Origin of the sequence: Natronorubrum bangense, from assembly GCF_004799645.1 — an archaeon.
GTDB classification, from domain to species: domain Archaea; phylum Halobacteriota; class Halobacteria; order Halobacteriales; family Natrialbaceae; genus Natronorubrum; species Natronorubrum bangense.
In genome coordinates, this window is record NZ_CP031305.1 from 2,359,763 (window position 1) to 2,416,210 (window position 56,448).

57 protein-coding genes and 2 tRNA genes (2 of these 59 only partly in view) are annotated in these 56,448 nt (G+C 60.5%); 21 read left to right on the top strand and 38 right to left on the bottom strand.

Annotated elements, in window-relative coordinates; genetic code table 11:
- Both DV706_RS11800 and DV706_RS21770 read left to right on the top strand, forming a co-directional pair.
- Positions 1-5 carry the 3' portion of a DUF456 domain-containing protein gene (locus DV706_RS11800; protein ID WP_006064301.1) on the top strand. 481 nt of this gene lie to the left of the window's left edge, so only the last 5 of its 486 coding nucleotides appear in the window; the start codon falls outside the window, past its left edge; its stop codon occupies positions 3-5.
- Positions 6-97: 92 nt separating this feature from the next.
- Positions 98-265, top strand: coding sequence for an FmdB family zinc ribbon protein (locus tag DV706_RS21770; protein ID WP_006064302.1), 168 nt, complete (start codon positions 98-100; stop codon positions 263-265).
- 187 nt (positions 266-452) lie between these two features.
- Here the strand turns inward: DV706_RS21770 and DV706_RS11805 are convergent, their stop codons facing one another.
- Positions 453-2,183, bottom strand: a complete 1,731-nt coding sequence (locus DV706_RS11805; protein WP_006064303.1) for a glutamate--tRNA ligase — start codon at positions 2,181-2,183, stop codon at positions 453-455.
- A 634-nt stretch (positions 2,184-2,817) separates the two neighbouring features.
- Here DV706_RS11805 and DV706_RS11810 point away from each other — a divergent pair.
- Positions 2,818-4,014: a Cdc6/Cdc18 family protein gene (locus DV706_RS11810; RefSeq protein WP_006064304.1), complete on the top strand. Its 1,197-nt coding sequence runs from the start codon at positions 2,818-2,820 to the stop codon at positions 4,012-4,014.
- A 140-nt stretch (positions 4,015-4,154) separates the two neighbouring features.
- Here the strand turns inward: DV706_RS11810 and idsA3 are convergent, their stop codons facing one another.
- Both idsA3 and DV706_RS11820 read right to left on the bottom strand, forming a co-directional pair.
- Positions 4,155-5,204 (bottom strand): geranylfarnesyl diphosphate synthase, encoded by a 1,050-nt coding sequence (gene idsA3 / locus DV706_RS11815; protein ID WP_006064305.1) that lies wholly within the window; start codon positions 5,202-5,204, stop codon positions 4,155-4,157.
- Between the two features lies 1 nt (position 5,205).
- Complete coding sequence (locus DV706_RS11820) at positions 5,206-6,558, bottom strand: ribonuclease J (RefSeq protein WP_006064306.1); 1,353 nt, start codon at positions 6,556-6,558, stop codon at positions 5,206-5,208.
- Positions 6,559-7,004: 446 nt separating this feature from the next.
- Between DV706_RS11820 and DV706_RS11825 the strand changes: the two genes are divergently transcribed.
- A complete protein-coding gene (locus tag DV706_RS11825; protein WP_006064307.1) occupies positions 7,005-9,323 on the top strand; it encodes an amino acid permease in 2,319 nt (772 codons plus the stop codon).
- Positions 9,324-9,414: 91 nt separating this feature from the next.
- On the opposite strand, the gene DV706_RS11830 is transcribed toward DV706_RS11825, so the two are convergent.
- Positions 9,415-10,155: an isopentenyl phosphate kinase gene (locus DV706_RS11830; RefSeq protein ID WP_006064308.1), complete on the bottom strand. Its 741-nt coding sequence runs from the start codon at positions 10,153-10,155 to the stop codon at positions 9,415-9,417.
- The gene (gene mvk, locus DV706_RS11835; protein ID WP_006064309.1) at positions 10,152-11,138 is read right to left on the bottom strand and encodes a mevalonate kinase; all 987 of its coding nucleotides are present in this window, start codon (positions 11,136-11,138) and stop codon (positions 10,152-10,154) included. The genes DV706_RS11830 and mvk overlap by 4 nt, the downstream gene beginning before the upstream one ends.
- A 134-nt stretch (positions 11,139-11,272) precedes the next feature.
- On the opposite strand from mvk, the gene DV706_RS11840 reads away from it, so the two are divergent.
- On the top strand, positions 11,273-12,466 hold the full coding sequence (locus tag DV706_RS11840) for an outer membrane protein assembly factor BamB family protein (protein WP_161569801.1): 1,194 nt from the start codon (positions 11,273-11,275) through the stop codon (positions 12,464-12,466).
- Positions 12,467-12,622: 156 nt separating this feature from the next.
- On the opposite strand, the gene DV706_RS11845 is transcribed toward DV706_RS11840, so the two are convergent.
- The 19 genes from DV706_RS11845 to moaA all read right to left on the bottom strand — a co-directional run bounded on the left by DV706_RS11845 (position 12,623) and on the right by moaA (position 26,163).
- A complete protein-coding gene (locus DV706_RS11845; RefSeq protein WP_006064311.1) occupies positions 12,623-15,649 on the bottom strand; it encodes a DUF7286 family protein in 3,027 nt (1,008 codons plus the stop codon).
- Complete coding sequence (locus DV706_RS11850; RefSeq protein ID WP_240756760.1) at positions 15,646-16,809, bottom strand: DUF7284 family protein; 1,164 nt, start codon at positions 16,807-16,809, stop codon at positions 15,646-15,648. The genes DV706_RS11845 and DV706_RS11850 overlap by 4 nt, the downstream gene beginning before the upstream one ends.
- A 2-nt stretch (positions 16,810-16,811) precedes the next feature.
- Positions 16,812-17,327, bottom strand: coding sequence for a DUF7285 family protein (locus DV706_RS11855; RefSeq protein ID WP_136350866.1), 516 nt, complete (start codon positions 17,325-17,327; stop codon positions 16,812-16,814).
- Positions 17,305-18,240, bottom strand: coding sequence for a DUF7283 family protein (locus DV706_RS11860; protein ID WP_006064314.1), 936 nt, complete (start codon positions 18,238-18,240; stop codon positions 17,305-17,307). Before DV706_RS11860 ends, DV706_RS11855 begins: the two co-directional genes overlap by 23 nt.
- 224 nt (positions 18,241-18,464) lie before the next feature.
- Positions 18,465-18,590, bottom strand: coding sequence for a hypothetical protein (locus DV706_RS22310; RefSeq protein ID WP_006064315.1), 126 nt, complete (start codon positions 18,588-18,590; stop codon positions 18,465-18,467).
- A 120-nt stretch (positions 18,591-18,710) separates the two neighbouring features.
- Positions 18,711-19,514 carry a 30S ribosomal protein S2 gene (rpsB, locus tag DV706_RS11865; RefSeq protein WP_006064316.1) on the bottom strand — a complete coding sequence of 268 codons (804 nt, stop codon included), beginning with the start codon at positions 19,512-19,514 and terminating at the stop codon, positions 18,711-18,713.
- Positions 19,511-20,716, bottom strand: a complete 1,206-nt coding sequence (gene eno / locus DV706_RS11870; protein WP_136350867.1) for a phosphopyruvate hydratase — start codon at positions 20,714-20,716, stop codon at positions 19,511-19,513. The genes rpsB and eno overlap by 4 nt, the downstream gene beginning before the upstream one ends.
- Positions 20,713-20,892, bottom strand: a complete 180-nt coding sequence (locus DV706_RS11875; protein ID WP_006064318.1) for a DNA-directed RNA polymerase subunit K — start codon at positions 20,890-20,892, stop codon at positions 20,713-20,715. Before DV706_RS11875 ends, eno begins: the two co-directional genes overlap by 4 nt.
- A 1-nt stretch (position 20,893) precedes the next feature.
- A complete protein-coding gene (locus DV706_RS11880) occupies positions 20,894-21,088 on the bottom strand; it encodes a DNA-directed RNA polymerase subunit N (RefSeq protein ID WP_006064319.1) in 195 nt (64 codons plus the stop codon).
- A 12-nt stretch (positions 21,089-21,100) separates the two neighbouring features.
- Positions 21,101-21,499: a 30S ribosomal protein S9 gene (locus DV706_RS11885; protein ID WP_006064320.1), complete on the bottom strand. Its 399-nt coding sequence runs from the start codon at positions 21,497-21,499 to the stop codon at positions 21,101-21,103.
- Positions 21,493-21,942: a 50S ribosomal protein L13 gene (locus tag DV706_RS11890; protein ID WP_006064321.1), complete on the bottom strand. Its 450-nt coding sequence runs from the start codon at positions 21,940-21,942 to the stop codon at positions 21,493-21,495. The genes DV706_RS11885 and DV706_RS11890 overlap by 7 nt, the downstream gene beginning before the upstream one ends.
- Positions 21,939-22,292, bottom strand: a complete 354-nt coding sequence (locus tag DV706_RS11895) for a 50S ribosomal protein L18e (RefSeq protein WP_006064322.1) — start codon at positions 22,290-22,292, stop codon at positions 21,939-21,941. Before DV706_RS11895 ends, DV706_RS11890 begins: the two co-directional genes overlap by 4 nt.
- 144 nt (positions 22,293-22,436) lie before the next feature.
- Positions 22,437-22,521, bottom strand: a tRNA-Leu gene (locus tag DV706_RS11900).
- 133 nt (positions 22,522-22,654) lie between these two features.
- On the bottom strand, positions 22,655-23,404 hold the full coding sequence (locus tag DV706_RS11905; protein WP_006064323.1) for a DNA-directed RNA polymerase subunit D: 750 nt from the start codon (positions 23,402-23,404) through the stop codon (positions 22,655-22,657).
- A 4-nt stretch (positions 23,405-23,408) separates the two neighbouring features.
- Positions 23,409-23,798 (bottom strand): 30S ribosomal protein S11, encoded by a 390-nt coding sequence (locus DV706_RS11910; protein ID WP_006064324.1) that lies wholly within the window; start codon positions 23,796-23,798, stop codon positions 23,409-23,411.
- Between the two features lies 1 nt (position 23,799).
- Positions 23,800-24,321 (bottom strand): 30S ribosomal protein S4, encoded by a 522-nt coding sequence (locus tag DV706_RS11915; protein WP_006064325.1) that lies wholly within the window; start codon positions 24,319-24,321, stop codon positions 23,800-23,802.
- Entirely contained in the window at positions 24,321-24,842 is a 522-nt protein-coding gene (locus DV706_RS11920) for a 30S ribosomal protein S13 (protein WP_006064326.1), read from the bottom strand. Before DV706_RS11920 ends, DV706_RS11915 begins: the two co-directional genes overlap by 1 nt.
- Positions 24,843-24,915: 73 nt before the next feature.
- Positions 24,916-24,998 (bottom strand) — tRNA-Ser (locus tag DV706_RS11925).
- A gap of 175 nt (positions 24,999-25,173) precedes the next feature.
- Positions 25,174-26,163: a GTP 3',8-cyclase MoaA gene (gene moaA / locus DV706_RS11930; RefSeq protein ID WP_006064327.1), complete on the bottom strand. Its 990-nt coding sequence runs from the start codon at positions 26,161-26,163 to the stop codon at positions 25,174-25,176.
- 166 nt (positions 26,164-26,329) lie between these two features.
- On the opposite strand from moaA, the gene DV706_RS11935 reads away from it, so the two are divergent.
- The 4 genes from DV706_RS11935 to DV706_RS11950 all read left to right on the top strand — a co-directional run bounded on the left by DV706_RS11935 (position 26,330) and on the right by DV706_RS11950 (position 29,542).
- Positions 26,330-26,551 carry a hypothetical protein gene (locus DV706_RS11935; protein ID WP_006064328.1) on the top strand — a complete coding sequence of 74 codons (222 nt, stop codon included), beginning with the start codon at positions 26,330-26,332 and terminating at the stop codon, positions 26,549-26,551.
- Positions 26,552-26,716: 165 nt separating this feature from the next.
- On the top strand, positions 26,717-27,325 hold the full coding sequence (locus DV706_RS11940; RefSeq protein ID WP_006064329.1) for a flavin reductase family protein: 609 nt from the start codon (positions 26,717-26,719) through the stop codon (positions 27,323-27,325).
- Complete coding sequence (locus DV706_RS11945) at positions 27,322-28,512, top strand: M20 family metallopeptidase (protein WP_006064330.1); 1,191 nt, start codon at positions 27,322-27,324, stop codon at positions 28,510-28,512. Before DV706_RS11940 ends, DV706_RS11945 begins: the two co-directional genes overlap by 4 nt.
- A gap of 22 nt (positions 28,513-28,534) precedes the next feature.
- Positions 28,535-29,542 carry a hypothetical protein gene (locus DV706_RS11950; RefSeq protein ID WP_006064331.1) on the top strand — a complete coding sequence of 336 codons (1,008 nt, stop codon included), beginning with the start codon at positions 28,535-28,537 and terminating at the stop codon, positions 29,540-29,542.
- Here DV706_RS11950 and DV706_RS11955 read toward each other — a convergent pair.
- Positions 29,539-31,005, bottom strand: coding sequence for an RtcB family protein (locus DV706_RS11955; RefSeq protein ID WP_006064332.1), 1,467 nt, complete (start codon positions 31,003-31,005; stop codon positions 29,539-29,541). The two genes, DV706_RS11950 and DV706_RS11955, sit on opposite strands and share 4 nt — an antisense overlap.
- A 164-nt stretch (positions 31,006-31,169) precedes the next feature.
- Between DV706_RS11955 and DV706_RS11960 the strand changes: the two genes are divergently transcribed.
- The gene (locus DV706_RS11960; protein WP_049889587.1) at positions 31,170-31,613 is read left to right on the top strand and encodes a hypothetical protein; all 444 of its coding nucleotides are present in this window, start codon (positions 31,170-31,172) and stop codon (positions 31,611-31,613) included.
- Between the two features lie 24 nt (positions 31,614-31,637).
- Here DV706_RS11960 and DV706_RS11965 read toward each other — a convergent pair whose 3' ends face one another.
- Entirely contained in the window at positions 31,638-32,087 is a 450-nt protein-coding gene (locus tag DV706_RS11965) for an archease (protein ID WP_006064334.1), read from the bottom strand.
- 122 nt (positions 32,088-32,209) lie between these two features.
- Between DV706_RS11965 and DV706_RS11970 the strand changes: the two genes are divergently transcribed.
- From DV706_RS11970 to DV706_RS11990, 5 genes are all read left to right on the top strand, one after another.
- Positions 32,210-32,686, top strand: coding sequence for a GNAT family N-acetyltransferase (locus tag DV706_RS11970; RefSeq protein ID WP_006064335.1), 477 nt, complete (start codon positions 32,210-32,212; stop codon positions 32,684-32,686).
- A 100-nt stretch (positions 32,687-32,786) separates the two neighbouring features.
- A complete protein-coding gene (gene priS, locus DV706_RS11975; RefSeq protein ID WP_006064336.1) occupies positions 32,787-33,962 on the top strand; it encodes a DNA primase small subunit PriS in 1,176 nt (391 codons plus the stop codon).
- Positions 33,959-34,819, top strand: coding sequence for a DNA replication complex subunit Gins51 (locus tag DV706_RS11980; protein WP_006064337.1), 861 nt, complete (start codon positions 33,959-33,961; stop codon positions 34,817-34,819). Before priS ends, DV706_RS11980 begins: the two co-directional genes overlap by 4 nt.
- 63 nt (positions 34,820-34,882) lie before the next feature.
- Complete coding sequence (locus DV706_RS11985; protein WP_006064338.1) at positions 34,883-35,350, top strand: peroxiredoxin; 468 nt, start codon at positions 34,883-34,885, stop codon at positions 35,348-35,350.
- Between the two features lie 113 nt (positions 35,351-35,463).
- On the top strand, positions 35,464-37,845 hold the full coding sequence (locus tag DV706_RS11990) for a hypothetical protein (RefSeq protein ID WP_049889588.1): 2,382 nt from the start codon (positions 35,464-35,466) through the stop codon (positions 37,843-37,845).
- Between the two features lie 226 nt (positions 37,846-38,071).
- On the opposite strand, the gene DV706_RS11995 is transcribed toward DV706_RS11990, so the two are convergent.
- A complete protein-coding gene (locus DV706_RS11995; RefSeq protein WP_006064340.1) occupies positions 38,072-40,336 on the bottom strand; it encodes a CDC48 family AAA ATPase in 2,265 nt (754 codons plus the stop codon).
- Positions 40,333-40,629 (bottom strand): Hsp20/alpha crystallin family protein, encoded by a 297-nt coding sequence (locus DV706_RS12000; protein ID WP_006064341.1) that lies wholly within the window; start codon positions 40,627-40,629, stop codon positions 40,333-40,335. The genes DV706_RS11995 and DV706_RS12000 overlap by 4 nt, the downstream gene beginning before the upstream one ends.
- 187 nt (positions 40,630-40,816) lie before the next feature.
- Between DV706_RS12000 and DV706_RS12005 the strand changes: the two genes are divergently transcribed.
- Complete coding sequence (locus DV706_RS12005) at positions 40,817-41,599, top strand: alpha/beta fold hydrolase (RefSeq protein WP_006064342.1); 783 nt, start codon at positions 40,817-40,819, stop codon at positions 41,597-41,599.
- A gap of 100 nt (positions 41,600-41,699) precedes the next feature.
- Here DV706_RS12005 and DV706_RS12010 read toward each other — a convergent pair whose 3' ends face one another.
- Positions 41,700-41,924 (bottom strand): DUF7511 domain-containing protein, encoded by a 225-nt coding sequence (locus DV706_RS12010; RefSeq protein WP_006064343.1) that lies wholly within the window; start codon positions 41,922-41,924, stop codon positions 41,700-41,702.
- A gap of 191 nt (positions 41,925-42,115) precedes the next feature.
- Positions 42,116-42,928, bottom strand: coding sequence for a 3-methyl-2-oxobutanoate hydroxymethyltransferase (gene panB, locus DV706_RS12015; protein WP_006064344.1), 813 nt, complete (start codon positions 42,926-42,928; stop codon positions 42,116-42,118).
- A 142-nt stretch (positions 42,929-43,070) separates the two neighbouring features.
- Between panB and DV706_RS12020 the strand changes: the two genes are divergently transcribed.
- Positions 43,071-43,304 carry a DUF5822 domain-containing protein gene (locus DV706_RS12020; RefSeq protein ID WP_006064345.1) on the top strand — a complete coding sequence of 78 codons (234 nt, stop codon included), beginning with the start codon at positions 43,071-43,073 and terminating at the stop codon, positions 43,302-43,304.
- Between the two features lie 41 nt (positions 43,305-43,345).
- On the opposite strand, the gene DV706_RS12025 is transcribed toward DV706_RS12020, so the two are convergent.
- On the bottom strand, positions 43,346-43,885 hold the full coding sequence (locus DV706_RS12025; RefSeq protein WP_006064346.1) for an HAD family hydrolase: 540 nt from the start codon (positions 43,883-43,885) through the stop codon (positions 43,346-43,348).
- Positions 43,886-44,044: 159 nt separating this feature from the next.
- On the opposite strand from DV706_RS12025, the gene DV706_RS12030 reads away from it, so the two are divergent.
- Positions 44,045-45,196 (top strand): twin-arginine translocation signal domain-containing protein, encoded by a 1,152-nt coding sequence (locus DV706_RS12030; RefSeq protein ID WP_006064347.1) that lies wholly within the window; start codon positions 44,045-44,047, stop codon positions 45,194-45,196.
- 36 nt (positions 45,197-45,232) lie between these two features.
- Here the strand turns inward: DV706_RS12030 and DV706_RS12035 are convergent, their stop codons facing one another.
- On the bottom strand, positions 45,233-46,525 hold the full coding sequence (locus tag DV706_RS12035) for an HAD family hydrolase (RefSeq protein ID WP_006064348.1): 1,293 nt from the start codon (positions 46,523-46,525) through the stop codon (positions 45,233-45,235).
- A 387-nt stretch (positions 46,526-46,912) separates the two neighbouring features.
- On the opposite strand from DV706_RS12035, the gene gfcR reads away from it, so the two are divergent.
- From gfcR to DV706_RS12050, 3 genes are all read left to right on the top strand, one after another.
- Entirely contained in the window at positions 46,913-47,572 is a 660-nt protein-coding gene (gene gfcR / locus DV706_RS12040) for a transcriptional regulator GfcR (RefSeq protein ID WP_006064349.1), read from the top strand.
- Between the two features lie 68 nt (positions 47,573-47,640).
- Positions 47,641-48,645 carry an aldo/keto reductase gene (locus tag DV706_RS12045; protein ID WP_006064350.1) on the top strand — a complete coding sequence of 335 codons (1,005 nt, stop codon included), beginning with the start codon at positions 47,641-47,643 and terminating at the stop codon, positions 48,643-48,645.
- A 156-nt stretch (positions 48,646-48,801) separates the two neighbouring features.
- Positions 48,802-50,430 (top strand): potassium channel family protein, encoded by a 1,629-nt coding sequence (locus tag DV706_RS12050; RefSeq protein ID WP_006064351.1) that lies wholly within the window; start codon positions 48,802-48,804, stop codon positions 50,428-50,430.
- Between the two features lie 23 nt (positions 50,431-50,453).
- Here the strand turns inward: DV706_RS12050 and DV706_RS12055 are convergent, their stop codons facing one another.
- The 6 genes from DV706_RS12055 to DV706_RS12080 form a co-directional block, all read right to left on the bottom strand.
- Complete coding sequence (locus DV706_RS12055; RefSeq protein ID WP_006064352.1) at positions 50,454-51,098, bottom strand: DsbA family protein; 645 nt, start codon at positions 51,096-51,098, stop codon at positions 50,454-50,456.
- A gap of 83 nt (positions 51,099-51,181) precedes the next feature.
- The gene (locus DV706_RS12060) at positions 51,182-52,636 is read right to left on the bottom strand and encodes a heme o synthase (protein WP_006064353.1); all 1,455 of its coding nucleotides are present in this window, start codon (positions 52,634-52,636) and stop codon (positions 51,182-51,184) included.
- A gap of 325 nt (positions 52,637-52,961) precedes the next feature.
- The gene (locus tag DV706_RS12065) at positions 52,962-53,159 is read right to left on the bottom strand and encodes a hypothetical protein (RefSeq protein ID WP_083901990.1); all 198 of its coding nucleotides are present in this window, start codon (positions 53,157-53,159) and stop codon (positions 52,962-52,964) included.
- Positions 53,160-53,389: 230 nt separating this feature from the next.
- The gene (locus DV706_RS12070; RefSeq protein ID WP_006064354.1) at positions 53,390-54,055 is read right to left on the bottom strand and encodes a MaoC family dehydratase; all 666 of its coding nucleotides are present in this window, start codon (positions 54,053-54,055) and stop codon (positions 53,390-53,392) included.
- A gap of 149 nt (positions 54,056-54,204) precedes the next feature.
- Complete coding sequence (locus DV706_RS12075) at positions 54,205-55,029, bottom strand: alpha/beta fold hydrolase (protein ID WP_006064355.1); 825 nt, start codon at positions 55,027-55,029, stop codon at positions 54,205-54,207.
- Between the two features lie 83 nt (positions 55,030-55,112).
- Positions 55,113-56,448 carry the 3' portion of a uracil-xanthine permease family protein gene (locus DV706_RS12080; RefSeq protein WP_006064356.1) on the bottom strand. Its footprint extends 347 nt past the window's final position, so 1,336 of the gene's 1,683 nt are visible here — the last part of the coding sequence; its start codon lies off the right edge, out of view; it ends in the stop codon at positions 55,113-55,115.

Here is a 56,448-nt window from a genome sequence, read left to right on the forward strand (position 1 = left end):
TCTAAGGACACGAGTACTGTCGCTGTGGCTGCTTTGGACGTGGGTAACTCGCTCACTGATGGGGGTACTTATCCGTGTGTAGGACGATGACATACCTATGAGCATGTTCGAACGGCTCGGCAAGAAAGTCGAGCGGTTAAAACAGGAAGCCGAAGCCGGCCGGGCGGACAGCGTCGAGTATCGGTGCCGTGCGTGTGGCGAAAGGTTCCACCGCGAGCAAGAGACGTGTCCCGACTGTGGGAGTCGCGAGATTGAACGAGTTTAGGAGTGCAGTAGCCACGGAACGTCACTGCACACCACATCGTACGACCGCTGTGCGATGCGTGTGTGCCTCGTTTCAGTTTCTTATAACGTACCTGTCCGAAGACGCGGCAGGCGACTCGCCCTCTCGGAACCAGCGCCGATTGTCTCAACCATGATTCAGAGAGTCAACGCCAGCACTTCCTCCGAGTTCAGGGATGCGTGTAGTAGGCAACCGTCCGTTCGTCACCATCGTCGCTCTCGTGGCGGTCGATTCTCGCGAAGCCGACGCGCTCGAACTGGACAAGTTCGTCACCCTCGAGCTCAGCGACGCCGGGTTCGGCCCGGCCGCTTACGTCGCCATCCATCGTCCGTAGTCGGACAGGAACGCTCTCTGCTGCTGGCACCCAGTGAATGACGTCGACATCTCCCTCACGGACCACGTCAATGTCGTCGCCGGTGTATGCAAGCGAGTCGCCGGTGTACTCGAAGCAACCGAGGCCTTTCAGCCAGATACAATTTTCGGCCGCCGGAATATCATCGGCCTCGAGCAAGACGGCGTCGCCGGATGGGATCTCTCGGACGCCACGGTCTTCGTGGTTGGGATGCAGTGGGGGGTTAGCTTCCGCTGGTGGGCTCCCGGCGAGCGGAATCTCGGTCCCCCCGCGGACGAAGAATCGGCGATCAGTCTCCTCGTCGATCAGATCGCGGTTGTTCGAGTAGATCGAACTCATCGCGAGATCGACATCACTGGTCGAGGTCCCCAACTCGACCATCGAATCGACGATTGCCTCGCCGCGGATACCACGCCGCCGGAGACTTTTGAGTGTCGGCGCGCGTGGGTCGTCCCAGCCGTCGAGTTCGCCGTCCTCGATCAGCGCCGAGATCGTGGAAGTGCTCACCTTCACGTCGTAGTCGTCGAGTTGGACGTGGCCCCAGTGGATGACTTCGGGGTACTCCCAGCCGAAGTAGTCGTAGACGAACTGCTGGCGTTTCGCGGAGTCTTGCAGGTCAATCCCGCGAATGATGTGGGTCATTCCGAGCAGGTGGTCGTCGACGCCCGACTGGAAATCCAGCATCGGCCAGCAGCGATACTCGCTGGCTTCCTCACGGGGATGGGGCGTGTCGATCATCCGGAACGCAACCCAGTCACGCAGTGCTGGGTTTTTGTGCTCGATGTCGGTCTTTACGCGGAGGACCATCTCGCCACTGCTGTACTCGCCATCGATCATGTCCTCGAACTCCTCGAGGACGGTCTCGACGTCTTTGTCGCGGTGTGGACACGGCTCGCCAGCGTTTTTCAGCTCCGAGAACTCCTCGCCACTACAGGAGCACGTGTAGGCCCCGCCCATCTCGATCAGTTCGCGGGCGTGCTCGTAGTAGGTCTCGAGTCGGTCGCTGGCCCGATAGATCTCGTCGGGTTCGAAGCCGAGATAGTCGAGATCCTCGAGGATTGCGTCGTACGCCTCCATATCCGGTCGTTTCGTTTCGGGATCGGTGTCGTCGAAGCGGACACAGAACCAGCCGTCGTAGCGCTCGCGATAGGTGCCGATGACGGCGGGCATCCGTGCGTGGCCGACGTGCCACGGCCCGTTCGGGTTCGGCGCACATCGCATGCGGATCTCGCCGTACTCGTCTGCGTTCGGCAGCTCCGGCAGATCGTGTTCGTCTTCTTCGTCTTCGGCTTCGATTTCGGCGAGTTCCTCGGGGGCGAGATCCTCGAGTCGGGCCCGCTTTTCCTCGTATGTGAGGTCGTTGACCCGGCCGATGACGCCGCCAGCGACTCCCGGAATCTCGTCGCCGTGCTCGCGGAACTCGGGGTTGTCGCCCATCAGCGGCCCCATGATCGCGCCGACGGCGGCATCGCTCTCGTGTTTGACGGCGTTCAACAGCGCGTGCTTCTCTGCCTCGCGCTCGACGCGCTCTCGTAACTCGTCGTTCATTACCGAGACGTATTCGGCCCCGAACCAAAACCTCCGCGATGTTTGCTCGAGTAGTGGCGCTCGAGAGCCGAACTGCTGACAGTTGTGGTGATGTTCGGCTCCGCTGGTGTTCGGTCCGGAAGAGGCGGTCGGCTATCCAGATGCGCCCAGACACACCCCAGAGTGCCGATGTAAATCCTCCGAGAGTGTGCCCACCAGCGATTCTGACGGTGAAATAGGGATATTCATCGATCGTCTTCATACAGCAATACCAAAGCGTATAAATAACCGACCTTCGATATCGGTCATACGAGAGTCACAACAGTTGAGTTGTGACGTCGGTCACAACGTGTCCAGCCGAAACACGTGTGCCTTCCCACCCGTTGTTCCGTCCGGTGCCACGTCGCTGAATCGGTCTTTCCAGCGGTTCCCGTGGACACGCTCGGAACAGTTACATCGGCACTCCGGGGTGGGTGTGTTCCATCCTACCGCGCTACACTGGCACTCCGGTCCAGTTACACTGGCACTGGGGAGTGGCTAAAATACAAGTAGTGGGCCTGAAACGCCATTTTAATAGAACTACATCGGCACTTCGGTGTGTTTACATCGGCACCGAGGAGTTAGCGTTAAGTAGTCGCTCGGACATTGCCGACGTATGTCCGGCTCAGAGTCGTTTTTCGACAACCAAAACTACATCTTTGCCAACAAGGATCTGCTCCGCATCTCCCATCTCGTCGAAGGCGATCGAATTATCGGCCGACAGGACGAACTCAACAGTCTCGCACAGGCACTCAAAGACGCCGTTCAGGGACAGACGCCGAATCACGTCCTGATCTACGGCAAGACGGGAACGGGCAAATCGCTCTGCTCGAAGTATATTACGAAGGACCTCCGCTCGAGTGCCGCGAAAAACGACGTCTCGATCGGCGTCGCCTACATCGACTGTCTCCAACATGCAACGGAGACGCAGGCAGTGCGGACGATCGCCCGCGAACTCAACGACGAGGCTGAGACGGGAGTCACGATTCCCGCTTCCGGGCTGAGTACAGGGGAGTACTACCGTCGGCTCTGGAACGTCCTCGACGGACGGTTCGACGTTGGCATCATCATTTTGGACGAGGTCGACAAGATCGGCGACGACAATATTCTGATGCAGCTCTCTCGAGCCGTCGAATCCGGGAAACTCGAGGAGAGCACGCTCGGAATTATCGGGATCAGCAATAAGATCCGGTACAAAGAGGAACTCAACGAGCGCGTCAAATCCAGCCTGAGCGAACGGGATTACGTCTTCCCACCGTATGACGCGAACCAACTCAGGGCGATCCTCGAGTCGCGCAAGGATGCGTTCCAAGATGGCGTCCTCGAGGATTCGGTCATCCCGCGTGTGGCAGCGCTGGCCGCGAAAGAACACGGCGACGCACGAAAAGCGATCGACATTCTCCGCTACGCCGGGGAGATCGCCGACGAGAACGGCGCCGAAACCGTCACTGAAGAACACGTCAACCAGGCCCATACTCGAGAGGAACAGAATCGGCTGGCAGAACTCATCTCGAAACAGCCGCCACACTCGAAACTGCTTCTCCAGGCGCTTGCGTTCCAGACCCAACAGGCCCCGGACGACGACCCGGCGATTCCGACGGCGGACATCTACTCAACCTACGAGGTCCTCTGCGAACAGGAAGGCTCTGACCCGCTGCGAATCCGACGCGTCCGTGAGTTACTCAGCGAACTGGCGTTTCTCTCGATCATCGAACAGACCCGGAAAGGACGTGGCCACGGGAAGGGCGCACACACGATTCACGAACTTGTTGACAACCCGGAACTCGTGCTCAAAGCCTGCAAGTCGATCTAGCGACGACTGTCGCAGTTCTCATCCGGCAGGCCGTGACGAATATTCTCAAACAGGAACGGCACACAGCCTCTCACCCCAACGTGGGGTCTGACAGTACAAAAGAGCTCACTCGAGCCGCGTGACCGCGAGCCGAAACGGCGTTAGTAGCCGCGTTCGATCAGGTAGTCTGCGATCTCACAGAGCAGGTCACGGGCCTCGTTGTCCGGGAGGACCTCGAGTCGCGCTTTGCCCTGTTCGACTAGCTCCTGAGCGGTCTCGTTCGCGTAGCTGATCGAGCCGGCGGCCTCGAGTTTGGCGACGGCGTCATCGATTTCGGCTTCGGTGACGGCGTCGACGTCGTTCGTGTCGATGAGTCCCTCGATATCGACACCCTGGCTGCGGGCGTGGACGGTGATCAACGTCTGTTTGTTCTCGACGAGGTCGCTGCCGCGCTGTTTACCGAGTTTCTCGCTTGGGACGGTCAGATCGAGCACGTCGTCTTGGATCTGGAACGCACGGCCGATATCGAGTCCGTAGCCGTATAGCGCGTCGATCGTCTCGTCGTCGGCACCGAGTAAGATTGCGGGCAGACACGCCGAGGCAGCGTACAGGACGGCGGTCTTCTGCTCGACCATCTCGAGGTACTCTTCGGGGGAGACTTCTGCGCGGTTCTCGAAGGTGACGTCGAGCGATTGGCCCTCACAGATCTTCGTACACGTCGTCGCGAGGATCTCGAGCGCTTCGACCGCGCGTTCGGGTTTTGCACCCGTCTCGAGCATGATCTCGAACGCTTTCGAGTAGAGCGTGTCGCCGGCGAGAATCGCGGTCTCGAGGTCGTACTCCTTGTGGACGGCGGGGACGCCACGTCGAAGGTCGTCGTCGTCCATGATGTCGTCGTGGATCAGCGTAAACGACTGGATGACTTCGACGCTGACGGCGGCGTCCATGATGTCGATCGTCTCGCCATCGAGGGTCGGGAACTCGCGGTAGTCGACAGTGAGTGGGTCGACATTCGCGAGCGCTTCTGCCGTTGTGAGTAAGACGGTGGGTCGGAGCCGCTTGCCGCCAGCATCGAGCAGGTACCGCGACGCTTCGTAGAGTCGCTCCGGCCGCTGGATCGGCAGCTCCTCTGGGATGGCCTCGTTGACCAACTCGCGGCGCTTGCGGACCGCCTCGAGCACCGCCTTTTCTCGTGCCTCTGGGGTTGTCATATCAGTCGACAAGCTGGATGAGGTTCCCGTTGCGCGTGACGTGGACGTCTCGTCCGACCTGATAGCCCTCGCTCTCACAGAGGTTCACGTAGCCGGAGAACCCTTTGAGATCCTGGTGAGCAGGGATGATGTGCTGGGGCTGGAGCGCATCAAGCATCTCGTAGTGGCCTTCCTGATTCAGGTGGCCCGAGACGTGGATATCGTCGTAGATCCGGGCACCCTGCATACCGAGCAGTTTCTCAGCCTGATAGCGCTGGCCCTCGTTGGTCGGCTCCGGGATGACGCGAGCGGAGAAGACGACCTTGTCGCCGTCGTCCAGCTCGTAAGGCGTCTCGCCGCGAGCCATTCGGGTCAACATTGCGCGTGGTTCGCCCTGGTGGCCGGTGACGACGGGCAAGTAGTCCTCTTTGCCCTCGTTCATGATCCGTTTGAACGTCCGGTCGACGGATTTGCGGTGGCCGAACATCCCGAGGTCCTCCGGGAAGTCAACGAAGTCGAGTCGCTCTGCAGTGCCCGAGTACTTCTCCATCGAGCGACCGAGCAAGACTGGCTGGCGACCGATATCCTTGGCGAACTCGACGAGGCTCGTCACACGTGCGATGTGACTCGAGAACGTCGTGGCGACGATCCCGCCGTCGTAATCTTCCATGCTGTAGAGCACGTCGCGGAGGTGTTCGCGGGCGACGTTCTCCGAGGGCGTTCGGCCCTTCTTGTTCGCGTTGGTACAGTCCTCGATGTAACACAGTACGCCCTCTCCTTCGCGGCCGATCTCACGGAACCGCTTCATGTCGATCGGGTCGCCGATGACCGGCGTGTGGTCCATCCGTTTGTCCAGTCCGTAGACGACTGCGCCCTCTGGCGTGTGGAGAACTGGGTTGATCGCGTCGATGATCGAGTGGGTCACGTTGACGAACTCGAGTTCGACCTTGCCGGAGTCGCCGATCGACATCGTCTCGCCGGCGTCCATCTTGATCAGGTCGTTCTCGACGCCGAACTTCTGTTCGCCCTCGATCTGCTGTTTGACCAGTTCGATCGTAAACGGCGTCGCGACGACCGGCGCGTTGTATCGGTGAGCGAGTTTGCTGATCGCCCCAATGTGGTCTAAGTGCCCGTGAGTCGGGACGATTGCTTGGACGTCGCCTTCCAAGTCGGACATGATCCGGTCGTCAGGGATCGCGCCCATGTCGATCAGGTCTAAGCTGTGCATCCGTTCGGTTTCGACGTTGTCGTGGATCAGAACCTGCGAGAGGTTCAGGCCCATGTCAAAGATGACGACGTCGTCACCGGCGCGGACGGCAGTCATCTGCCGTCCAACTTCTTCGTAGCCGCCGATTGTTGCGATTTCGATTTCCATGGTTCGTTGTACTGAAAGCCGCGTGGTGGACTCTCATCGAAACGGTCCGCGGACTCCCGGTTTTGCGGCCCCGGCGTCTTACAGCACGTCGGCCATCCCGCTATGCGAACGTGGAGGCTGTTCCTCCAACTGACTCACGATGGTCGTGAATCTCGAACGCACTTGCCCGCGGGTTTCGCTAATTCGTCCATACACGCCCGGGTGTTAAAAACGCAGTGGGTTGGTCGCCTTCGCCCGCATACGTCCCGCTCTTGGCGGCGAGTGTGAAACACAGTGCACGCGGCCGCTGGAGCCACGACAGGCGATATCGAACTCGAGAAATAAAATCAATCACATGAGTACTAGATCTCGTATTATTATCCTATATTCTTGTTAACTGTGTTCTATGAAGACATACGAATTATCAATAAGAATCTTTTGTAACGTCCGCACAGAACATCTACTCGATGGCGAAGGATCTCGAGCGTGATCTCGGGTTGTTTGCCGTAATCGCGATCAGTATGGGAGCGATGATCGGCAGCGGGATCTTCATCTTACCAGGCGTTGCGATGGCCGAAGCAGGGCCAGCCGTGATCCTTGCGTTCGTGATCGCAGCGATTCTCGTCGTGCCAGCAGCACTCAGCATCGCCGAACTCGGCACGGCAATGCCCGAGGCCGGCGGTGACTACGTCTTCATCGAACGAGGGCTGGGACCGTCGTTCGGGACGATCGCTGGCCTCGGCACGTGGCTCATGCTCATGCTGAAAGGATCGCTTGCGCTCTACGGTGGCATGTTCTACGTCAACTTCATCTACCAGCTCCCAACGTTGGAAATCGCGATTCCGGCACTCGAGGGGGGCCTGACGATCCCCGGCGTGCGCGCACTCGGAATCACGTTTGCAATCGTGCTGATCGCAGTCAATCTGGTCGGCGTCAAACAGACTGGCGGACTCCAGTTGATTATGGTGATCATCATGCTTGCGATCCTCTCGGCGTTCGTCGTCGGCTCGATCGTCCAGGTCGAAGGTGCGAACTACGATCCGTTCTGGCCGGACGATGGGATAGACGGTGTTCTCAGTGCGACTGCACTCGTGCTTGTCTCGTATGCCGGCGTCACGAAGGTCGCTGCTGTCGCCGAAGAGATCGAAAACCCCGGCCGAAACCTCCCGCTTGGACTGTTCATCTCACTTATCGCGACGGCCTTTCTGTACGCGTTACTCGTGTTCGTCCTGGTCGGCGTGGTCGAAGGACCTGAACTGACTGGGACAGAAGAGCCAATGGCTGTCGCGACGGAACTCCTCTTCGGAGCGGCAACGATCCCTGTTCCGATTGTTGGGACCCTTCCTGCTGGTTCGTTCGCCGTCGCGGCGATCGTGCTTGCTGCCCTCCTCGCACTCGTCAGCACGGCTGACGCAGGGATTCTGACGGCCTCCCGGTATCCACTCGCACTCAGTCGCGACAAGCTCTTTCTCGAGGTGTTCGAGTATATCCACCCGCGCTTTTCGACGCCGTTCGTCGCCATTCTCACCACTGGTGCGATCATCATCTTTATCGTCGCCACACAGGAAGTCGACGAAATCGCCAAGATGGCCGGTGCGTTCCAGATCCTCGTCTACATCCTCGTCTGTGGGGCGCTGATCGCCTTTCGCGAGCACAACCTCGAGTGGTACGATCCGGAGTTCCAGACACCAGGCTATCCCTGGATACAGCTGTTCGGAATCCTCTCGGGAATCTTTATCATCACGCAGATGGACGCCCAGGAGATCATCGGCTCGGTCGGGATCGTCGTCTTCGGCTTCCTCTGGTTCCGATGGTACGCCAAAGACAGGATCGAACGCGAGGGTGCCGCCAAAGGTCTCGCCCGCCGTGAAGCCGGGAAACAGTTCGTTCGCGACACGGAAGAACAACTCGAGCGCGAGGACCGCTTCGAGATGCTGATCCCGCTTCGCCGGGACGTGACTCGCGAGCAAGAAGACGCGTTGATCCAGTTAGCCGCACCGATCGTGCGCCGTCGAGGCGGGCGAATCCGTGTTGTCCGGTTCGATGAAGTTCCCGACCAAGTGCCACTCGATACCGCCGCCGAAGCGCTCTCCGAAACCGACCTCGAGTTCGAACAGCGGACTGACGAACTCGTTCAGGATCTCGAGGTTCCTGTCGAGGTCGGAGAGATCGTCAGCCACGATACGCGCCATGCAGTCGTCAACTTTGCCGACCGAATCGGCGCCGACCTCGTCCTCGCCAGACAAGAGGCGACCAGTCGCCTGGGGACTCTCTTCGGCCGGGACACCGACTGGATCATGGAACACGCTCCCTGTGATGTCGCATTCGTCCAGCATGCCCAGCGAGTTTCCGTCGACGAGATCGCCGTCGTTACTGATCGAAGTCCGTTTAACGACCCGCTCAAGGTCGAACTCGCGGATGCGATGGCAGACGTCCTCGGGGCTCGCATTCGGTTTCTCTTTGCCGTCTCCGAGAACGCACCCGACAAACTGCTTGAGACCATCGCGGACTACCATGCGGAACTCGACGCGCTCTGTACCGTCCCCGTCGAATCGTCGATCATTCGTTCGGACGACGTGGTTGACGGCCTCTCTGAGGCGCTCGAGCCGTCCGATATCGTCATCTTGAGCACCGTCACACATCGGCGGCTGCCCGATCTGCTCATCGAACAGCGCTCAGATCGTCTCGCTGCAGCCATCGAGCAACCAGCGTTGCTCGTTCACTCCAAAGAGACCCGCCGCGGGTCGTTCCTCCGGCCGATCCTCGAGCGCGTACTGTTCGACTGACTTACAGCGATCGTCGCCACCGCCAGTCAGCGAACCCGACCGCACGATGACTGTGCGATGGGCGAGAAAATCGGTTCAGTCGGTCGGAAACCTACTCGATCGTCGTCCCCGGATTCGCTCCCTCGAGAAACGACGCCAGCCCCTCGAGCCCGAAGATCGACGCTTCGGCGTCGAGTGCAAGCAATGCCTGGACCTTCGCTGCCATCCCGCCGGTGACGTCAGTCGCATCACTGGCTCCGAGCACGGATGCGACGTCCTCATAAGCCGAAATCCGATCGATAACCGCATCATCCGCATCCAACACCCCGGGAACTGTCGAACAGAGTCCGATTCGATCAGCGGCGAGATCACGAGCCAGTTCAGCAACCAGCTCGTCGCCGCTGACAATGGTCGCGCCTGCGCCAGCGTGGGCGATCACGTCGCCGTGGAGCACGGGAACGAACCCCTCCGACAGCATCGTCTCGATCTGGCCGGCCGGCAACTCGAGGGTGCCATCATCGTCGCGGTGAGCGGTCGAGAACGGATGAACCGGCACCGCTTGCACGCCGCGCTCGAGCAGTCGGCTGAGGACGAACTGATTTAGCGTCTTCATCGCGCCGTGGATCTCGAGAACCGCCGCAGCGTCGTGTGTTCCGTTAGTCGTGCTCACGCCGTGTTCGCTGGCGTTGTGGTGGCCGAAACTGCCGCCGCCGTGGACGATCACGAGGTCATCGTCGTTAGCCGCCAGTGCGCTCGCAACGGCGTCGGCGGCCTGCTCGAGTGCATCGCCGTCGAGCGTTTCAGGTCGTTCTTTGTCCGTAATGACGCTCCCGCCAAGTTTCAGAACGATCATTCGAGCCGTTCGACCCCCGTTTCAGAAAGCTCAGCACGGAACGTGTCCGCACAGCCTGGCGTGTACGACAGCGCAGTCTGGGTCTCGTCGGTCGGATCAAGCGCGACGATACAGCCGCCGCCGCCGGCACCTGTTAGCTTCGCGCCCGCTGCACCGGCGTCGCGAGCAGCCCAGACCATCGAATCGAGCGAGCGAGAGGAGACTCCGAGCGCCGAGAGCAGTCCGTGATTGAAATTCATCAACCGACCGAGTTCCTCGAGATCGCCCGCAGCGAGTGCTGTCTCGCCGTTTCGGACGATATCGCCGATCGCATCGACCGTGTCTGCCGCAAACTCATACTCCTCGCGGAGACTCCGCACGCCCGCCACGAGTTCCCCGGTGTCCCCGGCACCGCCGTCGAATCCGATGACGAGGGGCAGATCGGGGGACTCGAGTGACTGACAGTTATCTCCCTCGACCCGAACAGCACCTCCAGTGGCCGAACAGAACGTATCGGCCCGAGACGCCTGTCCGCCCTGCACCTCGTACTCGGTCTGGTAGGCTCGCTCAGCGAGTTCGTCGACCTCGAGTGTCGTCCCGAGCTCGCGGGTTCCGGCGTCGATTGCGGCGACCGCGACTGCCGCGGACGAGCCAAGCCCTGCGCCAAGCGGGATATCGCTCTCGATCGTCACGTCGAAACCGACGTCTTCCTCGCCCGTCACGTCCCGCACCTGTTCGATCGCACCGTCGACGTACCCCATCGCTGCGGTCAGCAGCGACTCCGAGACGTCCACGTCGGGCGGCCCGTCTGCCGTCCCGCCGTACTCCACCGTAAACCCATCTAGACTGAGGTCTTCGGCATGAATGCGCAGTTTGCTATCCGTCCGTCGTTCCACACCGACCCGTGCTCGTACCTCGATAGCACACGGAACAGCGGGTTCGCCGTAGACTACCGCGTGCTCCCCAAATAAGTACACCTTGCCGGGAGCGCTCGAGACTGCCATATCCAGCCGTTCGCACGAGGACGGTTAATAACTATCTTCTCGAGTGAGCGGCGACAATCGTTATTAGACTTCTATTCCCGACAAAAATTCAGACACCAATGGTTATTTATTTGTTCGCTTTGAACGGGACGATAATGGTTACTCAGCTGTCACGCCGACAGTGGCTCGGAACGTGTGCAACTGTTGCAGGGACAACGGCGATTGCTGGCTGTTCTGGAAGCGACGAAAACGGAAATGAAGAAGACGAACACGGAGACAGCGACGGTGAAGAATCCTCGAGCAGTGACTGGCCGATGTATGGTGTTGATCTGCAGAACACGGGGTATCACCCGGATGCAACTGGACCAGCAGGTGATGAGGTAATTGAGCGTAAGGTTATTGATACAGAGATGACCGGTCTATATCCCATCACGATCGGTGATGGAATGCTATACGGAACCAATGCGGGACAGAGTATCTACGCATTGAAGCTTGAAACAGAGGAAATTAAGTGGAAAGGAAATGTCGGTGGGTCGACTATTGTCCATGATGAGATGATCTATGGTCCTGTCAGTGATGAAACGCTGTATGGATACGATACCGACAGTGGGGATCAGTGGGAGTCAGAACAAAATAACTCAGTCAGCGCTTTCGTTACTCAACCCATTCCGACATCGGATGGCATTTTCATTGCATCGGATGATGCTATTTGGCGGTTCGATTTCGACACAGGCGAATCCACGAAGGTTATTGACACCCCCTTAGCCAATGTGACTACCGAATGGCCGGCATTCGACGACAAAACATTGTACATTGGTCGGTCAGCAGGGCTTCATGCGATCAACGTTGACACTCCAGAAATTGAATGGACGTTCGAACCAGACAATGGTGGAAGTGTCGCTGCAAGCAACCCGGTTGTCGTTGACGGCACAGTCTACGTGGTAAACACAGAAGAACGTCTACATGCGATTGATACCGATACAGGCGAGGAAGAGTGGGCAGTTGATGTCGATATAGCTGGAGGAAGTCCAGCCGTCGCTGAAGGAATGGTCTATCTTACTGGACCGCGGTCTGTCGTTGCTGTTGATATCAATAGCGGCAGTATCGAATGGGAGGCTGGAGACGATGTCGCACTTGAACCGTACGACGCCGTCGTTGCGAGTGGGATATGTTACGTCGCAACCTCATTTAGAATGTGGGGATATGATGCGGACTCCGGCGACCTAATCTGGAAATACGAGCGACCAGATGACAGTGAGATTCGGTTCTCTGCATCACCAACAGTGTTTGACGATACAATTTACGCCCCGTCTAGTGATGACACGCTGTACGCGATTGAAGATGCCTGATCCATCGTTTTGTTCTCACCTAGATATCGCAGTTGTAGCTTCTTCCAGGAACTATGCTCTTACGTGAAAACCCCACTTCTAAACAGAACTATAATTTTCGCTAACACATACAGTTGCTAAAACAAATTGCTGTGGACGCAGTTATCATACTCAGTCTTACAGACAGCCGTTCTTTTTAGATTCAGGATCAGTCTTATCGAAATCGGGTCCAATCTCTTCCCAGAGCGGTGAACACATCTCACCGGGTGCGTCGCTTCCGAGTTGATTATCGCCGACGCCGGGCGCACCCTGTGGCAGGAACTGCGGCGCGGGCACCACGACGAGAATCGACTGACTATTCTCGTAACTAATCGGATCAGTCGAACCTAGTTTGAGGTCGGTGCCATTGGGCGTCTCGAGCGTGACATCTTTGTCTTCGCGGACGTATGTCGTGGAGCCGACTTTCGACGGATCGTCACTGGTCGCTTCTACCTCGAAGCGAGCATATTCGCCCTCGAGTTCGATCTCCCACGCATCGACTTGCAGGTAGAACAGTGGCGGCCACGGAATCAATGGGAAGCCGGGTAGCCCGACCTCGTTTTCGTACCCAGAACCCATCGGTGCGAAATCCATCTCGTCATCGATCTCGAGCGGTCCATCACCTTCGGCCCGCACTGCTGGCACCTCGGTCTGGTTGACCGCAACCTGAGATGAGTGATACGTCGGCGAACCGTCGACAGCAACGTGCACGTCGTTCAGAACATCTGGTGTATCGATTTCAGCGCCCCCTTCGTCCTGAAGCAGGTCTTCGCCTGAACCAAGCATTTCGTCGAGCAGGTCCATCGGACCGTTGATAATCTCGTTGACGGAATCTAAGAAGCCGCCGAGAAGACTATCGATGAGATTCCCACCACCAGTCGTCACTTTCTCGTGTTCGCTCGCCATTTCATCGATGTGCTCGTAGATGTTGTCGAAGTATGCCTGTCTAGCTTCCATTTTGGCAACGTCGGGCGCATCTTCAAATTCAACGTTATCAACTACGTATTTCTCTTCCACCTCCTCGACATTTTCATCGATTTCTCTGATTGGGCTACTCTCAGCTGTCAGCATTTGCATAACTTCGGCCTCAATCGGTTCAATCTCAGTCACGGTCTCATTGTGGACCTCTATAAGATCGTTCCAGACAATATGGCTGTGAAGAGTATTCTCGCTACGTGGCGATAGTTGGATATCTTCGTCGAAGCCGCTGTCGTAGTTGATCGCGTCTTCGAAATCGCTCGTCGATTCAATATCTCCGACTTTCCCACTTAGCCAACTTTCAAAATCTGAGTCACTGTTGAAATCCTGTCCAAAGAATTCTTTGGTGACTTCACCCGCTGCATCTTTCCAGTTGGTCGGACTTCCCACGTATGCGTCTGTAGATCCGCCGTGATTGAGTATGTGATCAACGCCAGTCGGATTAATTTCCAAGTCAGGAGCAAATTCTCCGTCGAGTTCGAACGAGGCCGTAAAATTTGCATACCGTGATTCAGACTCCCAAACATCGACAGAAGAATTGGTTGTGGTGTCGTTCCATTCTCGAACTGTTGAATATCTCATTTCAACTTCGATATCGACCGCGACGAGCGATCGGCCGAGGCTCGAATCACCGTTGTCTTCAGTCACTTTATCGATACTCGCATCTATACCTGTATTGGTAGTGTAGTAAGTGCGATCGGCTTCTGTGTGATTACTGGCATTGTATTCCTCGGGCAGAGTGGGAACTGGATGTCTGAGACCATCCATTGACGGAGAGTTACTGACGGTTCCAAGTTCCCCATTCACGGTGTATACATCATCAATGACTGTATTTGCATCATCTATTTCAACAGCATCTTCCCTTAGACCTTCGAGAGAATCTATCAGAGCAGAAAGATCATCGATTTTTCCTTCCACATCGCTAATGTCCGTTCGATCATTCCCAACATCGTCATAATAATCCTCGAGATACGCCTCATTGAACCGTTCCGTCTCGTTGAGCCCAGCTCGCATCTCGTCCTCGAGGTCGCCTTGTCCAAGCCCGGCTTCCATCTCGTACATCGCCATATCGGCGAACGGATGGCCCTGGATCGTGCCGTTCTTGTCGACGTTCTCGAGCATTCCTGCCACAATCTCTTCGACGGTCGGCATATCCGGTAGCTCGCCGTCCGGGGAGACGGCCCCTGCTGCACAGAGATCATCGACGGTACTGACGTTCTCGTCGGGGTGGAGATCGGCGGCAATTGCATCGAAATCGTACGTCTCACCGAGATCGAGTGCACTATCCGAAAGGTCATACGACAGACACAGTAACGGACCTGCCATCACGCGATTGCCATAGTCATCTTGTGTTCCGAAGACCTCTTGTTGTGCCGTCAGCCGCGCGTCGTTGGCCATGACCTCTGTGTGGTCGTTCGGCGTGACGTTCTCGAAGGCCCGGTCTCCTGGATCACTCACCAACCGATCGTAGTAGGCCTTGCCCCAGACAAGCGGCCACAACCGCTTTGTGAGGTCGTAGCCGTACCCCTTGCGATCGTCGATGCTATCGAGCATGCCTTTGTTCAGGTGCGCCTCGTACTCCTCGACACGCTCGTGGAGTTTCATCATGGTCGTTCCCACTGACACGGTGATATCGCGCGAGACCGTCGTCTCGAGGTTGCCATCCGCGTCCCTGACAGTGAACTCGACGCCGTCGATCGTCACATCCATGATTCCGTCGTCTTCCTTGAGTGTAACGGACTCGAGTGCCGACTCGAGGTCGTCGTCGTTGCTCCAGTCGTCGACGTCGGGCAGCGACACTTCGACGGTCCGACCCTGTCCGACGGTCTGTTCACGACCGTCGAGTGCTGCGGTGGCTTCGGCAAGAATGGTCAGTCGCGTCTGGTCTTCGAACGCGGAGTCGTCGTCGAGAACGCCATCCATATCGGCATCGACGGTGGTCACTGGCGACTGAACGACGGTGTCGGTTGCACGGACGGTTGCGTGACGGAGTTCACTGATCGCGTACGCTTCACCGCGGTCGACTGCTAGCTCCGTGCTCCGGTCGATCCTCGGTTCGGTTCTCGTCTGAAGCGTCGAGACGATCATAATGGAACTCACGAGGAGCAAGACACCGATAATTGCGAACGGAATCCGTGCTCTGTCGTCGTCTGCGATCGAAATCGTGTGTGGGCAGGTGCGTCTCATTCGTCCCAGGTCTGGATGGTGATGGTCACGTCTTCGGTTGCCAGTGCATCGACGACGGTCTCGACTTTCCGTTCATCGCGCTCGGTCCCGTCGTAGCGTTCGTCGATCGTGTCGAACTCCTCGGCAAACGCTTGAGGGATGTCCGCCGCGATCCAGGCAGCGAGTGCGTCTGCGTCGGTAACGTCGTAGCCGCCTTCCTGTCCAACGAGGACTTTTCGATTCGCTTCTTCGGCCCGAGCTTCGGACCGAACCAGTGGCCGGTGCGTATCCGCACTCCGAAACGAGAACTCCCCAATGGTGTCGACCATCGATTTGTAGTGGTAGACCGTGAGCGCTCGCTCGATACCCTGATCCTCAAGTGCGTACTGGGCCGATTCGGGCGGAAAGAGCCCGTCGACGATTTCGTCGCCGATTACAGTCCCGGCTGCCGCGTATGACTTGTTGTCTGCCCCTTTCAGTCCCGGAACGTCCGACGAATCGTCGACCGCTGGGTGAACGTCGGCCACGTCGTCGATCCAGTCGTCCCACCAGTCGTCTGCTGCCAGCCAGTTCGATTCGAGTTCGTCCTCGCCGATTTCCGAAAAGCCACTCGAGACGGTTGTCGTTGTACTGGAGACGTCTGCGGTGGCGGGTGGCCGTTCGCCGGCCGTCGCAGTTCCGTTGAGACTGGCATTCGCATACGGCTCCCACGTCGCGACGATGTAGAAATTCTGTTCGGCACCGAGCAGCGTGTGTCGAATCGCCCAGTCAATGGCCGCCTCGTACTCCTCGCCGTACGCCAGTACGGGCTCGCCATCGAGTTGATGATTCGTCACCGCGGCGTCGGCCAAGAGCCCGAGCGGCGGGCCGTGGTCGGTTCGTGTGTACGTCTGCTCGTTTGTGATAACTGGTTCGGAGAACGCGTCTTCGTCCGTGACAGCCTCGAGGCTGTACGTAATGGAGACTGTTGATGTACTGAGGACTGCTGTGGTCTGGGTCGCCGACAGGCTGTCGGCATCCCCATGCGGATGAGCTGCCGGAGCTGCGTCTGAGCCTGTCGAACTGGTCGACGTGTTGGCAAGGGTGTAGCCGACGATCATCACACTTGCAGTGATGAGGAGCAACGCCAGAGCGACATCGGCCACGGTGCTGACACCACGTTCGGCGTCGAATCGAGCCACGATCACCAGACCTCCACGTAAAGCGTTCCACCACGGATGTCGGCTTCTGTGACTTCGACTGAAATCGAACGGGTAGCGATCCCCGTCTCGTCAGGTTCTCTAGCTGCGTGGGGTGGGCCATAATCAGGGTGTGTCGATGACAGCTGTCTGTCTCGTAGGTCGTCGCCATCGGAATCGAAGTGTGCCGACGCAAAGACGGTCGGCTCACCATCTTCGTAGGCCCTCACTGCGACGTAGCTGTTCTTTCCGTTTGGGAGTGACGTCTGGTCGATAGTGTCACGCATTTTTCGGTCCATGGCAGAGTCGTACTCGTAGGCGGGGAAGACGCCCCGCTCGTCGTCTTCGAGGTCGTCCCAGATGCGATCGATCGTCGTCTCTTCTGTAGTACGATCGCTCATCCCCGGGAGCACACCGCCGAGATACACAGTGTACAGTCCAACGGCGGTGATGAGCGCCATCACGGCGAAGAGGGCTGCGATCGGTTCTGTCTGTGCTCTAGACGACGACCAGCGTGACATGGTAGCTCTCGGTTGCCTCCTTGTATTCGACAAACGGCTCGTCATCATCGAACCCCACAGACCGCGGTAGCAGGTTCGTACACGTCGGCTCGGAATTGAGTCCGACCGTTCGCTCACACGTCTCACCGTCGTCGAACGCAATCGTCACGTCGACGGGAGCTGCGGCCGGCCGACTGAGGTGTGATGACTCGATGTCTCCCTCGAGTTCACCCTCGCCGTCGGAAAAGACGCGGTCGGTATCGGCGTCGCTGATGGATGTGTTATCCGGACCGACGTAGTTCCCATCGAGAGAGAGTTCGATACCGTTCCCAGCGACGCCGTCATACGATGCCTGAACGGCTCCGATACCTGTGTATCCGATGCCGCCGATTGACAGCTCCGAGATTGTTGTCTCGAGATCAACGGTTTCGACGAGCGGGGCGAGACGGTCACGTTCTGGGTCGACGCTGAGTTGCCGAACGACTAGCTCACCGCTTGCGGTCAGCGGCGTGCCGCTGTTTGTCTCGTATTGGGCTCGGACTTCCGAAAGGAATGTTTCGACTGCGTGTGTGTCTCCGTCAGCCAGTTCGTCTTCGTACTCGTCTTCGAACGCCGCTCCGCGGGTTATGTTTTCCAGCCGTTCAGAATCGTTGAGTGGAACCACGACGCCGTACGCCATGCTGGCATGGGTAGTGCCGTGCTCGTTTTCCATCTCGACCGTCGTTCCGTCGATGGCAATCGTCTCGGCATCGTACGTCCACGTGGCGCTGGTTTCAGTGGTGCTACCCGCGACTGGTTCGATCGTATTTGCCGCCTGGTTGGCATCCGGTGGCGGTCCCGATGGCAGGCTGAGTACGACACCCGCGACCGCCACACTGACGAGAGAGACTGCCAGAAACGTGTACCACGCATCGAGAGGGGTCTCCCAGTCCATGCCCCGGTTGGTTCCGTTTTTATACTTAAATGTACGTAGGCGTGACTGTCGAACGTCGTCGCAGTCAGTCGCTTTCGGGTTCGATCACAGAAGCCGTCGTCCGGACTTTCTCGATGCGGAACTGTAGTAGCCATTGAAAATCAATGCACACCGCATCGCACGATGGCTGTGCGATGCGTGTGTACATCGGTTCAGTTGTTACTATGGTGGCGAAGGGGTCGGCTTCAGAAGAGGCCGACGAGAATGCGATACGGAATCCCGACCGCGAAGATCGCGATGAGTGCCGCCGTCGCGGCGATTACCGGGAGCGGCATCTTCTCCTCTTCGAATTTGAACAGTGAATCGATCATAGTCGTCGTTGTCCCGGTGTGTACGTAACTCCTTTGCCATCGCTATCGTCGCTACTGCGTTTCAGTTGTTACGCATCCGGAACCGCGCAGATCGAGAAAAACGAACAGCGTTAAAACGGGTTAGACCATGCTCTCGAAGTCCTCGAGCGAGTACGATGGCTCGGCACCGCGGCGGTCGAGGACTTCGTTGGCGAGCAGCCAGTAGACGACCGAAAGGGCCTTGCGACCCTTGTTGTTCGTCGGGACGACCAGATCGACGTTGCTGACCTGGTTGTTCGAGTCACACATTGCGATAACGGGAATCCCGACCGTGATGGCCTCTTTGACGGCCTGGGCGTCGCCGATCGGGTCCGTGACGACGAGTACGTCGGGTTCGATGTAGCCGTCGTATTTGGGGTTGGTCAGCGTTCCGGGAATGAAGCGGCCGGTGCGGGCACGAGCGCCCACGGCTTCGGCGAACTTCTCTGCCGGGAAGCGACCGTACTGTCGGCTCGAGGTGACCAGGATCTGCTCTGGGTCGTAGTTCGAAAGGAAGTCCGCGGCCGTACGGATACGGCCGTCGGTCTTGCCGACGTCAAGGACGTAGAGCCCGTCGGTTCGGACACGGTGGATAAACCGCTCCATGTCGTCGGTCTTTTGCTGGGTCCCGATGTGGACACCGGCGCCGAGATAGTCCTCGACGGGGATGAGGAGGTCGGCCTCCTCGTCGGCCATTACGTCGTCATCGAGGGTTGGACCGGCGTCTTCGTCGGCTGGTTCTGCATCGGCGTCGGCCTCGGTGGCGTCGGCGTCGGCGGGCTGTTCGTCAACTGGCTCGACGTCGTCCTCGGGATCGGCGGCGGGGCCAGGCCCTTCGGCTGGCTCCTCGTCGATCTCGTCTTCGGCTGCGTCGAGCCCTTCCTGGGTTGCGTCGTTTTCTGTCATGTCGCGTCGTCTGCGATTCTGATGAGCTCGTTGAGCTTGGCGGTTCGCTCGCCACCGACGGCACCCGTCTTGATGAAGGGTGCGTCGGTTGCGACGGCGAGGTGTGCAATCGTCGTGTCCTCGGTCTCGCCCGACCGGTGGGAGATCACGGAGTCGTAGCCGTTCTGTGTCGCGAGTTCGATCGCGTCGAAGGCATCGGTCAGCGTCCCGATCTGGTTCGGTTTGATCAGGATGCTGTTTGCCGCGCCGCGTTCGATCCCGTCAACGAGACGCTCGGTGTTCGTGACGAACAGATCGTCACCACAGATCAGCGTCTGGTCGCCAACCTCGTCGGTGAGGTCTGCGAACGCGTCGTAATCGTTCTCGTCGAGCGGGTCCTCGACGTAGACGAGATCGTACTCGCGAACCAGATCCGCGATGTAGGCGATCTGCTCGTCGGTGTCGCGACTCGTGTCGCTGTACTCGTACGTTTCCGACTCGGAATCGTACAGCTCCGCACCGGCGACGTCGAGGCCGAAGCCGATATTGAAACCGACATTGTCTTCGACCATCGAAACCGCTTCGTCGACGATCTCAAACGCCTCGCTGTCGTCGATCGAGGGTGCCCACGCGCCTTCGTCACCCTTTCCACATGGGACGTCGCGTTCCTCGAGGAGGTCAGCGACGGTGCTGTGGACGGCTGCGTTGGCGAAGACGGCGTCTTCGACGCTTGGAGCGCCGACGGGTGCGACCAAAAACTCCTGAATGTCGGTTGCGTCGGCTGCGTGTTCGCCACCGCCGACGACGTTGCCCAGTGGCACTGGGAAGTTCTCGCCACGGAACGCACCGCCTAAGTGCTGGAACAGCGGTGCGCCGAGCACGTCGGCACCGGCTTTTGCAGCGGCCATCGAGATGGCGACGGCGCTGTTGGCACCGATCTCGGAGAAGTCATCGGTTCCATCTGCCGCGTGGAGAATCGAGTCGACTTCTCGCTGGTTGCCTGCGTAGGCGTCGCCGACGAGTCGCCCCACGGCATGTTCTCGAGCCGCGGCGATCGCCTCGGATGGTGGTCGCTCGACGGCTTCATACTCGCCCGTGCTGGCACCGCTTGGTGCTGCAGCACGGCCGAAGCCACCGCTTTCGGTAACGACATCTGCCTCGACGGTGGGGTTGCCACGCGAATCGAGGATGCGTCGGAGTCGAATGTCTGTGATCAGTGTCATTGCTTCCCTCGTTTGACGGTAAAGGGTAACACGCCAGCGTCGTACTCCTCAGCAGCGACGAGGATCGGTTCGGACTGATCCGTCTCGATCAACACCGGCGCGCCGTAAGAGATCTGCAGTGCTCGTGCACCGAGGATGCGGGCTTTCTCGTAGCGGTTGTAACGTTCCTGTTGCATGTTACTGGTATGGAGAGACGACGTCGACGAGGTCGGTGTGACTGACGAGCATGCGCCGACAGCAGTAGCGGTCGACACCGAGTTCGTCGAGGACTTCTTGTGGGTCCTCGTCGCCCTCTTGTGCGCGCTCGTCGAACTCCTCCCAGTGTTCGCCGACGACAGTCCCACAGCTGAAACACCGGACCGGTACCATCATGATTGAATCACCTTAGCGGTAGGACTTCTGGTAGCGAGCCCGAGCGCCCGGGCCGCCCCACTTCTTCGGTTCGGACTGGCGAACGTCGTTGACCAGCAGCGAGCGGTCGAACTCCATGAACGCATCACGGAGTTCGGCGTCGTTCGAGTGCTGAACGATTCCGCGTGCGATGGCCGTGCGGACGGCGTCTGCCTGGCCGCTGATACCGCCACCTTCGACACGAACGTCGATGTCCATGTCGCCGCGGAGTTCCTCACCGGCGATGCGGAACGGTTCGAGCATCTTGAGGCGGGACATTTCCGGTTCGACCAGTTCGACTGGCTTGGAGTTGATTCGGACGCGACCCTCACCCTCGCGAACGGTCGCTCGAGCGACGGCGGTCTTTTTCTTTCCACTCGTGTTCGTTACCATGTGACGTTAGCACCGAGTTGTTCGGAGACTTCGCCCAGGTGGACGAAGCGGATGTTCGAAAGTCGGTCCAGCGACGTTCCCTCGAGGATTTCGGCCTCGCGGTCATCGTCGTCTTCGTATGGGTTGCCCAGGTAGACGCGGACGTTCGAGAACGCCTCACGGCCACGCGGCTTCTTGTAGGGCACCATCCCACGGACCGAGCGCTTGAAGATCGTGTCCGGTCGGCGTGGGTAGTACGGCCCGCTGTCGGAGCCGAGCTGGACGCGCGTGCGGTAGGTGTCGAAGATGTCCTCTTTGTCGCCGGTGATCACGGCGTCTTCGGCGTTGACGATGGCGACGCGCTCGCCGTCGAGGGCGAGCTGGGACACTTCGCTGGCGACGCGACCAAGGATACAGTCACGGGCGTCGACGACGACGTCCGCGTCGAACTCTGCGATACTCATCGAATCACCCGCACGTTGGATCCCTGTGGGTTCTCTTCGAGCACTTGCTCGAGCGGTACTGTGTCACCGACGGCGTCGATTTTCGTCTCTGCAGACGACGAGAAATCGACAGCCGCGACGGTGACGTTTTTCTGTAATGCGCCGGAGCCCAGCACTTTACCGGGAACGACGACAGTCTCTTCTTCGCGTGCGTATCGCTCGATACGGCCAAGGTTCACCTCTGCGTGGGTGCGCCGGGGCTTCTCGAGTCGGTCCGCAACGTCTCGCCAGACATCGGCGTCCGTCTCGCGGGACGTCGACTTGAGCTCGGCGATAAGATCGTTGAGCCTCGGATTAGTCTTGCTACTCATTGATTTCCTCCAAAGTCGGTCGTATCGGAGAGACGAGGAAGCGTCTCACCGATCGTGGAATCGGTTGTGTGTCGAACGAGTCGGGTCGCTGTTCGGTCAGTCGTGATCGAACAGCCACCGTGTGTTCGACGAGAGAGAAGTGGATGCAGGGAGCAGGATTTGAACCTGCGGACTCCTACGAGACAGCGCCCTGAACGCTGCGCCGTTGGCCTGACTTGGCTATCCCTGCTTGCACTTCTTTCTATCCGTTGCCCCGTAAAACCCCTTTCGATTCCAGGTCGCGAGCGCGTACCGGTCTCGTCGCTCACGGCGCCGGTGAACGCGGACTCGCGGTGTCGGGATTGGGGGCGTTGGTTCATTGTCTACAGCTGTACTGCGTCTTCGAGGTCGGTTGCACGCGCCGCAATCGAGTCTGCAGCTCGTGTAACCAGTTCATCGACCGGGAACGAGCCGTCCGTCTCGATGTTGAAGACGAACGCGTTCGGTACGTCCTCGACTTCGACTTGCTTTCCAGGATAGCGGTTCGACAGATCGTTATCGAACTCGCTGGTCTGGATCAGTTCGCCGTCTGCTTCGATGACGCCGCGAATAATTCGGGACTCCTGCTCTTCGAACTCTGGCAGGTCGTCGACGACCGTCACACGCTGAAGGTGTCGGTAGCCTGCAGAGACAGCGCCCTGATGTTTCGCGTGGTTTTTGCCGCGGTTGAAGACGGCGTCAGCCTCGGCCTCGAGGCGCTGGTTGTCCTTGAGGTCGATGATCGGAATGTTCTCGTCTGCGGGTTGCACGAGATCGTCGCTCGAGACGAGATCGCCCGAGTAGGCGGTGGCTGGTCCTTCGACGTCGATCGAGAGCGTGACGGTGTCGTCCTCGGCGAACTCGGCTTCGGGTGGGGTCGTCAGTGGGACGAGCCCGAGTCGGAGTGCGAGTTGCTCGTCGAACATGACCGACGAGTTCTCGATGAACCGGACGGTATCGATGGCCAACGTGGGAACGTCCGCGAGCATCGCGCGACGAAGCCCGTTGGCAAACGCGGGTGTGACACCGCGAACGAGGAACCGTGCGTACCGGTCCTCGTGTTCGACGAACTCGACGTCGTAGTCTTCAGTCATGGATCTAGTAGCCGCCCTTGCCTTTCGGTGCGCGCGATCCGTCGTGTGGGATCGGCGTGACGTCCTCGATGCGCCCGATTTCGATGCCCGAGCGGGCGAGTGCGCGGATCGTTGCCTGTGCGCCTGGCCCGGGAGACTTCTGGAGGTTGCCACCGGGGCCACGGACGCGAACGTGCAGGCCCGTGATGCCAGCCGCTTTGACCTCTTCGGCGATCGACTCGGCCATCTGCATGGCCGCGTACGGCGACGCCTCGTCGCGGTTCTGTTTGACCGCCGTCCCACCGGAGGACTTCGCGATCGTCTCCGCGCCCGTGAGGTCGGTCACGGTCATGACGGTGTTGTTGAACGATGCGTGTACGTGGGCTACGCCCCATTTCTCGTCGTCCTGACTCATGTTATTGGCCCTCCGCTCGTTCCGGGTGGAGTTCGTCTGCGAGTGAGCTGTTCTCGTCGAATGCGACGAGGTCCTCCTCATCGACGTCAACGACGTACGATGGGATGCAGTGGCGCTGTTCGCCGACCACGATGTGCCCGTGAAGAATGAACTGTCGGGCCTGCTGTGGCGTGTTGGCCAGCCCTTTGCGGTAGGCAACCGTCTGGAGACGGCGCTCGAGAACGTCTTCGATCTCGAGGCTCAGCACATCGCCGAGTTCGTCGGTCTCGTCAAGCACACCAACGCGCTTGAGTCGTCCGAGGAACTCCTCGGAGCGGCGGATGACGGCTTCGTCGTCCTGGGCCTGACCGAGCAGTTCTCGAGCCTCGCGCCGGTAGGAGCGAAGCTCGGACTGTGCTCGCCAGAGCTCTTCTTTGTTCGACAGCCCGTAGCGGTCGAGCAGGGAGTGCTCGGAGGCGATCCGTTCACCCTGATATGGGTGATTCGGCGTCTCGTACTTTTTAGTGTCTGTTCCGAGTGGCATTATTCGTCATCCTCCTCGGCAGCAGCTTCTTCTGCCTGCTCTTCGCGGATCTCTTCGACGTTGACTCCGATGGTGCCCTCCGTACGACCGGTGGACTTGGTTCGCTGACCGCGGACCTTCTGTCCGCGCTTGTGACGCGTTCCTTTGTAGGAGTCGATCATCTTCATCCGGTTGATGTCGTGCTGGCGGGTGAGTTGGAGATCGTTACCGATCTCGTGGGTTGTCTCCCCGGAATAAAAGTCCGACTGGCGGTTGTTGAGCCAGTCAGGAACGTTCCCAGCATAGTTCTCTACGATGTCGACGACGTTTTCAATGACGTCGTCGTCGAGACGACCGAACGTCGCTGTCCGATCAACGTCCGCTTCGTCGGCAATGAGTCGGGCGGTTCGTCGACCGATCCCGTTCATCTCCGAGAGCGAGCGCTCGACAGACTTCGTCCCATCAAGGTCGGTCTGACCGATGCGGACGAAGTACTGAAGGTCTTCGTCGTCTTGTTGTTCTTGAGGTTCTTCCTCGCTCATGTGTCGTGTATCTCTGTCTGTCTGCGCGCGTTGCAAATTCGGCTGACGGAAATGCCAGCCAAGGTGTAACCGACGTTGTGGCGGGGATTCGAACCCCGGAGGCTTGACGCCACATGGTTAGCAACCATGCGCCTTGGGCCGCTTGGCTACCACAACACCGTGTCTTTATCATCGCCCTCACGGACTCGGGGACTACTCCCCTACACGTATTGCACCCCAACCTACCGCCGACGGGTACTTAAGCGCAACGAAAGGTGGCCACAACGTCATCCCCTCACATTCGCGGGGCGGATAGACGATCCGAGGTCCGGCATCCATCCAATGTGTCGAATCAGATTCCGGCGTACTCTCCGATGTACTTGTCGTTGAGTTCCCACTCGCCGTCGGCGTTCTGAATCATATACTCGCCGTAGTAGGGAACCCGATTGGCAACGACCTCGCGGAACGCCTCGCGGATCTCGGGTTTGGACATCTCACCCATCGATTTGAGATCATCGTTGCGGTTGAGACAGCCTTTCAGGTATCCCTCGTGAGTCACGCGGACGCGATGGCAGTTCGCACAGAACGTCGGGTTCTCGACAGGGTCAACGATTTCGACCATCCCCCGCCCGTCACCGTCGTCGTTGCTGACCCAGTACCGTTTCCGGTCGTGCATCTCGCGGTGTTCAATCTCGTCAGCCTGCTCGGCCAGCCAGCCGTGCACTCGTTCGATATCGACGTTCCACTCCGGCTTGCCAGTTAGTTCGGGCATGTACTCGATCAACTGGAGCTGGAGCCCCTCGTTTTCGGCGACGTGGTCGACCATCCGCGGGACGTACCCGGCCGTGTGTTCGAAAACGACCATGTTGAGTTTGACCGGATCCAGTCCCGCCTCGAGCGCCGCCTTGACGCCCTCGATGACTTTCTCGTACGCGCCGCTTTTCGTGATTTCGGCAAAGTCCTTCGGATCGAGGGCGTCTTGCGAGACGTTGACTCGCTCTAAGCCCGCATCCACGAGCGCTTCGGCACGTCCCGGGAGGAACGTCCCGTTCGTGGTCAGAGAGACCTCCATCTGATCGGGGGTTCGCTCGATGATCTCCGCTAAGTCCTCGCGAAGCATCGGCTCGCCGCCGGTGAACTTGACCGCGTCGACGTCGAACTCCGCGGCGACCTCGAGAAACCGAACGACGTCGTCGGTCGACATCTCGTCGTCCTGTGGATCCATCGGGCCGCGTGTGTCCCCTAACCCCTCGTTGTGACAGTAGACGCAATCGAAGTTACACCGGTCGGTAAGTGAAACCCGAACCCCGGTTACCTCGCGTCCAAACTCGTCGGCGAGCATGCCACCAGATAGCAGACGGATCCGCTTAAACATCCCGGGCTTCTCGCAGTTTCGTAACTGTTTTTGGTTTCGTGAACGGGGCTTCTTGCCGATCTGTTCTGTTTCAGCGAGTCACACTCGAGCAGCGGCGGAAGAACTACCCGGTGGACGCTCGAACGAGGAGTGTATGGACGAGGATATGCTTGCAGACCAGCGTCGCCTCGTAGAACTCATCGAGGACGAGGGCTGGGACGTCACCGACCTCGAGATTTCGGCCTACGACAGCCCGTGGGCTGACGAGGACACCCCCGAGGCGACAGTAACGATCACAGCGCGAAAACCCTACGAGAGCGAGACAGCAGCGGATGATGACGACAGCGACGACGAGAACCCGTTCCGACTGAAGTAGCTGTGGAAATCGGTGTGGGTAGGCGGGTTCTCGAACGAAACTGGAGGGCGACGGACACATCCGACTCGAGCGGCCACGCGTCGAATCTTCTCGGCTGCGGATAGTTATGTGAGCTTACAAAACCAGTATGGTTCGTGGGCGTCTATATCACACACGGACAGTTACATGACCCTCTCCAATGATCCCGACCTCATCACGCTGCAGCCGGATCAGCCGTTCTTCGAGACGCTGTATACAGCCGCTCCGTTGGTGATCGTCGGCACACGTGAAGAAGACGGTTCGGAAAACCTGGCGCCAAAACATATGGCAACCCCGTTGGGGTGGTCGGACTATTTCGGGTTCGTCTGTACGCCCGACCACGGGACGTATCGAAACGTCGAGCGGACGGAGGCGTTCACTGTCAGCTACCCCCGGCCCGAGAGCATACTCGATGCCAGCCTGGCCGCGGCTCCCCGGGGTATCGAGGGGGAGAAACCCTCGCTCACGGACGTCGAAACGGTCGACGCAGACGTCGTCGATGCGCCCGCCGTAGCTGGGGCCTACGGTGTACTGGAGTGTGAACTCGAGCGCATCGTCGATGGGTTCGATGGAGCCGGCCTCGTCGCCGGCACCGTCGTCGAAAAACACGTTCACACCGATGCCTACCGCAGCGACGACATCGAGCCGGAGACACTACTCGAGCAGGCCCCAGTGTTGGCACATCTCTATCCCGACCGGTTCGCCGAGGTGAGCGAAACCCAGGCGTTTCCGTTCCCAGAGGGGTTCGAGCGATGACGCCCTCCGAAGCGGAATCCGCCGCTGAACGCCGGATTCAGGAGTGGGTCTACGCTCATCGAGCGGACATTGCCGAGTATCTCCTCGAGTTGGTCGAACTGGAGACGCCCACCGAGAACCCCGAAACGTTCGACAACTTCTTCGATCGACTGGCGGACGACTTCCACGAACTCGGCCTGGAAACGGAGCGCGTTCCAGGCGAGGAAACCGGCGGACGGCTTGAGGCGTGGTCAGCCGGTCGCGATGACGCAGACGAGATCCAGCTCGTGATCGGACACGCAGACACTGTCTGGCCGCTCGGAACCGTCGACGAGAACCCGCCCGAGAGACGGGATGGCATCCTCGAGGGACCGGGCTCGCTCGACATGAAAGGCGGACTGACACAGACCGTGTTCGCGCTTCGTGCCCTCGACGCGGCCTCACTCGACCCGTCACTGCCGGTTCACGTCCTCATCTCCAGCGACGAAGAGATCGGGAGTCCCGAATCCAAGTCCCGCATCATCGACCTCGCCAAACAGGCGAACCGAGTGTTCGTACTCGAGCCCGCCAGCGGCCCGGAGGGCAAGATCAAGATTGCACGGAAAGCGGTCGGGCATTTCACGGTCACGATCGAGGGAAAAGCCGCCCACGCCGGCCTCGAGCCAGAAGAAGGAGCCAGTGCGACGGAGGAACTCGGAACCGTCATCCATCAACTCCACGAACTCACCGATATCGAGTCGGGAATCACCGTCAACGTCGGTCAGGTGGAAGCTGGGCTGCGGTCGAACGTCGTCGCACCGGAGGCACGAGCCGAAGTCGACGTTCGCGCACCCACCGATGAGACGGCAGCTGCCGTCACCGAGCAGATCCACTCGCTTGAAGCGACGACGCCGGGGACGGAGCTGACGATCGACGGCGGCTTTGGGCGGCCGCCGATGGAACAGACACCGGGCAATCGCCTGCTTTGGGACCGTGTCCAGACGATTGGGAAGCGTCTCGGCCTCTCACTCGAGGGGACGCGCTCGGGAGGTGCAAGCGACGGAAACGACGCCAGTCAACACGCTCCCACGATCGACGGGTTCGGTGCCGTCGGCGACGGGGCCCATCAGACGTACGAGCACGTGCAACTCGATGCACTCGTTGACCGGGTGGCACTTCTGGCCGCCTGCGTACACGACGAACCGCTTCCAACCGATCCACAGCAATGATCCAACTCACAGCACCATGGCTATGAACGCAGACGTCCACACCTCCGTGACACGAATCGCCGACCTCGAGCAGCGGTCGTACGAGATCCAGTCCCGTCCGAAGACAGCGTGGGAGACTGGGGAGTACGTGTTTGGTCGGGTCACCAAACGACCAGATCCCGGCGTCAGGATCGAGAACCCGCGCGGGAGACGTGTCGAACTGATGGAGGGTGAGACGGTCGTCGGCGCGCTTGGAACTCGTCGAGCGACCCGTGAGTTGGTCGGCGGCTGGCGGGATGTCGGCGACGATGGGCTGTTAGATATCCTGACCGGAGGCGGCGTTCTCGGTCGAGTCACCTCTGCCTCACCGTTCACTCAGACACCGGTCGAACTCGAGTACGAAGGGCACGTTGTCATCGACGATGCTGTCTCTCGAATGTCCGACTACGGCCTGACAGCTCCATCGACGACACCTGCCGTGCCGGTCGTCCTCGTCCTCGGAACGAGTATGTCGGCTGGAAAGACCATGACTGGACGGGTGATCACCCGTGTGCTCGTCGAAAACGGATACGATGTCGCTGCCTGCAAGCTGACGGGGGCGGGGACCTACGAAGACGTGTTATCGATGGAAGTGGCGGGTGCAGACCCCATCTACGACTTCGTCGACGCGGGGCTGCCGACGACAGTCGTCCCCGAAGCAACCTTCCGGGACGCCGTTCGCCCTGTCCTCGGCCGTCTGCAGGAGGCAGACGTCATCGTCGCCGAGGTCGGTGCCAGCCCGCTCGAGCCGTACAACGGGGCCGCCGTGGTCGACATGCTCGAGGATCACGTTGCGTTCACCGTGCTCTGTGCGTCCGATCCCTACGCAGTCGTCGGCATCGAGGAGGCGTTCGGACACTCGCCTGATCTCGTGGCAGGGATCACGACGAACACGACCGCTGGCGTCAATCTCGTCGAGGAACTCATCGACTGTTCGGCGCTCAACATCCAGAACGAGGCCGCCAAAGACCCGCTCGAGAACATGCTGCTCGAGGCGCTGGCCGACGCTTAGCCTTTGATGTTACAGACGGGGAACGTCCGTGCGACCTTGTCGCCGATACCGAGTTCGTCTGAGATTCGGACGACTTCGTCGACGTCCTTGTAGACACCCGGCGCTTCCTCGGCGACCGTCGCACCTGATTGGGCTTTGACGTAGATCTGGTCCTGGGCCTCGAGTTCGTCCTGGACGTCGCCGCCCCAGTACTCGTTTTTGGCCTGGGTTCGGCTCATCAGTCGCCCCGCACCGTGGGCGGTCGAGCCGAACGTCAGCTCCATCGAGTTCTCGCCACCGCGGAGGACGTAGCTTCCCGCACCCATGCTGCCGGGGATGATGATTGGCTGGCCGACGTCGCGGTAGGCCTCCGGCACGTCGGGGTGGCCGGCCGGGAACGCCCGTGTCGCTCCTTTGCGGTGGACGTAGAGTTCGCGTTCTTCCCCATCAACGTCGTGGACCTCTTTTTTCGCGATGTTGTGCGCCACGTCATAGAGCAGGTCCATCTCCATCTCCTCCCACGAGCGGTCGAAGACGCGCTCGAAGACCTCGCGCGTGCGATGCATGATCAGCTGGCGGTTGACCCACGCGAAGTTGATCGCCGCGTTCATCGCCCCGTAGTAGTCCTCGGCCAGCTGTGAGCCCGCGGGCGCGGCCGCGAGTTCCTTGTCCGGGAGCTTGTTCAACAGCCCCTGATGTTGTTTTTCGATCTTCCGCAGGTAGTCGTTGCACGTCTGATGACCTAGTCCACGGGAGCCACAGTGAATCAAAACGACGATCTGGTCTTCCTCGAGCCCGTAGGCCGACCCCACTTCGTCGTGGAAGACGTCAGTCACGCGCTGGACCTCGAGGAAGTGATTCCCCGACCCCAGCGAGCCGATCTGGTTTTTCCCGCGGTCTTTCGCTTTCTGGCTGATCTTCGAGGGATCGGCCTCTTCCCGGTGGCCTTCGTCCTCACAGTGGAGCAGGTCGTCCTCGACGGCGTAGCCGTTCTCGAGGGCCCAGTCGACGCCCCGAGCGAGGATTTCGTCGACGGTGTCGACACCGGATTCGACGATGCCGCCCCCACCAAGCCCCGACGGAATGTTGGCAAAGAGGGAGTCGACGAGCTCCTGCTCGTTGCCTTTGAGATCGTCGTACGTGAGGTTCGTTTTCATCATACGGACCCCACAGTTGATGTCGTAGCCGACCGCGCCCGGCGAGATACAGCCGTTTTCGGCGTCAAGTGCCCCGACGCCGCCAACCGGGAAGCCGTAGCCCTGATGGCCGTCGGGCATACAGATCGCGTGTTTCGTGATTCCCGGCAGATGCGTCGTGTTCTTGAGCTGCTGGAGTGTCTTGTCCTCTTTGATCTCCTCGAGGAGCGCTTCGCTCGCCAACACTCGGGCGGGGGTGCGCATGTCGCCCTCTTGTGGGATTTCCCAGACGTACTCACGCACTTTCTCGAGCGTGATGCCGTCGGCGTCGAACGTGGAATTGCTCATACCTGTCCTTCCGACTGCGACGCTGAAAGGTGTTCGTCTCTCTGTTTGCCTGATGTGACACCGACAGGTGGTCCAGCACGCGGGTTCGGATCCGGCCGACTGCCGGTGAAACGCCGGTTTCACTGTACGGTAGTGATTTACGGCGGGTTACCGTCGGTCGAAAGGTGAACAGACGAGCGTTGCTGTCGGTGACAGCAGGCACGGCCGCGAGTGCGACGGCCGGCTGTCTCGGACGGCTCCCCGCCGTCGGCTCGAGCGTCAGCACGGAGTTCGAACTCGTCGACGCGGACCTCGATCCGAGCGACGACCCGGATGTGACCGTCGAAGACGGCACTGTCGTCGCTCGCGGGACGATCGAGTACGGCTCGAGCGAATGTGGGACAGTCGAGTTGGCACACGCCGCCTACGAGGGGTCACAAGAGCGGCTGGATCTGCTCGTCGTCGCTGCGGACGACTCCAGTGGCGTCGGCGGCTGTTCGGATGACCTCGTCTACGGCGGTTACCGTCTCGAGGCCTCCGTCGAGGGGCTTCTCCGGCGGGTGACGGTGACCGAACACCACGTCTTCGGCGACGCGTACTCGACGACCGTCGATGGCCTCGACGACTAACGTGCGACGGTGGTCCGCTCCCGACTAGACGTCGAAGACGACGTACGCCTCCCAGCCGTCGTCGACTCGCTCGAGTCGCATCTCGGAGTAGGTGACGGCTTTCACTTCACGGGCGTCGATGTCGGCAAGTGGGACGCCGCGGGCGCTGGCCTCGAGCGTCCAGCTCTCTGCGTCGTCGGCGTCGTCGCTGTGGGTGATCGCCTCGACACGGTGGTCGACCGGGAGCTCGACACGAACATCTCGCAGATAGATCAGTTCGTCCAGATAATCAAACAGCAGCGCCTCACGATTCTCCGCGGTCACCGACAGCGAAAACCGGTCGCCGGTCTCGTCGGGAATCTCATCACACGAGGCGGCTCCAAGCCCGTCGGCGACTGCAGCGAAGACGCCCTCGAGTGAGTCGCCGGCTGCTTCGACGGCGATATCGGCCGTGTGTTCGCGGAGTTCGAACCGCTGGCCTCGTTTGCGTGTCATAACAAGTACTGGGTGTCCGTTCGACTGTGAGCATCCTATGTTCGTCGGTTTTTGCTCCGTTTGACAGGCCGGATCGACGGCTGCCGGTGGAATTATATTGGCTACGATACTACGCAGTACTAGTGAGCGTCAACATCGACAGTCGGGTCGTCGCGCCGGGGAGCGACGACCTCGTCGAAGAAGCCTGGCACCTCAAAGAGGAGATCAATCGTCGGGAAGGCGTGCTCAAACAGCGACGCGACTTTTTTACTGACGCGTATCGTCGATCCAAGGTCCACTGTTATATTCGAGCGGGTGAACTGGTAGGGTTCGCTGCGGTCCGTCGTGATGGTTATATACTCTTTCTGGCTGTGTCGCCCGATCTTCGGGGAGAAGGAATCGGCAAACGACTCGTCGCCCGCGTTGCCGAAGACCACGACACGATCACGTGCCACGCTCGGACGACCAACGAAAACGCCCTCCAGTTTTACGAGCATCTCGGCTTCGAGATCAAACGACGTATCGACGACTACTACGAAGACAACGGCGACGCCTACTATCTGAAACTCGGCTCCGACGTCGGGATCGCCGACAAAATTTCGGACTTGATGCGCCGATAGGCCCCGCCGCTGACGCTTGTTATTTCCCCACAGACGAGCGACGTCTGGCCGCCGCAGTTCGGCACACCTATAATGCCGTGCCGACGAGAAATCGAGGTGCATGGAGGAGCGAACGAGGGCCTATCTTCGGGGACGATTTCGTGATCATTACCGGCGGACAGAGATCACTCCGCCTCCGGCGGCCAACGAACGCGAGTGGGGATTTATTCCCTGGACAGAAGGTCCGGAGACGACGATGGTCCGACACCGTTCGCTGCTCGAGTTAGGCGATCTTTCGGAGTTTCTCGTCCGGAAACGGCCACAACACATCTACTTCTCGGCGGGACGGTTTCGCGATCCCGGCGCGAGTTCGATGCATGAAAAAGACTGGCAGTCCGCTGATCTCGTCTTCGATCTCGACGCCGACCATCTGCCGAGTGTCACCCTCGGCGAGGACTCCTACGGCGAGATGCTCGCCAAGTGTAAAGACGCGCTCTGCCGACTCCTCGAGTTCCTCGAGGAGGATTTCGGCTTCGAGGACCTCGAGATCGTCTTCTCGGGTGGCCGGGGGTATCACGTCCACGTCCGCGACGAGAACGTCTTGCATCTCGAACGAGAACACCGCCGAGAGATCGTCGACTACGTCCGCGGCATCGGACTCGAGTTCGAATCGTTGATCGAGACCGAGACCGTCGCCGGTCTGGGCCGGAAGACGCCGACCGAGCGCCGAACGCTCAGAACGGAAGGTGGCTGGGGTGCACGCACGCACGCCCACCTGATGGCGTTTCTCGACGAACTCCTCGCACTCGACGACGAGGACGCGCTCGAGCGCCTACAGGAGTTCGACGGCATCGGCGAGGGGAAGGCGACGGCGACACTCAACGCCGCTCGGAACAACCGCGAGCAACTCGAGGCGGGCAACGTCACCGTCCATACAGCGATCGCCCAGTTGGCAGAACGGTTCGCGATGCGGGCGGTCGAGCAAGACAACGCGCCGATCGACGAACCCGTTACCACCGACACGAATCGGCTTATCCGGCTACCGGGCAGTCTTCACGGCGGGAGTGGTCTCAAAACGGTGCGCCTCGAGCGCGACGAGATCGCCGACTTCGATCCACTCGATGACGCCGTGCCGGAGACGTTCCGTGGCCACGAGATTACGGTCGACGTCACCGACGGCGGCGAGGTCGAACTCGGTGGGGATAGCTTTACGGTCTCGGAGGGAGACCAGTCATTACCAGAGTACGTTGCCGTGTTCCTGATGGCACGCGGCAGGGCTGAAAAGGAGAAAGAATGAACCTAGACGAGTTGCGGTCGGTCCAGAGCAAGGAGCGAAAGAAAGACAGTCTCCAGAATCTTCGCCCCTCGTTCTACCAGGAGGTCGGCGAGTACATCGCCGAGTTAGAGGACGAACGTGAGCGCGTCGCCGACCAGGTCGATGACCCGTTTTCTTCACCCGAGATCGGTCGTCTCACTGACGAGATCGAGACCGCCAAAGACGTCGTCGAGGCGATTTACGAGCGCCGAATGGGGAAACTCGTCAAACAGGCCAGCCTCGCCGCGGCCGGGATGGCCGCAAACGACGAGGGACTGACCGCCGAAGAGGCCGACCTTTTCGACGACCTCGTCGACCGTATCGGCTCGAACAAATCCCGCGTGCTCGACGTCCTCGAGGGTGTCGACACTGGGACACACGTCGAACCCGACGCACCCGACATTGGTGACGAGACGGCGCCATCGGCCGACAGCGAGCCCGCCGACACACCGCCGGCCCCACCACAGGAACCCCCACAGGGTGACATCCCTGCCGACGAATCCGACAGTTTGGACGTCGAGGCAGGTCTCGAGTCGGGTGGCTCGAGTGGTGTCACGCCTGCCGATGTCATGGGCGGCGATGGGCCGTCGATCGACGACGCGCCCGCCGAACCGCCTTCGACGCCACCAGACGAGGCTGTCGCTGATGCTGGTTCGACTGATGAGACGAACGGCGGTGACGACGTCGATCGCGTCACTGTCAGAATCACGCAGGATATCGGCTCGATCCTCGGCGTCGACGACCGCGAGTACACCCTCTCGACCGACGACGTCGTCACCCTGCCCGCCCAAAACGCCACCCCACTTGTCGAACGAGAGGCAGCCGAACCGCTCGAGTAGCCAGTTGCTGATTCGATCGGCCGGAATCACAATACATACAATAGCAGTCGCTAACACACGGCCATGCTCGATGTAGGCGACAAGGCGCCCGAGTTCGAACTGCTAAACCAACACGGCGAGGCTGTCCGCCGGTCTGCGTTCGAGGGACAGCGGCTCGTTCTGTACTTCTATCCACGTGCGAACACGGACGGCTGTACCACCGAAGCCTGTGCGTTCAACGACGCACTCTCGCAGTTCGCCGACCGTGACACTCACATTGTCGGGATCAGCGACGATCCCGTCGAGGATCTCGAGCCCTTCGCCGCCGAGTACGACCTCGAGTTCGATCTACTTTCCGACGAACTCGGCGAGGTCGCGACGCTGTATGAGTCCTACGGCGAGAAGCAGCTGTTCGGGAACACCTTCGACGGCGTCTTCCGCAACACGTACGTCGTCGGCCCCGATGGCCTGATCGAGGCCGTCTACGAGGATGTCACGCCGGAGGGACACGCCGAAGCGGTGCTCGAAGACCTCCCAGCAGTTACCGCGTAATCGGTTCGATCGCAGTGACCTTCGTTTTTTGTTTGGACGGTAAACCGGTCGCTCGAGCGTAACCGAGGTGCCTACAGTCCTGGAAGAACGACACTCTGCTACGGAGATAATACATGGGCGGGCAATCACCACCCGAGGGTCCGGATTCGCCGTCGAAGGAAAACCGGGCCAACGCTCAGCCGACAGTCGGGCGCCGATCCGCACTACAGGCACTGGGTGTGGCGGCGACCGCGGGACTCCTCGGCAGCGTGTACGTGTTGGCACGAAACGGAGAGACGACGACTGGCGTCTCGGACGACTTCGAGTGGGAGATCGTCGACGACGGGTTGCCCGATGCCTACGACGTCCACGGGATGGACGCACACGACGGGACACTCTATCTGACGGTTCGTGGGTCGGGAACAGACGGGCTGTTCAAACTGGACGGCGACAACTGGGTCCACATCGCTGACCGGCCGGTCGCTTACGGAATCGACGACGTCGTAGTCGCCGACGGCCGAGTGTTCGTTGTCTCACACTGGCACCTGTTCGAACTCGTCGACGGCGAGTGGGAGTGTCTCAGCTGTCGCCGTGAGGACGATGAGTGGGTTAAGGGAATCGCGTACGGCGACGGACAACTCATCGCACGCGGCGGCGATGACACGGATCCCGAGTTCTACCGCTTTGACGTCTCTGACGGGGAGTGGGAAAACCTCGAGTTCCCATTCGACGATCTCGACGGCAAACCGCACGTCTCCCTGCTGGTCGACGACGATGGCCGAATCTGGTATCAATCGAACTACAGTGGTATCTTCGTTTACGAGGGGGGCTTCTGGTCGACAGCACACGAGGACAGCGGTGCCCTGGGACTCGGCGCGGATGGAACGGTGTACCTGGCCAAAGAACGCGCTCCGACGACCCAGATCGCCCAGTTCTACGAGTACCAGGGTGACGGCGAGTGGTCGCTTCGCCACGAGAGTTCCGGCTACGGTCCATCGTGCGTCCCCGGCGATAGTGGCGCCCGCGCGATCTGTATTAGCGGTCGCTTCGGAGCGCTCGCCATCGAGAACCACCGGCTCTGGACCCTCCCGCCGTTGGACGCCGATATTGACGTCGAAAACACCGCGCTGCGAATCCGGGAGACTGTCGTAGTCGATGGGACGGTCTACGCCGTCCAGGACTTCGACGACTATCACACGGACACGGACATCGACCAGCGAATTCTCCGCTACGAACTGAACCTCGACGATCGCCCGTTCTACACGACGAACATCGAACTCGAGGCCGGGACGTACCTCGACGACGAGGCGATCGATCCGCAATCCGTCCACCTCGGGGCGGACGGGCGAATACTCGTCGCAACGAACGACGAGGACGAAACGGTCGGCTCGTTGATGTACGTGTCCGCTGACGCCACCGCGATAGAAGGAACGCACGAGTTCGACGAGCCGGTTCATGCGGTCGATTACGACCGGACCGCAAATCGGGCAGTCGTCGGAGGAGACGAGCACGTCTTCGTCGTCGATCTCGACGACCCAGAAACGATCGCGCACCGAGACCCCATCGACGGAGCTGCTGATGCCGTTTCGGTCGATGCACGAGGGCGCTACGCTGTCGCTGAGAACAACACCTACACGGTGTACGACCGGGACGGTGAGACGCTCACGACCGAGTCTGTCGAACGGAGTTATCTCACCGACATCGAACTCGACGACGACGATGACACGATCTATCAGGTCGGTTTTGATAACAAGTCGCTGCCGGGCGGCAACCCGGTTCAGGTTGCCTACGCTACTGCTTACTCGTTCGACGGCGAGTTTCGGTGGCAGCGCTTTGGCTTCGACGGGGGAAACCTCGAGGACAACATCGCCGACACGCGTCTCTACGGGATCGAGTACGTCGACGGCGAGCTGTTCGTCCTCGGTGAGTCGGCCGGTTCGAAGACGATCTTCCGGTACGACGGCGAGCGCTATGCGGGCGACGAAATCGTCGAACGAGTCGATCACTACAACAACCTCTGGGACACCGCTTCGGCACACATCGCGTATCACGCGCGCCTCGACGCCGAAAGCGGCGACGTCGAGTCGGCCCAGCTGACGATGGCCAGACAGGACGACGGCGAATCGAACACCTTCAGTGTCAGCGATGTCTCGGCGGCCGACGGACGCGTCTTTGTTGCTGGGTCGACCTGCGCGTCGATGGCCGCCCGCGACGCCCAGTCAGTCAACGGCGAGCCGGTCGGGGAGTACCGCGGCTGCGACCCCGCACTGTTGGTCACGACCGACGACATCAGCCAGCGTCTTAGCTGGTCGTCGTTCAATCGCGAGGAGGCGCCGGGGGAAGTCGTTTCAGTCGACGCCGATGCCGACCGAACCGTCGTGCTGGCACGGATCGACGGCGGTGAGTCGTTCATTACCGACGGCGCGATCGTCGACCGCAACGAGGCTGGCGAGGCTGCATACCTCGCGGTCGTCGATAACGAGGCCACCTACGAAACCGGGATCGATACGACATGAGCATCGCCAACTAACGAGGGCAACGACACGGCCCTCGAGTGCGCTGGCCCCCATCCCGCTGGGAGCGACGTGACCGTCACAGTGACCGTTTCAGTCGAGGACGCGGCCTGCTGAGTCAGCGTGGCACGACGAACGTACTCACTAGCGCAGCCGCTGGCTGCATCGAATCCGTGAAAAAACACCCGCCACTGCCGCTGGCACCGCGTTGGGTCAGCAACGTGGCTGCTTACTGGAAGGTGCGACCGAGCTGGTCTTTTTCCGTGGTCGGTTCTGCCTGCTGGAACTGCTCTTCGAGCTCCTCGTACTGCTCGCGCGTCTCGGGGGTCACGCTCGGTCCGACTTCCTCGAGTGCGTGTTCGAAGTGGTCCGTGCTGATGCGGACGTTGCCGACGGAGTCACCGATATCTTCGCGCTCGACCGAGTTGATGAACTCGCGGCTGGCAGCCATCGAGGCCTCGCGGGTGACGGCTTCGATGTCGGCACCGACGTAGCCCTCCGTCTTGCCTGCGAGCCACTCGAGGTCGACCGTATCGGCCAGCGGTTTGTTTCGGGTGTGGACCTCGAAGATCTTCTTGCGGCCGTCCTCATCGGGGACGGGGACGTGGACGTGGCGATCCAGTCGGCCGGGACGCAGCAGGGCCGAGTCGATCAGATCCGGTCGGTTCGTGGTGGCGATGACGACGACATCCTCGAGTTCCTCGAGGCCGTCGAGTTCGGTCAGCAGCTGGGAGACGACGCGTTCGCCGACGCCGGAGTCGCCCTGTCGCTGGCCACGTTCGCCGGCGATCGAGTCGATCTCGTCGAAGAAGATCACGGTCGGTGCGTTCGACCGCGCCTTCTCGAAGATCTCACGGACGCCTTTTTCGGACTCGCCGACGTACTTATTCAGCAGTTCGGGGCCTTTGATCGAGATGAAGTTCGATTCGGCCTCGTTGGCGACGGCCTTGGCGAGCAGCGTCTTTCCGGTCCCCGGTGGACCGTACATCATGACGCCTTTGGCGGCGTTCATGTCCATGGCCTCGAACACCTCGGGGTAGTCGAGTGGCCACTGGATGGTCTCGCGCAGCCGTTCTTTGGTGTCGCCGAGCCCGCCGACGTCGTTCCACGTGACGTCGGGAACTTCGACGAAGACTTCCCGCATCGCCGAGGGCTGGATGCCCTTGAGCGCTTCCTTGAAGTCCTGCTTGTTGACCTGCAGTCGGTCGAGGACGTCGGCGTCGATCTCCTCGGACTCGAGGTCGAGTTCCGGGCGGATGCGACGCAAGGCGTTCATCGCGCTCTCTCGAGCGAGCGACTCGAGGTCTGCGCCGACGAAGCCGTGGGTGTTGGACGCGTAGTGTTCCAGATCAACCGAGTCCGTCAGGGGCATCCCGCGGGTGTGGACCTGCAGGATCTCCTTGCGGCCTTCCTTGTCCGGCACGCCGATTTCGATCTCGCGGTCGAAGCGACCACCACGCCGGAGCGCGGGGTCGATGTCGTCGACACGGTTGGTCGCCGCGATGACGGTTACACGACCCCGTTCCTCGAGGCCGTCCATCAGGCTGAGCAGTTGGGCGACGACGCGGCGTTCGACGTCACCGCCGGCTTCTTCGCGCTTTGCGGCGATCGAGTCGAGTTCGTCGATGAAGACGATCGAGGGGGCGTTCTCTTCGGCCTCCTCGAACACCTCGCGGAGTTTCTCCTCGCTTTCGCCGTAGTACTTCGACATGATCTCCGGGCCGGAGATCGTCTCGAAATGGGCGTCGATCTCGTTGGCGACCGCTTTCGCCATGAGGGTCTTCCCGGTACCCGGTGGGCCGTGCAGGAGGACGCCCTTTGGTGGTTCGATACCAAGCTGTTGGAACAGCTCGGGGTGGCGCATCGGCAGCTCGATCATCTCGCGGACCTGATCGAGTTCGTCGTCTAAGCCACCGATATCCTCGTAGGTGACGTCTGGGACGCCTTCCGAGGACGCACCCGCGCCGGCGCTGACCTGTTCGGCCGGCGTCTCGGAGATCTCGATGTTCGTCGAGTCCGTGATGACGACTGTGCCCGACGGCGAACTGTTCGCGATCTTCAGTGGCACCGACTGGCCGGAGCTGGCCATCGGACCGAACGAGAGCGAGAACGGTACCGTCTGGCCTTCGGTGACGGCCTGCCCGCTGAGTTTGTCGCGCACGAGCGGCCCGATGTCGCCGCGAATGCGGAGATTCTGTGGGAGCGCGACCGTGACCGATTTCGCGGGGTTGACGTCCGCAGCTTCGATCTCGACACGGTCGTCGATCCCGACGTCAGCCTCCTGTCGGAGGCGGCCGTCGATCCGGACGATCCCGCGACCTTCGTCTTCGGGATAGCCGGGCCAGACGCGGGCGACCGACTGGTTGTCACCTTTCCCCTTGATGACGATGTAATCGCCGTTCTCGAGGTCGAGCTCGCGCATCGAGACGCGGTCGATCGCGGCCAGTCCACGCCCTGCGTCCTTCTGTTTCAGTGGTTTGACGGTAAGTTTCATAGATCGCCCTCCATCTCGACAGTCAGGACGCCGTTTTTCATAAACGTGTGTGCGTCATCCACGCCATCGGGAAGATTAATCTCGTATTGGCCGTCTTCGGGGAACGAGCCGCCTGAACGGTCAGCGGAACGTCGTTCCGCGCGATCGACGACGACGATAACCGTATCGTCGACAAGGTCGACGGTGGCATCCGTCTCGGCGACCCCGAAGTCAACGGCCAGCACCGAGCACTCGTCGTACTCATACTGGCGGGCAACCTGCCCTGCTTCTGTAGTGAATTGTTCGAGAGTCATGTTTCGACTAACCCAAAGTAAGCACCCATAGTATATATCTCTTTCGCTGGTTGATGCGATGACGGCTCTGCATTCGACAAAAGAACACTGTTCGCGGTTCACACCAAATCGGGTGGCTCTGAGAGCGCGACTCGACGGATCGTCGACAACTCGAGAGTTTAAGCCTGTTCCGCTCGTTCGACACGTTATGGAGGTTGTGACACATCATGGCCGAGACACGGCCTACGAGGTTGCTGATCGCGGCGGGGATGGTGCGCCGGTCTGCTTCGTCCACGGAAGCGGTGGCTCACGCAACATCTGGCGGGCACAGCACCGTCTGGCTGATCAAAACCCGGTCGTCACGCTCGATTTGAGCGGCCACGGCGACTCCGACGATGTCGATGCTCGACCTGGCTATACACGCCTTTCTGCGTACGCTGATGACGTGCTTGCCGTCGTCGACGAGACGGACAGTCAGGTACTGGTCGGCAACTCACTTGGCGGTGCTGTCGTCATGCACATTCTGATCGAACGCGAGTTCGAGCCCGACGCAGCGGTTCTCACCGGCACCGGCGCACGACTCGGCGTCCTCGAGGATCTGCTCGACTGGCTCGAGAACGACTTCGAGCGTGCCGTCGAGTTCCTGCATGGACCGGACCGACTCTTTCACGACCCCGTGCCGGAGCTGCGCGAGGAGTCGATGCAACAGCTTCACGAGACGGGCCAAGACGTCACCCGCCGCGATTTCCTGACCTGCCACGAGTTCGACGTTCGAAACGATCTCTCGAAGATCGACAGCCCCGTCCTCGCTGCTTACGGTGAACACGACAAGCTCACTCCACCGAGATACCACGAATTCCTCACAGACGAGATCGACAACGCCTGGCTCGCCGAACTCGAGGGGGCGGCCCATCTCGCGATGCTCGAGCAGCCGACGGCGTTCAACGCCGCTGTCAGTGAGTTTCTGGATATCGTCTTCGAACGGGAGTAGCTGCGCGCATCCGGGCGACGAACGCAGGAGCGTCCAGAAAAGCGAAGCAGCACGGTCGGGCCGGATGCCACCAGAACTGCGCGTTTCGAATACTGAGTACCTACCGGGCGTCCTCGAGCGAGACGAACGATTCGCCCGTCGCCGTGATCCACTGGTCGGCGACCTCATCTTCGGCGACGTGTTGTGGAAACATCGTACAGACGGCAATTTCGTCGTCGTGTTCGACGGTCACGTGCTGGAGCGCTGCCGAGTGATCCGCGTCGGCGCTGTGGGCACCGTCTGTTTCTGTTGCTGGCTCGATCATGGTGTCTGGCTGTTCGGACATTGTCTCTGTCACCGCGTCGGTAGTTCTGTATCCTCGATCAAGACATATAAATTGCCCCGATAAAGATATAAAATACCTATTTCGTCATAATATGTCCTTATTATGTGTCTTGGACACTGTCTGAATCAGTTTCCAGTTGTCTTCTGGTGAGTTCGGAGTACAGCACGCTTCGGCTGCCATCGCCCAGATCATCAGTAGAGTTCGTCTAAGTCGCTCTCTTCGTGGCTGTGTTCGGCCGCGGGGAACGATTCGGATTCGACGGCCGAAATGTAGTCGTCGATCGCCGACTTCATCTCCTCGCGGACGTTTCCGAACTGTTTGGAAAACGAAGGAGACCATTCGCTCAGGCCAACGGCATCGTTGACCACGAGCACCTGTCCGTCGCAGTCCGATCCGGCACCGATCCCGATCGTTGGAATCTCGAGCGCCGCCGTGATCTCGGCCGCCAGATTCGATGGGACGTGTTCTAACACCAGTGAGAACGCGCCCGCCTCCTCGTGGGCGAGTGCGAGCTCGAGGATTCGCTCGGCTGCTTCCTGATCAGTCCCCTGTCGCGGATAGCCGCCATACTGGTTGACGTGCTGTGGCGTCAGCCCCAGATGAGCCATCACCGGAATGCCAAGCTGAGCCATCTTCTCGGTGAGCTCGATAGTGTGAGGGCCGCTCTCGAGTTTGACTGCCTGTGCACCCTCCTCTTTGAGCATCCGGCCGGCGTTCTCTAAGCTGTCTTTCTCGTCGACACCGAACGAGAGAAACGGCATATCGGCGACGATGAGTGCGTCGTCGGTGGCTCGCGAGACCGCGCCGACGTGGTGGGCAATGCCGTCGACAGTGACGGGAACCGTTGTTTCGTGGCCAAGCGAGACGTTACCAACGCTATCGCCGACGAGAATAATATCGACGCCGGCATCGTCGACAATGGCTGCCGTCGGCGCATCGTAGGCCGTCAACATCGTGATCGGTTCGTCACCTGCTTGCTCTCTGAGATCCCGGACGGTAGGCATACACACACCTTCGTCTCCGATGATTAAACGCCACCGTTCTCATCCCGTCTCGCGAGCCGAGACGACTCCCCAGTGTGGCGAACCGTCGGGAACAAAACCGGCATCCGCGGTAGTTAAGAGGGCTGGGGCGTCACTGTCAGCCGTGCCAGAACCCGTCGAAACAACTACGCCCGAGGGTGTCGATTACGGCTGGGTGATGCAGGTCACCTTCGTCGTGACGATTCTCGTCGGCGCACCGATCGTCGCCATACTCTCGCTGAACGCTGACCTGCCAAGCTGGGGTGCTCGAGCCGAGTTTGCGATCCGCGTTGGCGCGCCAATCTGGTTTCTCACGGCCCTTGTCGTCTTCACGTACGCAAAACGCAAGCAGACGTAACGAACCACTCGCATCTGCTACCGTCGGATACTCGACCAAACTCAGACGCCAGATGGCCCGTCACCGACGTATTCGAACGCCATCCCTGCCCGTTCTGCTGTCAGTTCGTCCCGCGCAGAGTCACCGATGAACAGCGCTGTCGCTGGATCGACCTCGAGTTCCCGGACCGCCTCGAGAAGCGGCTCCGGATGCGGCTTCTGTGTCGAAACTGTATCCCGGCCGACGACGACGTCGACCGCGTCGGTGAGGTCGTGCTGTTCGAGCGCGATTCGACAGGCTGCCTCGCAGTTGAGCGAACAGACGCCAACCGGCACCGAGCGCTCGAGCAACTCGTCGACGTGGGCCAGCCGTGGCGCGCTCGTGGCCCCATCGCGTTCGTGGGCGGCGATCGTCGCCTCGACCTCATCGGCCACGCCAACGTCGGCTGCGGCCTCGAGTAAGTCCCATAGGTCTGTGCTCGGGAGGTCGATATCTGCGCGCTCATACACTGCGCGAACGTCTTCGGCGACGGCATCCCAGTCGACGTCGAGGTCGACGAGCGTCCCATCGAGATCGTAGACGACGGCGTCGTAGTCGGTCACACGCGGCGATACGTTCGGTGGGTGAATAGTGACTTCGATCCCGGAGATTCGATAGGCGGTACTCGAGAGCCGGCTGTGCTATCCGCCGGCGTTGTGAACCGCGCCGGAAACGACAAGAAATCAAATATGTCATTCTCCAGTACTGTTTCGACTGGTCCGATGGTTGACAATATTTCAAGACGGAACTTCATCCGGAACGGCAGCGCAACGGCACTCGCAGTCGGCACCGCGGGACTTGCGGGCTGTACGAGCAGCCTTCCGGTCGTTGGCGACGACGCGTCGGCGATGGCCGCCGACGAGTGGCTCGTCGACCTCTCGTTTACGCAACTGTTCCAGGAAGATGAACTGAACGAGAACTACGCAGAGGCCACACTCGAGGAGTACGACCAGACCGGCCGAGAGTTCAGCAGTGTCGTTCCACAGGCAATCTTCGACAACGAAGAAGAACTGATCGTCTACTGGCCACTCGAGCAGGGCTCGGAGCTGCGGTCGAAGGTGGGCGTTCCCGAAACCGACCTCGATTGGCAGCTCTCACAGCACGTCGAGTGGGAGTACGAATACACCCATTCGTACGAAACACGGCACGATAGCCGGACCATCGAGGAAACGCAGACCGCCTCGGTCGACATCGGAACACTTTCCGGATCGTTTGACCCCGAAACTGTCGACGAAACCCTCGAGCGCTGGGTCGACGACCAGCGCTCGGACGACGAGGACCTCTCCAAAGCGGGCGAACACGAGGGATTCGAGCTGTACGAAGTCGGGAACCTGGCGTTTGCCGTCGGCGACAGTCACGTTATCGAAGCCGATGTCGACACCTATCTCGATCCGGTTGCCGCCATCAAGGCTGCGCTCGATACCCGATGGAGTTCGGATGGGGCCTGGGCCGAGACGGACGACGGCGATGCACTGTTGGCAGCGTTCGATTCGGGCCATTTCGCCACTGGAGAAATCCACGACCCTCGAACTGTCGACTCGAGACTCGAAGCACAGTACGGGGACCTCGAGGACATCCCTGACTCACAACGCGACGAGCTCGAAGAACGGATCGAAGACAGCCTCGACGACTGGGAAACTGGACTCACGGGAACAGCGACTGCCTACGAGTTCGACGGCGAAACGAGCGACCTCCACGAGGTGTTCCTCTATGAACACGAGGGAGACGCAGACCCCGAGGCGCTTCGCGATCACGTCGATTCGAACCGAAACATCGGCGACCGATGGGGGACGATGAGTGATTACTCAGTCAGCGACGAAGGCCGCACGCTCGTTCTGACCGGAACCGTTCGGACGCGGGCACTCCTCCAGTAGCCCACGCCCACCGCGGATGGGGGCCCAGCGATCGTCTCAGTCGAGTCGTGCCAGCCGGTTCAGCGCGTACACCGTCCGGAGGATGTCCACGCTTTTTCCCCGATCGAAGACGAGTTCGTCCGTCTCGAGGACGTGCTCTAAGGTGTCTTGGGAGGCGTGTTCGGGCGCGGCTGAGATTCCCGCATCGTTCTCGTCGACCCACTCCATTACGCGCAGGTCGCTTTTGGAGTCTCCCATCACGAGCGAGAACGGATCGTCGACACCCAGGACGTCGAGCGCTCGTTCAACCCCGACGACCTTGTTCAACTCGAGGCTCCCGATCTCGGCCGCGTCGGCCTCGTAGTAGGCGACGTCGATGCGGCTCAAGACGTCCGTGAGGCGGTCGGGAACCTCGCTGACCTCGAGATCGGGGTACGCGCCTTCGCCCTCGAGGACGGCCCTGATCTCTGGGTCCTGGTCGGCGTAGAAGGCACGTGTCCAGTCGCAGATCGTCTCGTCGTTGAGCTCTCGGCTGCCGTTGCCATCGCCGTTGGCGTCGGTATCGTCGGCCCCGTCGAGTGCGGTTCCGACAGCGTCGGCGAGCAGATCGATCAGGTAGACCAGCGCGGTGTCGATGGTCTCACGGGCTTTCGTCGAGCCGGTCTCGTAGTTGGGTTTCATCGTGACGTTGAACTCGTTGCCCTGCAGGTGACAGCCACGGCGAAGTTCCTCGGGCGCTTCGGGAAGCACCCGCGAGCGGACGTCGTCGAAGACGTCTCTGATCTCCGCATCGAGTTCCTCGTAGAGCAACTGTTTCGTCTGTGCGCCGTGGCCGGGCGTGAACACGCCCGTCCCGGCCTCGTAAACGATCGAGAGGTCGCCCGAGTGGACGATCTCGCTGCCCAGTCCCTGAATCGCGAACCCTTTGACGTTCTCTAAGGTCTGGCCCGTACAGATGACGATCGGCACGCCAGCTTCGTGAAACTCCGTCAGCACGTGGAGCGTGTCGCGTGGGATCTCGTTGTCGGTTCCCCCGGCCGACCGCAGCGTCTCGTCGACGTCCAAGACGAGGACGTTCACCGCGCGGCCGTACTTGGCCTCGAGATCCAGCGCCGTAAAGGCCTGATCTCTGTCGGCCCGCGAGGCGATCTCGGCGAACGTCTCGCCAGCGGCAAACGACGAGCGGATCTCGTCTTTACGCTCCTCGAGTTCCTCGTTCGCGCTCTGCCAGTGTTCCAGTGCAACACGGGAGTCGATCGCCGGAAAGACGTTGACGAACGCCTGGTACTCCTGTAACGTCTCTGTCTCGTACTCGTCGTACAGTTGGTAGATGAGATCGTACCGTTCCATGTCAGCTACAGGCAGGGGCAGGGGGATAATCGTTTTCAGTGCTTGCGAGGGTGTTTCAGTCGCCACTGGCCCAACGCATTGATAATATAACCAGATGTCAAATGAATATATCTACAGCCCCGTAGAAACTGCCGAAAAACTGCCAGCATAGAGTAACAACTGAAACTGTCTGCACACCGATCGCACAGCCGCCGTGCGATCGGGTGCGCGCTGACGGTCAGTGGCTACTATAACCAGTGGACTCGAGTGAGCGGGCCGAGAGCGAATTTGGCGGTGGGTCTCGACGTCCGAGTAGGTCCATCGATCGAGACATTCGAGTGTGACGACCGACGAGTGATTCGCCGACGACGACACGACTATAAAAGCAGCGATCGAATTTACGCCCATATGAAAAACGTTGACGACTTGATCGAGAGCGCAGCAGAGCTCGCAGCCCGCGGGCTCTCCAAAGGTGAAATCGCGGACGAACTGAACGTCTCGCGGGAGACGGCAAGCTGGCTCGTCGAACGCAGCGGCGCGACGGCGGAGCCTACAGATATGCCCGCCCGAGAGGGAGCGGCCAGTCCCGGGAGCAGCCCACAGGACATCCACGTCGACTGGTCCGCGATCGGCCGAGATAGCAAGCGAATGGGCGCAATCGCGGAGGCGATGGCCGACATGCTCGCCAAACATGGCGAAGGCGTCGATCTCACGATCGGCATCGAGAAAGCTGGCGGCCCGATCGCGACGCTCGTTGCCCGCGCACTCGAGACCGATCTGGGGACCTACACGCCCGCGAAACACCAGTGGGAAGAAGGCGACATCGAAGAGCTCGGTGGCACGTTTAGCCGGAACTTCGCGGGTATCCGCGACCGCGAGTGTTACATCGTCGACGACACCATCACCAGCGGCACCACGATGCGTGAAACCATCGAGGCAATTCGTGCCGAGGGCGGTGAGCCGCTTGCGTGTGTCGTGCTCGCGGACAAACAGGGTCTCGAGGAGCTTGACGGCGTCCCGGTCTACTCGCTGTTGCAGGTCATCAGCGTCGGCAAAGAAGACAACTAATCCGACCGAACCTGCTATTTCTCGCCGCTTTCCGGTCCGTTTTCACCCTCCAAATCGACACCCCGCATATGGAGTACACCACGCTTGGCAACACGGGAACAACCGTCTCGAAACTCTGTTTTGGCACCTGGCGATTCGGCCGCGAGACCAGCGGTGTCATCGAAACCGACCGTGAGGAGGCCTACGAACTGCTCGATGCGGCCTGGGACCACGGTATCAACTTCATCGACACGGCAAACGTCTACGGCGATCCAAACGGCACGAGCGAACAGTGGATCGGCGACTGGCTCGCCGACCGCGGCCACCACCGTGAGGACCTCGTCATCGCCTCGAAGGTCTACTTCCCATTCGACGGTCGGGGCGAGCCCGGCCCGAACGATTCCGGGCTCGGACGGAAACACATCCGCGCCCAGATCGAGGGCACCCTCGAGCGACTCGGCACCGACTACCTCGATCTCTACTATATCCACCGTTGGGACGAAGAGACGCCGATCGAAGAGACGCTCTCGGTCCTTTCGGAACTCGTTCGCGAGGGGAAAGTCCACTATCTCGGTGCCTCGAGTATGGCCGCTTGGCAACTGACGAAGGCGCTGTGGACCAGCGATGTCGAGGGTCTCGAGCGGTTCGACGTCACCCAACCGATGGTCAACGCCGCCCACTACGACGCAGTCGGTGACTACCTCGACGTCTGTGCGGATCAGGAGCTCGCGGTCTGTCCGTACTCGCCGCTTGGCGGTGGCCTGTTGACGGGCAAGTACGACCGTACTGAGGACGGCGCGGTCGAAGCGCCGGACGGCTCGCGGGCCAGCCTCGACGACATGTTCGAGGAGTACTACGCGACCGAGCAGGCCTGGGACGTCCTCAAGGCCGTCGAGGACGTCGCCGACGAACTCGAGGCCACGCCGGCACAGGTTTCCCTGCGATGGCTGATCGATCAGGACCGGTTTACGTGCGTCCCGATCGTCGGCGCGCGAACGCCCGACCAACTCGCCGAGAACGTTGGCGCGGTCGACCTCGAACTGGGCGACGAGCAGTTCGCACGGATCGAGTCGGCCAGAACAGACGACGAGTGAGACCGTACCTATCCGTGCCGGAGATGACCGGTCGGTCGGCACGGCAGACGGCGTTCGAACCGTCGAACGAACGTATCGCAGTCGCCGTGGTAGATGGACGGTCGATCCATCGGCGAACCGTCAGCTTTCAGACGGCCTCTGTCGTATCTGTGGGCAATGAATACCTGGTGGCGACGGATCGGGCTCTCACTGGTCGCCGTTTTCGGCGTCATGGTGCTCTACAGTCTTCTCTATCAGTGGGCGATGATGGCGTTCGAGGGCGAACACCGGACGCTGTTCCAGTCGGCACAGACCGTCATCGAGATCCTGACTACCGCCGGGTTCGGTGGCGACGCTGACGACTGGACGACCGCCCCGATGACCGCCATCGTGATCGGGATGAACCTCACCGGTGTACTGCTCGTCTTTCTCGCCTTGCCGTTGGTCGTCGTCCCGCTCTTTCAGCAAGCGCTTGCGAGACAGCCGGCGGAGTCGACCGAGCTGACCGACCACGTTATTATCTGTTCGCATACCGAACGCGAAGACGTCCTTCGAAACGAACTCGAGGCCGCGGACGTCCCGTACGTCTTCATCGAGGACGATCCGGAGACGGTACTGGAACTCACCGACGATGGCATCGAGACGATGCTTGGCAATCCAGAGCAAGAACAGACGCTCCGGGCAGCAAACATCGACGACGCTCGCGCCATCGTGATCGACGTCTCCGACGAGGCCAATCCCGAAGTGATCCTCACCGCGCGAGAGCTTCGAGACGATATCAAAATTGTCAGCGTCGCCGAAGACGACGAGGTGGCGACCTATCATCGGTATGCTGGTGCGGATGCCATCGTTCGGCCGCGACAGGTTCTCGGGCACAGTCTCGCACAGAAAGCGGCGCTGTCAGTCACTGAAGAGCTCAAGGAGACGATCGAACTCGGCGAGCAACTCGAGATCACCGAGTTGCTCGTCGAGGATAGAAGCGATATCGCCGGACAGACGATCGCCGAATCTGGCATCCGCGAACGAATGGGTATCAACGTGATTGGTCTCTGGATGGATGGAGAGTTCGAGCCCGTTCCGGATCCCGAGACCGTCGTCGAGGAGAACACGATCTTGCTCGTCGCCGGTCAGTACGACGCGCTGACGGAACTGACCTCGAGAACGGTCTCACCCTCGGCAACGCGATCACAGCGCGTGATCGTCGGTGGCTACGGCGAGGTCGGACGCACTGTCAGCGAGGGACTCGCCGACGCAGCGGTTCCACAGACGGTCGTCGACAAGGAGGCATCCGACGGTGTCGATGTCGTCGGTGACATCACCGACGAGGCAACGCTCAGCGCCATCGACTGTACGGATGCGCGATCGATCGTTCTCGCACTCGATGACGACACGACAGCAATCTACGCGACGCTCGTCCTCGAGGCGGTCGCACCGGATATCGAGGTCCTCGTGCGAGCAAACGAGACGGAAGCCGTTCGCAAACTCTACCGAGCGGGTGCCGAATACGTCCTTTCCCTGTCGACGGTGGCAGGCCGAATGCTCTCGTCGGTGTTGCTCGAGGACGAAGAAATTCTGGCCCCGGAAACACAGTTCGAGATCATTCGGACGATGGCACCTGAGTTCGTCGGACGGAGCCTCGAAGAACTCGATATCCGCGCACAGCTTGGCTGTACCGTCGTCGCAGTCGAACGGAACGGCGACTTGATCACGAATCCCGGCGCTTCGTTCGTCGTGCAGGAACACGACGAGCTCATCGTCGCTGGCAGCGACGAAAGCGTGAACCGTTTTATATCCAGCAACCGGTAAGCCGTCGCTTCACTCGACAGTCCCTAGCGTGCGTCTTCGACGCTCGAGACGATCTCGTCGATCTCGAAGGGGTCCTCGATCTGCTCGCCGTCGACGATGACAGTCGGTGTGCCCTCGACGCCGTTCTCGTCGCCACGGTTCCAGTCAGCGACGAGCGTTGGATAGTATGTCCCATCTGAGAGGGCGTCAGCGACTGCGTCGCGGTCGACGTCGGTCTCGCTCGCGGCGAGGTCGGCGAGTGCGTCATCGCTCCAGTCGTCGGCCGCGATCACTGCCTGCTTATACGCGAAGAACTCGCCGGCAGGCTCATCTTCGGTCATCGTCTCGGCCTGCACCGCTCGAGCGGCGGTCGCCATCGCGACCGACTGGTCGTCGGCCGAGACCGGAAAGTCATAGTGGCGGTAGGTCGCCTCCCCAGTCTCGAGGAGTCGCGCCTCGAGATCGGGGAAGACGTCGGCCTGAAAGTCGTGACAGGCGGGGCAGCCAAGATCCTCGTAGACGTCGATACTGACTGGCCCGCTGGCGATCGTCGGGACCGGAAGCTGGTCGGCATCGGGCTCGACATCTTCGAGTTCATCTGGAAGCGAGGCCTCGAACAGCGACGTACAGCCGGCGATCGAAAGGGTCGCCCCCGTGCCGGCTACTGTGAGAAACGAACGGCGGTGCATTCGACTGGAACTATGGCTGCACCACGGTTAGAAAGTGCGGTTCGACGGCGACGGGGAAGGCGTCACGGCGGAGGAGAGATCGATCAGAACAACGAGACCGAGAGGACGAGCGCATCGACGAGGATCGCGACCAACACGGCACCGAGGAACGCATTGGAGGCGTGGAACGAGCGAAACGCCGCGTCTTCGGTCTGCTCGAAGTGAAGCACGATCGCCGCCCAGAGGAAGATCCCGCCGAAGATCGAAACGGTTGCGGCATAGAGCACGCCGAGGTCGGCGATCCAGGCGAGTGCAACGGTGCCAACGAGCGTCGCCGCAATGTAGTAGAGGATGTGCTTTCGGGTCGTCGTCTCACCGCGGACAACGGGCATCATCGGGAAGCCGCCGCGAGCGTAGTCGTCTTTATACGCCAGCGCGAGATTATAGAAGTGGGCCGGTGTCCAGAGAAAAATCACGCCCGCAAGCGCGAGTGCGGGGAGTCCGATCTCGTTTGTCACGGCAGCCCAACCGATGAGCGCCGGCAGTGCGCCCGCAAGGCCACCGATGACCGTGTTCTGGACCGTGTTTGGCTTGAGCAACAGCGTGTAGACGACGCTGTAGAAGATGATCGCGGCGAGGCCCAGCGCGGCCGCGAGCAGGTTGATCGTCAGGAAGACGCCGAGCGAGGCGACCGTCAACAGCCCACCGAACGCCAGCGCGTTCCGAACTGGAATCAGCTCGTTCGCCAACGGTCGATCAGCTGTCCGCGACATCTTCTGGTCGACGTCGCGCTCGAGGACGTGGTTGTAGGTCCCCGAGGCACCGATCGCGAGGACACCGCCGCCGAGCGTGGCGACGATGACCTGAGGTGTCAGCTCTGGACCAGCAGCCAGCGCCATCCCTGCGGCAGCAACGAGACAGAGCAGCCACATCAGCCGCGGCTTCATCATCTTGAAGTACGCAAACGCGGTGAGCCGTGCTCGAGCGAGGCCGCCGGTGGGAAGCGGGTGACTGGCGACGGCCGTCCCATCGCCGGCCGCCGTATCGGGCTCGTACGGCTCGGGGTCGTCGATCGTATCGTTCTCGCTCCCAGTTGCGAGCTCGAGGTCCCACGCGAGTGCGAGGACGATCAAGGTAAAGATCACGAGTCCAAGCCCGAGATGGAGTCCGGGCGCGATTGCGGCGGGACCGGCGATCGCCGTGACGCCACCGACGCCGACCTGGACGACGTAGAGGACGGTGCCGGCGAGGATCGTTCCGCGGACGCGTCTCGAGACGTCACCGATGACGGCGGTGATGGCTGTCACGGCGACGAGGATGCCAACGAGGACAGCCGCGAGACGATGGCCCCAGGCGATCGCGAGCTCAGTTTGACTCAGTGGATCGGTCGGCGCGTGGCAGGTTGGCCACGTTGAACACGCCGACGCGGCATCCGTCAGCGACGTCGTTGCACCGATGATTAACAGGAGATACACACCGAGTGCAGTCGCTGCGAGCAGTGCAGAGAATCGTTGTCGAGTGCCGATCGGGCGGGGGAACGGCGAGGATGCGGTTGCCACAGCTATTCTCGTATGGATCGTACGACTCCGTGTACTTATGATTCCCGTTTCAGTGCTCTTCCGCAGCCCGCAGTGCTAGAATACCGACGGAAGACCGGACACAGCACCGAAATCTGCTGGCTGTCGGGGCAATGGTTGGATTCTCGAACAGGAGGATGTCCACGAGTAACTGCCAAACGGCAGTCAGTCGTGTATCGGGGACCAGAATAGCTACCTCTGAATTCCCCGTAGTCGAGAGACACTGGTGTGGCATAACATAGTTGTCCCTACATAGTTGGGGATGTCGACGCCGAACAGGACGCTCGGACGGTCGTCCAGCAGTGACTTAGTTCGAAGATTGCGCCGCTGGTGGGCCAGCATCGTCCGGGATGGAGACTCGGTGAAAATCGCCGTCACCGCAGGAACACTCGTCCGAGACGCCAATGGGCCTGATCGTCCCGTCCGGTTTCTGCTCGGAGACGTAGACGGAGTCACAGGCACGGCAGACGGCAACGATCTTTGACTGCGATTCTGAGCTACTCATTACCGTGACGATGAGACGTGCGGACATCACCATTCGCCCAAGGTGATTTGGTGGTCACGACGCCACAGGATTGCCGTCGACGACTGTGACGGACTGCTGTACCGACTTTACGGCGCGGCCGCAGTGGCGGCCTGTATCGTGTCGGCGATGACCGTGTCATGCGGAGCGGATGTCGACGGCAAGCGCACGCTTCGCGTCGGTCAGGGTTCGGCGACGCCACCGGAACGCGATCAGTTGGCAGGTTGCTCCTTGATAACGACGATCGCCTCTCCGTCGATCGCCGTTATTTCGTCGTCGGTCTCGACTGTCGTCTGGAGCCGATAGCGTGTCTCGCCAAGTTTCTCAATGATTTTACAGTTGGCGGTGACAGTCGTGCCGATTTCGACCGGCGCACGGAACTCGAGGTCCTGTGAGAGATAGATCGTGAGCCCGGGGAAACGGGCCAGCGCAGCGCTGATCGTTCCGGCGACGAGTGTGCCATGGGCGATTCGACCGCCGAACTGCGTCTGTTCGGCGAACGACTCGGTCAGATGGAGTTGATTGGTGTCACCGGAGATGTGGGCGAACGCGGAGACGTCGGTGTCATCGATCGTCTTGGTGAACCGGACGTACTCACCGACATCGAGGTCGTCGTAGTCGTCGACCGATCGCTCCATCAGCCACGCCTCGTTACCGAAGGCGAGTTCGGTGATCGGTGCCTCTGCGTTCTCAGGCCTGCGTCGTGTCGTGATCGTGCTTGTCTCGCTCTCGCTCGAGGGCGAGATCCCCATTGCTGCGAGGAACGCGTTGTTGGCCTCGAGATAGCTGTTGACAACGTGTTTCGAAACACTGGACCAGTGCTCGTTTGACGGTACCGTGCTGTCGGTGGCGTCGGACTCCGGACAATTGCTGCTCATAAGTGTGAGGGATTCGTGGCTGGCGTTCCGATTACTATGTGGTCCCGACACATGATAGCCTTTTGCATGCAATCAACTTCCACTCGCTGCCAAATCGTGTTGGCTTTCGGAGCGTTACTGTTCATAATTCGTACGTGTTGGGGCGGACATTACCGCGCTGCCGGGTCGAGAAACGACTCGGTCGCAGCGTTGAATGCGTTCGGCCGGTCCTGATTGACGAGATGGCCCGAGTTCGAGAGTTCGAGTCGCTCGCCGTCGGCGACCTCCGAGACGAGTTGCCGTCCCTGTTGTTTGACCAGCGGGACCTCCTGTTCACCGTGGATCACGAGCGTCGGCGTTTCGACGTGAGAGAGATCAGACGGCTCGTACCGGTAGAGCGCGCTGAACACCTTCCGAAACTCGCGGCGAGAGATCTCGCCAACGGCATCCAGCGCCGTCGAGCGCACCGCCGGATCCACTGACAGCCACTGCTCACCGGTTGTTGCCTGAATCGACAGCAGCAACGACCGAAACATCATCTCTGGCCCCGTCATCGACAGCGTCGTCGTCAATGCTGGCAGCGGAGAAATAAACGGTTTCATCCCTGCTGGCAGGGTTACTGGCGGCATCGAGCGAACCGCACCGCCGAGGATTGCGCCCGCTGCGCGATCTGGATGGCGAGTCAGATACTCCTGGGCGACCATCGAGCCAAGCGAGAGCCCACAGAGAATCGGGTCTTCGACGTCGAGTTCCGAGAACAGCGCCTCGAGGTCGTCGGTAAACAGTTCGATCGAGTACTGGCTGGAGTCAGTTGCACCAGTCTTGCCATGGCCACGGACGTCGAGGATGACCACCTGATACTCATCAGCGAAGCGCTCGACCTGTGGCGCCCAGGTCTGTCCGTTCATCCAGCCGCCGTGAATGAACACGAGCGGCTGGCCGTCGCCGTGTGTCTCATACCAGAGTGAGCCGTCCTCGAGTGGAAGTGTTGCCATTACTACTGTTTGTCGGGCGCTGGACGTATAGCTCGACGGGTTGCATACACTGTGAGAAAACAGCCAAAACGGGTGGCGCGACCTCAGTTGCGCCTGTCGGTGTCGGCGTCCGAGCCGGTCCAGCGCTCCCAGAACGTTTCGAACTCGGCGTCGTCTTCGGTGAGTCGGTCCCACTCGGCCAGCCCGCGTTCCTCGCGGCTGCCCGGAATCGTGTTGTCGAGAACGAGCGCTGCGAGCCCGCCGACAGCCATCCCCGTCGAGCCGATGATGAACACGGTGTCAACGAGCGCCTGCATCGCGGCTTCGAGCGATGCCGCGACGACGGTGCCGGCGATCACGTCCGCCTCGAGCAGCGGCGCGAGCGTGGCCTCGAGGGCGACCGCATCGCGGAACTCGAGTGTCGAGCCGAAGTTAGCCATGTACTCGGGGATGGCCAACCCGACGAACAGCGCAAAGCCGATGACGAAGACGTTTCTCGAGGAGTCGAGATCGACGTGTTTGAGATTGGAGATGCCGACGGCGACGATCTGCGCGAACATCGCGATGAAGAGGCCACCGACGATCGGATCCGGAATCGTCGCGATCAGCTGGCCGAAGTAGCCGACGAAGCCGACGACGAGCATGACGGCCGCGCCGATCTGGACGACGTAGCGGGAGGCGACGCCAGTGAGCCCGATCGCACCGACGTTTTCCGAATAGGATGTCGAGCCACCGGTGCCCATAATGCCGGAGAAGACGTTCATCACTCCCTCCATCCCGATGCCGTGGTTGATCCGTTTCTCACTCGGTGCGCCAGACCCCGTCATATTCGCCACGGCGTAGTAGTCGCCGATACTTTCGACGATCGAGGCGAGCACACCGGCGAACATCCCGATAATGAACGCGGTCGTGATCTCAGGGGTTCCCCACTGGAACGGGTAGATCGGCAAGAGGAGCGACGTGTCGGTGACTTCACCCAGCGGAACGTAGCCCGGGTGATCCCCGGAGAGAACGCCGTCGATCGTGATCGGACCAAGTTCGATTGGGCCGATCGAGACGGGACCGAATGTCCCATCGACCGACAACGCCGCGGCGGCGATCCAGGCGATCGAAATCGCCAGAATAACCGGGTACAGACGGAACGCCTTGTGTTTGAGATCGAGATACTGCGAGAACAGGACGATGAGCACGAGCGTCAGTCCGAGCAGCCACCAGCTCTGGTCGACTGTCGTAATCTGTGGTGCGTCGAACAGCGCCAGTCCGATCAGTGCGATCGTCGGGGCGATGACGACGGGCGAGAGAAACCGCTGGAGTTTGCCGACGAGCCCGAAATAGCCCATCGCGACCTGAACGGCCGCGGCGACGATGATCGCACCCTGTAGCTGTAGGAGTGCGGCCTGCCAGTCTGTCCCGGCACCGCCGACACCGCCAGCGGTGACG

Excerpts from the sequence above, each read along its gene's own strand:
- DV706_RS11895 (WP_006064322.1), bottom strand. The coding sequence starts at position 22,292 with ATGAGTAGCAAGACTAATCCGAGGCTCAACGATCTTATCGCCGAGCTC.
- DV706_RS11965 (WP_006064334.1), bottom strand. The coding sequence starts at position 32,087 with ATGACACGCAAACGAGGCCAGCGGTTCGAACTCCGCGAACACACGGCC.
- DV706_RS12055 (WP_006064352.1), bottom strand. The coding sequence starts at position 51,098 with ATGCACCGCCGTTCGTTTCTCACAGTAGCCGGCACGGGGGCGACCCTT.
- DV706_RS11810 (WP_006064304.1), top strand. The coding sequence starts at position 2,818 with ATGTCCGGCTCAGAGTCGTTTTTCGACAACCAAAACTACATCTTTGCC.
- DV706_RS12075 (WP_006064355.1), bottom strand. The coding sequence starts at position 55,029 with ATGGCAACACTTCCACTCGAGGACGGCTCACTCTGGTATGAGACACAC.
- mvk (WP_006064309.1), bottom strand. The coding sequence starts at position 11,138 with ATGGCAGTCTCGAGCGCTCCCGGCAAGGTGTACTTATTTGGGGAGCAC.
- DV706_RS11940 (WP_006064329.1), top strand. The coding sequence starts at position 26,717 with ATGACCCTCTCCAATGATCCCGACCTCATCACGCTGCAGCCGGATCAG.
- DV706_RS22310 (WP_006064315.1), bottom strand. The coding sequence starts at position 18,590 with ATGATCGATTCACTGTTCAAATTCGAAGAGGAGAAGATGCCGCTCCCG.
- DV706_RS12035 (WP_006064348.1), bottom strand. The coding sequence starts at position 46,525 with ATGGAACGGTACGATCTCATCTACCAACTGTACGACGAGTACGAGACA.
- DV706_RS11890 (WP_006064321.1), bottom strand. The coding sequence starts at position 21,942 with ATGAGTATCGCAGAGTTCGACGCGGACGTCGTCGTCGACGCCCGTGAC.
- DV706_RS11875 (WP_006064318.1), bottom strand. The coding sequence starts at position 20,892 with ATGCAACAGGAACGTTACAACCGCTACGAGAAAGCCCGCATCCTCGGT.
- rpsB (WP_006064316.1), bottom strand. The coding sequence starts at position 19,514 with ATGACAGAAAACGACGCAACCCAGGAAGGGCTCGACGCAGCCGAAGAC.
- DV706_RS11820 (WP_006064306.1), bottom strand. The coding sequence starts at position 6,558 with ATGGAAATCGAAATCGCAACAATCGGCGGCTACGAAGAAGTTGGACGG.
- gfcR (WP_006064349.1), top strand. The coding sequence starts at position 46,913 with ATGAAAAACGTTGACGACTTGATCGAGAGCGCAGCAGAGCTCGCAGCC.
- DV706_RS11885 (WP_006064320.1), bottom strand. The coding sequence starts at position 21,499 with ATGGTAACGAACACGAGTGGAAAGAAAAAGACCGCCGTCGCTCGAGCG.
- DV706_RS21770 (WP_006064302.1), top strand. The coding sequence starts at position 98 with ATGAGCATGTTCGAACGGCTCGGCAAGAAAGTCGAGCGGTTAAAACAG.
- DV706_RS11935 (WP_006064328.1), top strand. The coding sequence starts at position 26,330 with ATGGACGAGGATATGCTTGCAGACCAGCGTCGCCTCGTAGAACTCATC.
- DV706_RS11990 (WP_049889588.1), top strand. The coding sequence starts at position 35,464 with ATGGGCGGGCAATCACCACCCGAGGGTCCGGATTCGCCGTCGAAGGAA.
- priS (WP_006064336.1), top strand. The coding sequence starts at position 32,787 with ATGGAGGAGCGAACGAGGGCCTATCTTCGGGGACGATTTCGTGATCAT.
- DV706_RS11910 (WP_006064324.1), bottom strand. The coding sequence starts at position 23,798 with ATGAGTCAGGACGACGAGAAATGGGGCGTAGCCCACGTACACGCATCG.
- moaA (WP_006064327.1), bottom strand. The coding sequence starts at position 26,163 with ATGCTCGCCGACGAGTTTGGACGCGAGGTAACCGGGGTTCGGGTTTCA.
- DV706_RS12005 (WP_006064342.1), top strand. The coding sequence starts at position 40,817 with ATGGAGGTTGTGACACATCATGGCCGAGACACGGCCTACGAGGTTGCT.
- DV706_RS11945 (WP_006064330.1), top strand. The coding sequence starts at position 27,322 with ATGACGCCCTCCGAAGCGGAATCCGCCGCTGAACGCCGGATTCAGGAG.
- DV706_RS11825 (WP_006064307.1), top strand. The coding sequence starts at position 7,005 with ATGGCGAAGGATCTCGAGCGTGATCTCGGGTTGTTTGCCGTAATCGCG.
- DV706_RS11920 (WP_006064326.1), bottom strand. The coding sequence starts at position 24,842 with ATGAGCGAGGAAGAACCTCAAGAACAACAAGACGACGAAGACCTTCAG.
- DV706_RS11905 (WP_006064323.1), bottom strand. The coding sequence starts at position 23,404 with ATGACTGAAGACTACGACGTCGAGTTCGTCGAACACGAGGACCGGTAC.
- DV706_RS11950 (WP_006064331.1), top strand. The coding sequence starts at position 28,535 with ATGAACGCAGACGTCCACACCTCCGTGACACGAATCGCCGACCTCGAG.
- DV706_RS12050 (WP_006064351.1), top strand. The coding sequence starts at position 48,802 with ATGAATACCTGGTGGCGACGGATCGGGCTCTCACTGGTCGCCGTTTTC.
- DV706_RS11855 (WP_136350866.1), bottom strand. The coding sequence starts at position 17,327 with ATGTCACGCTGGTCGTCGTCTAGAGCACAGACAGAACCGATCGCAGCC.
- DV706_RS11840 (WP_161569801.1), top strand. The coding sequence starts at position 11,273 with ATGGTTACTCAGCTGTCACGCCGACAGTGGCTCGGAACGTGTGCAACT.
- panB (WP_006064344.1), bottom strand. The coding sequence starts at position 42,928 with ATGCCTACCGTCCGGGATCTCAGAGAGCAAGCAGGTGACGAACCGATC.
- DV706_RS11955 (WP_006064332.1), bottom strand. The coding sequence starts at position 31,005 with ATGAGCAATTCCACGTTCGACGCCGACGGCATCACGCTCGAGAAAGTG.
- DV706_RS12030 (WP_006064347.1), top strand. The coding sequence starts at position 44,045 with ATGGTTGACAATATTTCAAGACGGAACTTCATCCGGAACGGCAGCGCA.
- DV706_RS11995 (WP_006064340.1), bottom strand. The coding sequence starts at position 40,336 with ATGAAACTTACCGTCAAACCACTGAAACAGAAGGACGCAGGGCGTGGA.
- DV706_RS11830 (WP_006064308.1), bottom strand. The coding sequence starts at position 10,155 with ATGATCGTTCTGAAACTTGGCGGGAGCGTCATTACGGACAAAGAACGA.
- DV706_RS12045 (WP_006064350.1), top strand. The coding sequence starts at position 47,641 with ATGGAGTACACCACGCTTGGCAACACGGGAACAACCGTCTCGAAACTC.
- DV706_RS11805 (WP_006064303.1), bottom strand. The coding sequence starts at position 2,183 with ATGAACGACGAGTTACGAGAGCGCGTCGAGCGCGAGGCAGAGAAGCAC.
- DV706_RS12070 (WP_006064354.1), bottom strand. The coding sequence starts at position 54,055 with ATGAGCAGCAATTGTCCGGAGTCCGACGCCACCGACAGCACGGTACCG.
- DV706_RS11980 (WP_006064337.1), top strand. The coding sequence starts at position 33,959 with ATGAACCTAGACGAGTTGCGGTCGGTCCAGAGCAAGGAGCGAAAGAAA.
- DV706_RS12065 (WP_083901990.1), bottom strand. The coding sequence starts at position 53,159 with ATGAGTAGCTCAGAATCGCAGTCAAAGATCGTTGCCGTCTGCCGTGCC.
- DV706_RS11985 (WP_006064338.1), top strand. The coding sequence starts at position 34,883 with ATGCTCGATGTAGGCGACAAGGCGCCCGAGTTCGAACTGCTAAACCAA.
- DV706_RS11915 (WP_006064325.1), bottom strand. The coding sequence starts at position 24,321 with ATGCCACTCGGAACAGACACTAAAAAGTACGAGACGCCGAATCACCCA.
- idsA3 (WP_006064305.1), bottom strand. The coding sequence starts at position 5,204 with ATGACAACCCCAGAGGCACGAGAAAAGGCGGTGCTCGAGGCGGTCCGC.
- DV706_RS11880 (WP_006064319.1), bottom strand. The coding sequence starts at position 21,088 with ATGATGGTACCGGTCCGGTGTTTCAGCTGTGGGACTGTCGTCGGCGAA.
- DV706_RS11845 (WP_006064311.1), bottom strand. The coding sequence starts at position 15,649 with ATGAGACGCACCTGCCCACACACGATTTCGATCGCAGACGACGACAGA.
- eno (WP_136350867.1), bottom strand. The coding sequence starts at position 20,716 with ATGACACTGATCACAGACATTCGACTCCGACGCATCCTCGATTCGCGT.
- DV706_RS12010 (WP_006064343.1), bottom strand. The coding sequence starts at position 41,924 with ATGTCCGAACAGCCAGACACCATGATCGAGCCAGCAACAGAAACAGAC.
- DV706_RS12000 (WP_006064341.1), bottom strand. The coding sequence starts at position 40,629 with ATGACTCTCGAACAATTCACTACAGAAGCAGGGCAGGTTGCCCGCCAG.
- DV706_RS11860 (WP_006064314.1), bottom strand. The coding sequence starts at position 18,240 with ATGGACTGGGAGACCCCTCTCGATGCGTGGTACACGTTTCTGGCAGTC.